Here is a 57,671-nt window from a genome sequence, read left to right on the forward strand (position 1 = left end):
GTATTCTTGTTCATACTGATCAGGGCTACCACTATCAGCACCAGTCATGGATCAGTCAGCTAGTTGAGCATCAGTGCGTTCAATCCATGAGCCGTAAGGGCAACTGTTACGATAACTCCGTGATGGAGAACTTCTTTTCTCACTTGAAAGAAGAAATGTTCAACAATGACTCATTCGTTTCCATCAGCGAGCTGCGCGCAGCGATTGACGAGTACATACAGTGGTACAACACTGAGCATATGCAAGAACGGCTCGGAGGGATGACCCCAAACGAATACCGGCAACACGCACTAACCACCATCGGATAGAATCACACTGTCCAAGAATTGGGGTTCAGTACAGGGCATCATCAAGTTTTTTTCTGTTTCCATTTATTTTGGCAATAGGCGTTCCACCAAAATAGTACGACACCGGTTAGTAAGGTTAAGACGGCTATGCCCACGCAAGCCAGAACTCTTATCGTTAAAGAATCAAAAGTGGAAATTGTTTCCCAGGCACCCCAGATAGCTAGAGATAAAATGAAAGGGAATGCAGACACCGAGTATTTGAGGAACTTTATCTAAAATATGTGGGTTCTTCATAGTATTTAGCGACGCATAATTTTCTTTGCCAGCCAGTTTCCGAAGAACTGTGCCGTTTGAACAAGGATAATAATCGCAAAAACGCCCACGTACATCGTAACGGTGTCGAAAGCCTGGTAGCCGTAGACAATTGAGAAATTACCCAGGCCACCGCCGCCAATGTAACCTGCCATAGCGGACATATCCACAACAGCAATGAAAATAAAGGTATAGCCAAGAACGAGCGGGCCAAGAGCCTCACGAATAATCACCGACGTAATGATTTTCATGGGGGATGCGCCCATTGAACGGGCCGCCTCCACAACACCGGGATCAATTGCCACAAGATTCTGTTCAACAATACGCCCAACCGCGAATGTAGCGGCAATCGCCATGACGAAAATACCGGCGTTACGCCCGATACTTGTGCCCATCACGCCAACAGTGAGGGGTTGAAGGGCGGCGATTAAAATAATGAACGGAATAGGGCGGACAAAGTTCACGAGAATATTCAAAACCGTGTACACAACGCCATTTTGAAGAATTCCGCCCTTGCGCGTCGTATAAAGCAAAATACCGACGATTAAACCGAGGAAACCCGCAATAAGCATGGTCATACCAACCATAATGAGGGTATCTTTAATGGCCTCAAGGAACGTATCCCCGTAACGATCCCAATCGAAACCAAACCACCCGAGGGGGAGAGTGTTTGAAAGAGTCATCGCACAATCTCCTTAATATCTGTTGTTGCGGCAACCTCATTATAGAACTGTTGAATGGCGGAATCTTCACCGAGCAGTCGGACAGTCATATTTCCGAAACTTTGATTTTGAATAGTGGTGACGCCGCCGTGGACGATCGAGAAATACACCCCGTTGTTTCGCGCATTCGCAGCCGCGCTGAAGAAACCAGACTTTTCCGTGAGTTTAATCGTGAAGAGGCGCCCCTCTTGCCCAAGTAACTGATCTTCTTCTAACTCGTCAGGCGTATTACGCAACGAAGTGGAAACGAAATGCTTAGCGATAGGCGTTTGAGGATTGGAGAAAATCTCGTAAACACTTCCGTATTCGACGACTTTCCCGTTTTCCATCACCGCAACATTATCCGCAATGGAACGAATAACGTCCATTTCGTGCGTAATAACGACGATAGTAATGCCGAGTTCCCGGTTAACCTTACGTAACAGCCTCAAGACTTCATGGGTTGTTTCCGGGTCGAGAGCGCTGGTTGCTTCGTCGGCAAGGAGGAGAGAAGGGGTGGTGGCCAGAGCGCGCGCAATGCCTACACGTTGCTTCTGGCCACCCGAAAGTTGTTCAGGATAGCTCGAACCGCGGTCGCCCAAGCCGACGAAATCCAAAAGCTGTTGAACACGCTGGGCGCGCTCTTGCTTCGGAACACCGGCGAGCTTCAGAGGATATTCCACGTTACCTGCCGCCGTGCGGGAAGAAAAAAGGTTAAATTGCTGGAAAATCATGCCAATCTTACGGCGCATGGTACGCATCTGTTTTTCCGGCATACCAACGATATCCGTACCATCCAGATAAATATGTCCGGAAGTGACGGTATCGAGTCCGTTAATGAGGCGCACGAGAGTGGATTTACCGGCACCGGAATAACCAATAATGCCAATAATTTCACCCGGTTTCACCTCAAGATTGACATTGTCAACAGCGGTGACCGAACCTTTTTTATGCTGGAAAACCTTTGTAACGTCCTTAAACGTAATACTGGTTCCGCGGGGCGTTGTATCCTGAGTAGTCATTTATTTTTTATTTCTTCGCTGCCTTGATAGCTTCGCGCAAACGGTTCTCGATCTTAATGAGTTCTTCCGGGGTGCGCTTTACTTCAACGGAGGTGCCGGCGCTATCCTTAGCGATAGCTTCCTGAACGGGCTTGGTGTGCCAGATTTCGCCAAGGCGGATAAGATCCTTATCGTTTGCGCGATCCTTCTTCACGACGAAAGCGTTAATGTAAGGTTCTGCGGCAGGGTTGCTCGGATCATCCTTGAAAATGGCGCTCTTGGGGTTAATCTTGGCGCGATCAAGGAAGGAATTGTTGATAATAGCGGGCTTACCTTCACCGTAAACCGCAGGGCAACGAGAAGCATCAATCGCGGTGACCTTCACCTTAGAAGCAGATTCATCGATATCTACGGGTGTAGGTTCAAGAATATCCTTATTCTTCAGCTTAACCAGACCGGCCTGGACAAGGACATTAATGGCGCGTCCCTGGTTAGTGGAATCGTTAGGAATGGCAACGGATTGACCTTCAATACCATCCAAGTTCTTGTGATCTTTCCAGAAAAGAGCCAACGGAATGATCTCCGTTGCAACAATGGGTGTGAGCTCCGTATTCTTACCGGCATTATAGTTAGCAAGGAACTTAATATGCTGGAACTGGTTGACATCAATTTGACCCTGCTGTAGAGCATCATTAGGAGTGTTGTAATCAGAGAAAGGAACAACCTGCACGTTGAAGCCAGCCTTCTTTGCCTCATCCTGGAAAACTTTCCACTGTCTCTTGCTGGCATCCGTTGTGCCAATTTTAATAACCTTGCCGGAACCAGATGATGATTCAGATGACGACGAGCAACTTGCCAGGCCAACAGAGGCTATGAGTGCAGTAACTGCTGCGGCAACAATTCGGCGGAATTTCATGACGACCTCTTCCTTTTGAATATAGGTACTCTACATTAACACTTGGGGAATGAAGAAAATAGGACGGTTGGATAATGGACGAAATAGAAGCAAGGTCACACGGTAGAACAATTAATTAAAGGAAAAGGTAGGGAGTTCTTGCGTGGGGGTGAAGGACAAGGGGGCGGGCGCGGGTGGCGGATAATGGTTACCGCCACCCGCGCCCGCAGGGGATACCTATGTATTAGTCCTTTTTAGCATCTTCAACGGACTGTTTGACCTTATCGGCTAACTCCTGCTTGATATCCTCTGCGGATTCGAGCGTATGATGAGCCGTGTCCCGGACCTTTTCAGCAGCGTTCTTCGTAGCTTCTTTGACGTCCTTGGCTTTTTCCTTGGCAACATCCTTCGCTTCTTTCGCCTTTTCCTTGACGTCTTTAGCTACTTCTTTTGCCTTTTCTTTAGCATCTTTAGCTACTTCTTTTGCCTTTTCTTTAGCATCTTTAGCCACTTCTTTCGCTTTTTCTGCGACATTCTTAGCGGCATCTTTAGCATCTTCTGCCTGGGACTGAGCCACATCTTCCGCCTCATCCTTAGCCTTCACGCCATCAACATCTTCCCAATAGGCTTCAGCCCACGGATCTTCAACGTTCTTCTTGCGCTTCCAGAAGAAGTAACCTGCGGTGCCAACACCGCCAACAACTGCCAAACGGCCAAAAAGCCTTGCACAACAACGGCGCTTCTTCTTCGGCGTTGGTGTTGCTAATTCAGTACCAGCAACTTTAGCTGCAACCTTCGTTTTCTCCACAACACCGTCCTTTGACGTTGCTGCATCAGTTGCGGCATGTGCAGCCCTCTTAACTCGCGGAATATAATCGTCACGAACCTTATCTGCAAAATCAGAACCGGCATCTTTTGCCTGCTGAACATAGGGGCGAGCCTTATCCGTCGCGTTTTCAACATAGGGACGGACCTTATCTGCAAGTTCATGTGCCTTTGGCGCTGCCCAATCATATCCTTGGGTTGCATAATCCTGAATCTTGGTTCCTGCCACCTGAGCATATTCCTTAACCGTCACGGCAGCCTTCTTTGCCTTACGCTCCCACTTCATTCGGTTCCCAGCGCCTTCAATTTTTGCTTTCTTGGCTGTTTCTTCAGCCTTTTTACGCAACTTATCAACTTTTGCCATGAGCGCATCGACTTCTTTACGCGCTTTCTCCTGCGCTTTTACAGCCTTCTTCTTGCGACCAAACATGATGACCTCCCATCGTGATCCCAGAAGGGACCGCATTTTTTCTATATCTTCCATTCTTTCACTTTATGTCCGCTGTGTCACATAAATCATGCATTAGCTCAGTTTATTTTCATGTTCGACGACGGCGAACGTGCCTAACCGCCGTCGACCACAATAAAAATAGGGAAATATGGGAAGATGGAAAACATGAAAGCTGTTATTAAAACTAACCAGGGCAATATAACCGTTAACCTTTTCCCTGAACAGGCTCCCGAAACTGTCGCGAACTTTACGGAATTGGCGCAGGGCAAGCGCGAATGGAAAAACCCCGCAACAGGTGAAACCACCACAGATCCACTCTACGACGGAACGATTTTTCACCGCGTTATTTCCGGTTTCATGATTCAGGGCGGAGATCCCATCGGAAATGGTACAGGCGGTCCCGGATATTGCTTCAATGATGAAATCGACCCGGAACTTGGCTTTGATAAGCCCTATGTTTTAGCAATGGCGAATGCCGGCACACGCTTTGGGCGCGGAACCAACGGCTCCCAGTTCTTTATTACCGTCGCCCCAACACCGTGGCTTCATGGCAAACACACCGTTTTCGGTAAGGTTGTGGATGAAGAATCAATCAAGGTCGTGGACAAGATTGCAACTGTAGCAACAGGCAGAAATGACCGTCCGCTTGAGGACGTCGTTATTGAAACCATCGAAATTATCGCCTAAAACTCAACGAATCCTAAGAGTCCGTTTATGCTCAATACGGAGAGTTGTTACGGCATCACGCACAGCACGCCAAGGACGCTCCTATATATGCAATATGGGACGAAAGGTTCAGGCAAATAACTGTATCCTAGAAGTATGACTGACTACGCAACACCTGCGCACCCAAAGGGTTAACGCAGTGCGTGTTGAAATATAAAGACGCCACGTCCCGTACGTGGCGTCTTTCGGCCATATTGATCTCAAAGATATAGGAAAATATGTCGAGAATTAAAGGGTTGAATCTCCCCGTCGTAACCACATCGCTCATAATTGCGTGCGTTGTTGTCTTTATATTAGATTATGTACTTCCCTTTGGCCTATGGAAGTATGGCGCATTTATTCCAGCTCTGGCAGTTAGTGAACCCTACCGTTATCTCACGGCTATGTTTTTCCACAGCGGAGAAGCGCATATATTAGGCAATATGTACGCGTTATTCCTTATCGGGATACCGATGGAGAGGCGTCTAGGACGTAGTAAATTCCTTGTGTTCTACCTTTTGTGCGGAATTGGTGGACACACGCTTATTTTAGCGTGGGCGCGACTCGCTGGCGATTCAATGTGGACCGCTACGCTCGGCGCGTCAGGCGCTATTTTCGGGATTTTTGCCGCATATGCCGTCGACATAAGGAAAAACGGTGGCAAGGCTACGCTTATCCTCATCGTCATGGGATACAACTTAGTTATTAGTTTTATCCCTGGACTCAATATTTCATGGCAGGGGCATATCGGAGGGCTTATTGCGGGAGCGATTATTATGGCTTTGCTGGTTCTTCGTCCCGTGAAACAAAGCAAGTATAAAGATGCCCTTCAGTGGTTCTTTATGGTTGCCAGCTGCGCGGTTCTCGTTACCATTAACTTTCTGTTGCTCATGAAATGAAGTCATAATCTTCAATGGATGTAACTACACCAATGTAATTATCCACAGGTTTATCCTCAATTGTGGACAATAGGCGAATTTTTTGAATAACAACCGTGTAATTATCCACAGTCTTGTCCCCAGATGTGTGTAACTCGCACGTCGAAAATGACATAGATTTTAACACTTAACTCGAAAATACTACATATTTTGACACTTAACCCAGATTTTATCCTACAGCACCAAAAAGGGGTGAATCCCGTAAGGATTCACCCCTCCTCGTAATATTTCAACATTTAACGCGACTAAACGCGGTATTTAAGACCAGCTTTTAAAACACTTCCCCGGATACCCAACCACACAAAGACAACGCGACAGCAGGATAATGAACGTTGTGGCCGAGAAAAACTAAGGTTAATGCCACCCCATAGTCATGAGGAAACCAGCAATCATTAACCCGAAACCGATGAACAAATTACCATTGTTGAAGCCCGGAAATGGCAAAGACCCCGCAGAAATATAGGCAATAACAACACAGATAAGCCCTACAATCATCAGCGTGCACATAACCGGAGCCCACCAAGACGGAGAAGATTTCGGGCCGTTACCCCTAGACTTCTTCTTCGACGGCTTTACATCAACCTTTGAGCGTTCCTTAATGTCCTGTTGAGTTCCTGGACGACGTTCGGGCTTACGAACCTTTTTCTGACGAGTCTTAGAACGGCGAACAGGTGTGCCACCATCTTCCTCTAGTTGCTCATTATCTTGTGCAGAATCAAGGTTGTTCAGTTCGGACATTACATACCTTTCAGTTGATAAGACGTGGTGAAAAGCCACCCGTGAAACTTTTACACTTCCACCATAATAGAGGAAAAAAGAACACGGCAAAAAATTCTTTATCTGTTACGCGCGAATATCTGGTTTCATAATTTCAGTTGTTTCAGCTATCCACGGGAAAACCCACGTGAAAAGAATAGCAACAATAATGAGAAAAATGATGATAGCTTCAATAACTTTGAGCCACTTAGGCCCCGGAAGGGCCCTCCACAAAGCACCATACATGACTGCTAAACCTTTCCCTACTTCTTCGCTAACTCAGCGGGTACGCCATCTTTAGGATCAACCCAATGGTCATACTTCGCAAAAACAATAAGACGATTATTGGAAACCAGAGGGGGATCACACGTCGTAATAGATAGCAGACGTTCTGTTGGCTCGTAATCAGGATTAAACGGATTAGGTGAAATCACGCGAACTTCGGTGGGTTTAACAATTTCCTGCTTAATCTGCTTATAGACGTAGTAGGCGTTTTCCGTCTGAATAATAATGGAATCGCCATCTTTAATATCGGGCGCATCCTTCATGGAATTACCATAGGTTAAACGATGCCCCGCAATTGCAAAATTACCAATCTCGCCCACGAAAGCGGTGTCGTTATTGTGGCCAAAACTTCCAGTATCAAGCACCGCTTCCAACTCGACACCGTACTTGATCGTGTAACGCCAATTATTGCCGAATCGTGGAATGTAAATAATGCCTTCCAAATCACCTACTGTTTTTGTGTGACGAGCAGCGGGAGGATCGTCGTAACGAGGTTTCCCAACCTTCTGAGAATTTGGGTTTCCCCACTTGCTTTGAATTTGTGAAATCTCGCTATTTTGATTACAATTCGCAATGACCGTTGTCCACCACAACTGCCACACAATAAAGAGCGCGATAATAATGCCTAAGGTGATGAGAATTTCACCGATCACACCGATGATGCGACTCAGTAAACTAGGTTTCGACCTAGATGCGGACTCTTTTCCTTTTTTCGACGGAAGAGATCCATTCGTGGCCGGGGTGACATCAACTTCGAGAGCTCTTCTACCGGAAGCTGGATTATTCATAGGATTAACCTTATATCTACTTTAGTTATCCAATCAATGTGACATTAGTTTGGTTGTGCAGTAGTGCGTGGTGACGGGGTTGAAGTAGGTGCGGAAGCCTGTTTCCCAATCACAACATTAACCTGGGTGTTGGCGCTAAGGCTGGAACCGGCTTGAGCACTGGTATCAATAACCCTGCCAACCATAGTAGGATTGGTGGTTTCCTTCTCTGTTTGAGAACCTAACGATAGTTTGGCCTCACGCAGAGCTTTATCAGCTTCGCCCGGGGTTTTTCCTAGAATATCCGGCATCGTTGTACGTCCGGTGGCCACCTTCACGTTTACCTTCGATCCCGGAGTGGTTTGCGTACCAACAGCTGGATCAACAGAAACAATGCGATCCCTGTTTTGGCTGGGGTCATCAACCTGTTGCACGCTACCAAGTTCCAAATTCGCGGACTTCAACTGTTCAGAGGCCTGCTCTGTTGTCATACCAATAATATTCGGAACAGTTGCTGAGGAGGGCCCGGTAGAGAAATGAACCGTTACGCGACTTCCTTTCTCCACAGATGTACCAATTTCAGGACTTGTTCTCACAGCGTGTTCTTTTTCAATATTGTCGTCCGCAACATCTGTGCCTCGAACAAACTTCAAATCAAGAAGTTCCAACTGCTGGCGAACCTGGTTTTCCGTCATGTTTGACACGTCAGGAATGCGGACTTTCTCCACGGTTGTCGCCGTCGGGGTCGGTTCTGGTTTAGACATAGGACCAGCCAAGACGAACCAGCCGGCAACGCCCAGGATAGCTAAACATATCACCCCGAGCATTATCCACAGCCCCACATTCGATTGTTTCTTTTTCTTTTTCGACGACGATTTCACAGCCGGCTGTTCGCCCGTCTGAGGTTCCATATTCGTCGCCGTTTGTGCATATGGGGAGCCGGAAGGATAGGTTCCGGTACCGTGGGGCTGCCCCGACGGTAAGATGCGAGTCGCCGTGGGCATCGCCTGAGTTGCGTTCGTGTTTTGGTGAACCGCGTAGGGATTCCAGGAGTCAACGGCCGGAGCAACTACGCCTTCACCGCGAGCTGCAGCAAGCAAATCCGCACGGAACGCCGCCGCTGTTTGATAGCGATCATCACGATTCTTCGCCAAGGACTTCATAACAACGCGATCAATAGTGTCGGGAATATCGCGCGCCAAGGAGGAGGCCGGGCGTGGCTGTTCCGAAACATGCTGGTAAGCGACAGCAACGGCAGAGTCCCCCTGGAACGGCGGTTTACCCGTCAACAGTTCATAGAGCACACAACCCGTCGAATATAAATCGCTACGAGCATCCACAACTTCCCCGCGAGCCTGCTCGGGCGAAAGATATTGAGCCGTTCCCACAACGGAGTTTGTTGAGGTCATTGTTGCGGCAGAATCAGCGATAGCGCGGGCAATACCGAAATCCATCACCTTTACTTTGCCGTCGGTTGTCAACATAATGTTGCCGGGCTTAATGTCTCGGTGGATGATTCCCTCAAAATGCGAGTATTCCAGGGCGCTCAACACACCCAACACAATTTGTACGGCCTCATTGATGGGGACGGGATTACCGTTCTTGAGAAGGGACGCCACAGTACGCCCTCGCACATACTCCATCACGATATAAGGCATCGATATTTCTCGACCCGCGAAGGTACGCGTCTGTTCCTCACCTGTGTCATACACGGATACAATGGACGGATGATTGAGGGCAGCCGCCGATTGTGCCTCACGCCTGAAACGCGCCAGGAAAATCGCGTCCTGAGCCAGGTCGCTTCGTAAAATTTTAATGGCTACCGTGCGCGAAAGTCGGGTATCGTACCCAGAGTGCACTTCAGCCATGCCTCCTCGGCCAATAAGATCGCCAACTTCGTAACGATTGCCGAGCAGAGTGGGAATATCACTCACGTCTCTCACCTTTCTCTTCCATTAGATATGGTAGCCAATTTTGCTTCAAAAATTTTTCTCACAATGGGAGCGGCAACGGATCCACCATCGCCTCGCCACCCGGCGTGGCCAGAATTTTCAACAATTGCGACGGCGGTGTACTTTTCGCCACCTATCGTCGTATTTCCAACAAACCACGCATGGGGCGGTGTTGTCGAGTTGATTTCACCAGTTCCCGTTTTACCTGCGACTTCCAGTTCTTTCACCGTAGCGCGAGTTCCGGTACCGGCTTTCACCTCGTCAACCATCATCTGATGCATATATTGGGCCGTTTGTGAACTAATAGCCCGCCCGATTTCTTGGGGGCTAAACGTTTGAATCGGTTCCAAATCAACATTCATAATCTGTTTGATAATTGTTGGGCTCATGACAATACCATCGTTGTAAATAGCCGCCCCAATCATCGCCATTTGCATGGGCGTGACGCGAACATCACGTTGACCAATCGAATCCATTGCCAAAGCCGCTTTATCTTGTGGCTTGGGGAAACGAGAGGCAGAAACGTTTAATGGGGTGGATAACGGCTTGTTAAAGCCAAACTTTTCTGCCAGAGCCACCATTTTATCTGCTCCGATGTTCACTCCAGCGATGGCAAAGGGCGTGTTACATGATTCTTCGAAGGCTTTTGTTAACGTTACGTGCCCGGAACCGTCGCCACACTTATCGCGTCCGGGGTTCCAAATTTGGTGGGTTGTTCCCGGAGGAGAATAGTTGAGGGGAGCTTCAACCATGGTGTCGGGTTTCATTCCTGAGTATTCAATCATGGCCGCTGTTGTGAGTAACTTGAATGTTGAACCGGGGGCGTATTGATCGCCACCTGTTGCGCGGTCAACGAGCGGTTTATTAGGGTTTTTGGACAGAAGCGTGTAGTTTCCGCGCGCGGCCGGGGTGTCGTGGGTTGCTATAGCGTTTGCATCGAATCCTGGTGTTGACACCTGAGCTGCGATTTCTCCGGTTGAAGATTTCAAAACGACGACGGCTCCGCGCTGGTCACCTAACGCATTGTAGGCCGCTTTTTGGATGACGGGGTCAATAGTTAACTCCACACCGCCACCTCTAGGTTGGGAGCCTGTGAACATATCCGCGATACGCTGCCAGGCCAGAGATGAATCTAAACCGGAAAGAACAGTGTCCATGCTTCGTTCAATTCCCGTACTTGCGTTATGTGCAACCGAGAAATACCCCGTAATATTCGAATACACCATGGAATCTGCGTAAGTTCGACCGAAAGCGAACTTATCGTCAGTTGGAACAGATTTTGCGATGGCTTCGCCACCAACAATGATAGGACCCCGCTCCGTTCCCTGCTGATGATAGAGGGTGCGAACATTCCACGGATTAGCGTTTAAACTGCGTGAGCTAAAAAACTGAATATATGTGGAGGCGCCGGCCAAAACAAGGAACATTACACACATAAACGCCGTTAGTTGTCTAATGGGACGATTCATAGTTTGACCACCTCCGTTTCTTGTCCAGAATTATGGGGACCATCCTTCAACACATCTGACGAAGAGACGATAGGCGAAGAAAAAGCTGCGGAATCGTCGTCGATAATATTGATGCGTTCAAGCTCATCAGTTGTGGGGAGGGCGACGGCCTGAGCAGGGCGACGCGCGGTATCGGACATGCGGATGAGCAGACCGATAATAATCCAGTTGGCAATGAGAGCTGAACCGCCGTGCGCAAGGAACGGAAGGGCAAGCCCCGTCAACGGGATAACGCGAGTAACGCCTCCAATAACGATGAAACATTGCAGGGCAAGGCCGAAACTCAAACCCGCAGCCAAAAGTTTAGAAAAACCGTCCTTCGCTGTTAACGCAACACGCATTCCGCGTGAAAGAAGAAGCAGGTAGATGCATAAAATAGCGAGAACACCAACGAGTCCAAGCTCTTCAGCGAAAGAAGTGTAAATATAATCCGAATGGGCAGCGAAGACAATTCCCGGGTACCCTTCACCAAGCCCGGTACCAAAGAGTCCGCCTGAACCCATGCCGAATAGGCCTTGGACAACCTGATAGGAGCCACCTTTGGCGTTGTAAAGATCAGGATTAAAGGCGTCGAGCCAAATATTGAAGCGGGCGCGAACGTGAGAAACATTTGTTGCGATAAATATGACGCCAGCTAACGTTAAAATACCGCCGATAATGAGCCATGAAAGACGCTCGGTTGCCACCCACAATATCGCCACGAAAAGTCCGAAAAACAGAAGCGCCGTTCCGAAATCTTTTTGGAATACGAGAACAACCATGCTGAGCCCCCAGGCAAGGAGGATCGGCAAAATATGGCGTCCTTTAGGGAATCGTATCCCCAAAATTTTGGGGCCGGCGAGGGAGAGGTTGTCACGTTCAGTCACCAGGTATGCGGCGAAGAAAACCGCGAAAAAGATTTTGGCGATTTCTGCCGGCTGGAAGGAAAAGCCGGCAAGACGAATCCAGAGACGTGAACCGTAAAGGGTGACGCCCAGCGGGCTGAGCGGAAGCAGAAGAAAAATAATGCCGGCGACGAGACTTGTCCACTTATAGGAGCGCAAAATACGGTAATTTCGTACGGTGGCCACGGTAATAATACAGCAGATAAGACCGATGCAGGTTGCGATGAGCTGAGTGTGCGCATTTGTTTCGTTGTTGGACTGGTCAATGCGGTAAATCATGACGAGTCCGAGAGCATTTAATGCGAGAGCCGAAGGGAAAAACACGGGGTTCGCGTGGGGAGCGAAGAAGCGTAAAAGAATATGGGTTCCCAGGACTGCGCAGGTGCTCAAAGAGGATATAAGAACGAAATTAGCGGGTAAACCCTTTTCGCCTAAACCTTTCCACAAAAGTGCATATCCGCCTATGCCGATAATTAATACGAGTATGCACAGGAATAGCTCTCTCCAGCGGCCCAGGTGTGAACGAGTGGGAATAACGACGCTCATAATTTACCCACTTACCGCAGGAGAAGGCGCGTTGAGGCTCGGTTGCGTGGAAGGTACGGGCGAGCCGGGGTTTGCTTGCGTGGAGGGTGCGGGTGAGCCGGGGTTTGCTTGCGGAATACCGTTAGGAACCGGTGTGGTGGGACGCTTTTGTGCGCGCAACGCCTCCACCACTTCTTCCGCCTGTGCCCGCGTTGCTCGCGTAATCGGACGCTCCAAACGATTTTGCGCTACAGAATTCAAATCTTCTAATTTCAAATCCGTTGTTTTTACCCGATGTGAAAGGGTGAGGGGCCCAATATTTTGTGGAATACCTTGATAAATAACGACGACACCGCGTTCTTCTGTCACGTAGTAGCGTGTTTGGCTCCACTTATAGCCACCAACGCCTGCCATAACGAGAAGAACAAGGAGTGTGAAAAGAATAAATATTCTTCGGAGGTGATGTTTTTTAGGAGCCAGGTATTCGTCGCTTGTAGCTTTATCTTTTTTTTCTGTAGCTACTTCGTTACCTGTGGCACGTGTTAATAGCGCAGCTTTTGCCGCGGCACTATCTCCGCCACGGGTGGGGCGAGGCCAGTCTTTTGCGGCGCTACCAACGACCATGGGTTGCGTTGAGAGGGAGGGATCGGCTTCGGCGTCGTCGATCATATCCGCAACAATAACGGTGACGTTGTCTGGAGCGCCTGCGGCAAGCGCTAAATCAACAAGATGTTCCGCCAACTGATCCAAATTAGGGATATTTTTCATGGAGTGTTCGATTGTTTCGTGTGAAACAACGCCGAATAATCCGTCCGAACACAAGAGCCACCTGTCTCCCGGGCGCGCCTCACGCACGGATTCGTCAACTTTAATTTCCCCTGGCGTATCGCCCAGGGCACGCATAATCACGTTACGCCTGGGGTGGTGTTCAGCTTCTTCCGGGGTGATTTCGCCCTGATCAACGAGATATTGGACGAGGGTGTGATCGTGTGTCATTTGGTTCATGACGCCGTCGCGCAAAAGATAGGCTCGAGAATCGCCGATGTGAACCATTGCGAGTTTGTTGTTGGAGCGCATGAGGGCGATACAGGTGGTGCCCATGCCTTCCATTTTTGGATTTTCGTGAACAAGCTCAATCATGTCCTCATGAGCCGAATTGACGGCAACATTGAGGAGGGGGAGGAGATCATCTGCGCTATGGGCATCATCGACCAGGGCGAGGCGTGAAACGGCAACAGATGAGGCTACGTCACCTGCCGCGGCGCCACCCATGCCGTCGGCAACCACAAGAAGATTTGGGGATGCGTAACCGCCGTCCTGGTTGTTCTTACGAACCAGGCCGACGTCCGAGAGGGCCGCGTAACGCATGGAAATACTCACGGTTGAAACTCCATCACTGTTTGACCAATAGTGATTGGTGCGCCAGGTTGAAGGCGTAGGGGGCTACGAACGGGGTTTCCGTTGAGGAGAGTGCCGTTGGTGGAACCGAGATCTTCGAGCCACCACGCGCCATTGCTGTTGAAAATGCGTGCGTGGTGGGATGAGGCGTAGGAATCGTCGAGAATAAGAGAATTGTTGGGGGCGCGCCCTATCTGTATGTCTTGGTTTCCCAGAGGGAGCGCGGTTCCTGTGAGCGGGCCTGCGGTGACAACGAGAAGTGGTGTGGGTGAGGGTTGGGGAGGTGAGACAACGGGTGATGAGGAAAGTTCCGGGGCGGATGCTTCTTCACGTTTCTTTGCGCGTGCTTGACGGCGCGCTACACGCTTGGATATCCGCTGTCCATCACGGGTGCGAATCTCCATTCCTTCGCTGTCCTTACGCACGGTTTTTACGACGATAATAACGAAGAACCACAGGAGTGCAAGGAATCCAAAGCGTAACAAAGTGAGTGTGAGCACCATATTTACTGACCTGTCCAGAAAAGGATCTGTGTGTGCCCAATGGTGAGGGTGTTGCCGTCCACCAGCGTTGCGGCGCTGATGCGGTGTCCTTCTACGAAACTACCGTTGGTTGAGTTTAAATCTGTGGCAATAACACCGTGCGGGGTGACTTTTAATTCGAGGTGGTGGCGTGAAACGCCGGAATCGTCGACGGTGATGTCGCAATCGGAGCCGCGCCCAATAACCACAAGGTTTCCGGTTATGAGATAGCGTTCATGCCCAACTTGGAGCAGGGGATTTTCTTCCGACGCAACAGCGCTTGTTGCGGGGGCTACAGAGCCTCGGGCCGTCGTCGTATCAACACGGGGTGTGCCTTCGCGCAATTGGGTATCCTCCTGGAAGTAGAGACGCAAGGGGCCAACAAAAAGGAAATCTTGTTCGGTGGCGTAATCGATGAGGGTGCGTTCGAGCTCGTGTGTAAGAGTGTCTGCATCCCAGTTATTGACACGCTTCATGTCTCCGGGCGCCAAATAAATGGTGTAAACATTGGGTGCGACGGCGCGCTCCCGTGATAGGGCCGCGGAGTTAGCGTCCATGGCTTTTTTGAGTGCCGTAATAATTTCTACGGGTTTAAGTTCTGATTGGAATACTCGAAACGCGCCGGCGATAGCGTTCTCCACGCCTTTTTCAAATTTGCCAAATGCGCGCACGGCTAATCCTTTCGTAGCTTCTTACATTCACCCATTTTCGCTGCGGGAGAGAAAATGCGCCGAAATTTACCAATAACTCATCTCATTCTATCGAACTAGTCAGGTATATGTGACATCTTGATGTTGCGCTGATAGGTGAGTTCGGTGGTTTATGTAACGTAATGTGCGAAACCCGTTACATATTGAGATGTATCAATTGACGACGTGGATACAAAGGTTATAAGCTATTTTTCACTTGCTCAAGTGGCGGAATAGGCAGACGCGCACGGTTCAGGTCCGTGTGCCCGCGAGGGCGTGGGGGTTCAACTCCCCCCTTGAGCACCAATCCTTACCCCGTAGCATCCTTTCGATGTTGCGGGGATTTTGTTTGCTTTGGGGCTATAGCGGATCTTCGGAATTTAGTGGGGAATAGTGCTACTGGGAGCCCCGCGCCCAGGAAGACCGGAGGCGTGTGCGGAGGTGGCTTTTCAGTACGCAGGTAGCCCCGCGCCCAGGGGTAAATCGGGTAGGCTATACGTATGGCGCAAAAAGATGACACACCCTTCGGTTTTCAGCCAACTCTCGACATCTTTTCACAAGATACACCTCAGGTACCGCAATCCTCACAACACGATATTTTTTCGACGACGGCCGCAGCCTCCACCCCCCAAAATTTTTCGCAATACGAACAGAACACCCAGCCGGCACACGCTCATGCGTCGCCAATAAACGCAACAACCGGGCAACTGGCACACTCCATCGGAGGCGCTTTCACCGGATACGATATCGTCGTCGCAACGGATGGAGCCTGCAAAGGAAACCCTGGGCCGGGAGGATGGGCGTGGGTCAATCAACTCACCGGAGAATACGCATCCGGGGGAAGCAAATACACAACAAATAATATTATGGAACTCACCGCGCTAATAAACGCGCTAGAAACCCTCGATAAGCGCGGACGTATGCTGATTCGCGCAGATTCCCAATACGTTATTAACATTGTGACGAAATGGGCGCGAGGCTGGAAAGCAAAAGGGTGGAAAACCGCGTCGAAAAAACCCGTCGCAAATAAAGAACTCGTTGAACGGCTCATGGCGGCCTACGATGCGCGTACCGGAGTAACCGAATTCGAATGGGTACGCGGGCATAGCGGAGATGCCGGAAACGAATTTGTCGATAAGCAGGCTGTGCGCGAAAGTAACAAGTTTTAAGTCAACAACAAAGCCGACACGCATATCCAGTACCATAGAAACATGGTTCAATCAGATCTTCTTATCCACGGTAAACCGCTCAAAGCGCCACGCGCCAAAAAAATTCCTACCGAAAGAATTTTTCACGGACACACATACGTCGATAATTACGAATGGATACGCGATAGGAACGATCCAGACCTCATCAAACTCCTCAACGAAGAAAACGATTACGCACACGAAATCCTTGCGCCACTAAAACCACTACGCGACAAACTCGTGAGCGAATTCAAATACCGTATGTGGGAAACCGATTACACACTTCCCATCCGCTACGACGACTGGTGGTATTACACGCGAACCTTCAAAGACCGCCAATATTCCGCCATGTACCGTATTCGCGTCACCAACGGCAGCCATCCCACGCAAGAAGAATTTGTGAACGAAGTCCTCGTGTGGGACGGTAACAATATTGGCGACGGACTCGACTTCTTCAACTGTGGCGGATTCCTCCCGGCACCCAACGGCAAATATGGTGCCATGCTCATTGACGTCACCGGCGACGAACATTACTCACTGCGCATTTTCGATATGGAAACAGGGCTTATCCTTGACGATTCCGTACGCAATGCGGGATACGGATTGTGTTGGACAGCCGATTCCACCGGTGTGGCCTACACGCGAGTTGACGAAACCTGGCGTCAATCCAAGGTTATGTTGCACACCATCGGCGAATTTAGCGACAGTGTTCTTTACGACGAAAAAGATGAACGTTTCGACGTTGTTCTTGCGCCGTGCCGAAACCACAAATGGATGATTGTTCACTCTGTGTCGCTCACGTCATCGGAAACCACCATGATTTCCGCAGAAGATCATGAACGACGATACCTCGTCTACCCTCGCCACGAAAAACTTGAGTATTACGTCGAACCCGCAGGTGATCAACTCCTTATTGTCCACAACGCAAACAACCCTGATTTTGAGCTCGCCAGCGCACCCATGCGAGCAAGCCAACCAGACGAATGGCTAACTATTCTTTCGCCACAGCCCGGCGAAAGAATTCAGGGAGTCGATGCCTTCGCTAAACATGCCGTCGTAAGTATGAGAAGTAACGGAAGTTCGCAACTGCGCGTCCTTCGTCGTGAAAAACCTTTACCGTTTGCGAAAATGCTGGAAGAACACAACACCTGGGGAAACACAGACCATGTGCCACTGGCGAAAACCTGGCGGGAAGCCACCCCGATTCCGCAAGAAAACAACAGTTATATCGAAATCTACCCAGACCGTTACTGGGATTCTAACGCCATTATCTACACGGAAGAATCCACCCTCCTGCCACCCACGCAAAAGGCATACAACCCGGAAACGGGCACTATACGCGTCCTGAAAAGCTTGGACGTTCCCCACTACGATCCAAGCCTTTACAACCAGGAACGTGTTGATATTGAGGCGCGCGACGGCGTAAAAATTCCGCTCACCCTCGTCTACCGAGCCGATGTTAAGCCAAACCAGGAAAATCCCGGATATATTACCGGGTACGGCTCCTACGAAATCTCCAACGAACCAGCCTTCAATGTGCAACGATTCACCTTCCTTGACCGTGGGGTCGTGATGGCAATTGCCCACGTGCGCGGGGGCGGAGAATACGGGCGCGCCTGGTATGAGGGCGGAAAGTTCCTCAACAAGAAGAACACCTTTAATGATTTTGTGGACTGCGCGCGGTGGCTCGTGGAATCCGGGTGGTGTTCCGGGGAGAGGCTCGTTGCTGAAGGTGCCAGCGCGGGTGGGTTACTGATAGGAGTGGCGATTAATGAGGCACCGGAATTGTTCTGCGCGGTTCACGCTGCCGTTCCGTTTGTTGACAGTTTGACGACGATTTTGAAGCCCGAGCTTCCGTTAACAGTGGGCGAATGGGAAGAATGGGGGAACCCCATAGAATCCCAAGAAGTCTATGAATATATGGCGAGCTATGCGCCGATTGAAAATGTGAAAAGCGTTGAATATCCGGCGATTTTCACAACGACATCACTTAACGATATTCGCGTGTTGTACGTGGAGCCAACAAAATGGGTTCAGGTGTTGCGCGATACTGTTGTGCTCAACGAGGAACGCCCCATTGTGGAGCGAATCGATATGGCTTCAGGGCACACCGGAAAATCAGGGCGTTACGATAAATGGAGTGAACGCGCCGAAGAAATGGCGTGGCTACTGTATCACCTGGGAGTCTGGAAGCCGGGTATGGAGGTTGCTGAGGCCGGGTAAAATACGGGCGCGTGCTTACTAAAGCCAGCCGTTGTTGCTAGTTTGTTGTTGCTAGTTTGTTGTGGCTGGTTGCTATAGCGAACCGCTACGGTCTAGGGAAAGTAAGCGCTCCCTCATTCGAGGGGATAAAGCCATGTGTTTTCCTAACGGGTTGTTGATCTACCTAACGGGTTGTTGATCTAAAGGACAATATGCGAATGAGAAGCGCCAGGCCGATTGTCCAGACTCCAACATTGCACCATACTTCCCAAGAAAGTGTATCCCAATTGCTGAATGGCGCCGTGGCAAGCTGGTTCAATCCCCACAGTGGAGTAAATTTCGCGATGGTCTGGAAGGCTTCAGCCATTTGATTCAGGGGAATGAAAATACCGGAAAAGAACGCGAGGAGCGCGGTTCCGCCGGCAATAATCGAGTATGCTGTTTCGTTGCCGACGGCGAGGGACACCATAATGCCGAGTTCGGCAGCAAAAATCGAGCTTGCCAGGACGAGTAAGAAGGTTTGCACCCAGACTTGCCCTTCCATCGACGATTCCGTGCAGAACCCCAGAATGTAGAGAACTCCCGCGGTAACGAGGGTAATCATTAAGCTGGATATGAGTTTTGCAAACATATATCCCTGCGCCCCGAGAGGCGTGAGAGACATGGCGCGCAGCCACCCTTTATTTCGTTCAATGGCGAGGGACACCATAATCATAGAGACGCACATAATCACCGCGTATTGGCTCATGTTCACCAAAATTACGGCGGAAACGTTGGCACGCCCTATAGATTGTGCGGAATATTCTTGCCCGACACCGAAAATCAAAAACATCACAATGGGGATTCCAAGGGTGAAAACAATATTCCACGGGTTGAAGAGGTAGGAGATGGTGAGGCGTGTAGATACGGGAAGGAGTCCGCGGGCGGTGGACCCGGGTTTGCGTAGCGTTGGTGCGGTTGAGGGGTTCATTTTTCCTCCACAAGATTCAAGTAAGCCTCTTCAAGGCTGGGGGTGGTCATTTCAAGATTGTGTGTACCGGGAATGTTGAGTAGCGTGCGGGCAAGGTTATCCAAATCCGTACCTTCCGCATGGAGCGTATTTCCGACGAACGTATATGTGAAGGGTTGCTGTATGCGCGACGATGGTACGACGAAAGACGCCTCTAATTCTTGGATTGCACGTTCTGCATGAAGCTTGGTTTCGTCGTCCCTCACGTCAATGGTGAGGTGGCGTTGAGCGTATTTTTCGCGAAGGGTGCGGGTGGATTCGTCGGCAATAATGCGACCCTTGTTCAAAATAATGGTGCGTTCGGCGTAGGCTTGCGCCTCAGCTAAATAATGCGTGGCATAGAGAATCGCGACGCCTTGCCGTGCCTGTTTCTGAATAAATTCCCAAAAATGGGCGCGAGTAGCTGTATCCATACCCGCTGTGGGTTCGTCTAAAATCAGCAGGCGCGGGCGTGAAAGAAGCGCGGTGGCAAGGCGAATGCGTTGCTGTTCGCCCCCGGAACATTTCCCGACTTTGCGTTTCGCAATCGACGTAAGATTGCACATTTCTAGAATCTCGCCCTTAGGGACGGGATTTTCCATTGTTGAGGCAAGCAAATTAAGGTTTGCCAGAATTGACATATCGTCCAGCAGGGCTCCCTTTTGCTGAACGTATCCGACGAGCCCGCGTTTAATGGCGTCTCGGGGCTTCATGCCAAACAATTCGGATGTTCCAGAGGTTGCCTTAATCAAACCAAGAGCGACATCAAGTGTTGTGCTTTTTCCTGCACCATTAGGGCCAAGGAGCGACAAAATCTCGCCTTGGCGGATATTGAGGGTAATGTCGTTTGCGGCGTGAACTGCGCCGTAATGTTTCGTTAAAGAATGCGTGGTGAGCGCCGGCGGTTCTGCGGTGGCATCTTCGCCGCTACCCTCGCCATATCCATGCGTGTTTCGTGTAGTGTTCATACATTAAATATATAGGAACGCGCATGAAACCGGGGTTAGGTTAAGCGTCTGGACTTTGCCATGATATTTGTCAGGTGCCAACATGCGCATTATGTCAGCGGTTTCAACGTAGTACCCGCAACATCAGTTATCACTCACCGTATTCGACGAGAACCGGAACAACCGCATCCGCATACGAATGAACAAGCACGCTCATACGCAACAATCATAGGGGCGCAACAAAACCGAGGTAAAACACCTCTGCAACCACGCTACTTCGCGGACGCCTCCGCCTGCATGTTTTCCATAGCAATATCGAGCGCGTTCAGCCACGAACCGTAACGCTGGCGAATTGACGGACCGGAAGGAACCTTACCGGCACGCGATTCGTCGCGAACCCACTCCACATAACCGTTGTAGCTTGTGTTGACGTGCAAATTATCGCAATGCAAAATATATTCTTTTACGGTATCGAGGTAGTCCTCTTCGGTGAATTTCAACATTCCGCGACGTCGCCCGCTTTGAGTTGCGAAACCGACGCTTTCCAAAGCGTTATTCCAGTAGCCGTTGAAGCGTTTAATAACCGTTTGGGAGGTGGGTGGCCAGTGGAGTTTTCCGCGGCCCGACACGTCCCCGAAAGCCACGGCAATCTTGGAGCGCTCTTCGTCGTACACTTTGGCGGTGAGGGTGACGTCATCATGTTTGGCGAGGAGCTCTTTTCCACCCTGAATGACGTTAAGAACAGTTTGAGCATCGAGAACGGAATCGACGAGCTGTTCGCGCACCTTTTTAATAGTGGTGTGGGAAAGTTTTGTGCCGTCGCCGGTAACGTTATTGACGCGACCATACACATAGAGAAGACCTGCCTGGAGGGATTCTTCCGTGAAACGCTGCCGCATTCCGTGGCGCGGACGTGAATGTTCCTTTTTCTCCACCTTCTTATCCCGATATTTTTGCGCCCAGGCGCTAATTGTTTTCACAACCGCTTTGGCGGAAAGTTCCGAGGCTGAGGCGAGTTCCATGTGATACACCTCTGCGCCGTCGGGGCTACACAAATCGGAGATGCAACGAATGGAAACGAAGGGGATTCCGAGCTGGTAGCAGATATGCGCGGCTGCCGCGGATTCCATGTCCGTTGCGAGGGCTGCTGGGAAAAGGGCGCGTGTTTCGCCAACGTTTTTTGCGGTAACGAATGCGTCGCTGGAAAGAATGGTTCCGGTTCGTGTGTAGTCGGGGGTAAGTTCGAGAAGTTCGGGGGATGCGGGGAAAGTTACGGGGTTGCCGGGGACTTGCCCGGGTTCGTAGCCGAATGCGGTGGCGTCCGCGCGTCCATACGCATATTCATTTCCGACGATAATATCCCCTACCGCAACATCAGAGGAAAGTCCGCCGGCGGTTCCTGCGCTGATAATGAACTGGGGGGTGAAAACGGTGGTGAGCCAGCCGATGAGGCCGGCTGTGTTGACGAGGCCTATTCCGGTTCGGATGCAAAGAATCTTTCCCCAGGGTGTTTCGACGGTAACTGCTTCGCCGAAGGGGGAGGGGACGGGGGAGAGTGTTGTGTAATCTTTGCGAGGCAGGGGAATGCAGGTTGTGGAATCGTCGATATTTTTGCGCGGGAGGCTGGCAAGGATGTGAATAACGGGTGTTATTTCGGCATCCTGTGCGGCGATAACGATGCCGCGGATTTTAAGATTTCGTGGTATTGCCATTTATGCCATCACCTTTTCCCATGAGTCGCGTTGGTAGAGCATGGCCGCGATTGCTTCCTGCGCTACTTTAAGATTGTGGTTTTCTCCCCAGCCACATTGGCGTTCGTTGGCTGCAGGAACTTCTGTTGCGTGGATAATATCCCGGAATGTTGTTTCTACGAGTTCACATGTTGCGGGAACATTGGGTTCTTCGTTGAGCAGGAGGTAAAAACCGGTTTGGCATCCCATGGGCGAAAAGTCGATAACGTGTTCGTTGTGGTTGCGCGAGAATTCTGCGAAGCAGTGTTCGATGGAGTGGATTGCCGGCATGGTGAGATGTTCTTTATTAGGTTGGCAGAAGCGAACGTCGTATTTAGTGAGAACGTCTCCGTGAGGAAGGGTTTTTATATCGGCGACACGAATATAGGGTGCCAGAACCTTGGTGTGATCCAGGTTGAAAGATTCGACGTTCATTGCTGGCACTATGTTCTCTCTTTTCTTGTGTATTTTCTCTTGCGTTTTGCTTGTATATATTATGAATTTCATAGTATCCAAGCAGACTTCTACATTATATCTTACTTTTTGATTTGTGTTTCATTTCACCGCATCTTACAGGCAATGCGTCTCTTGCATGGGTTGCCTAATCTATGTAAGGTAAGTTATGTTCCAGTTAGGGAATTCCCAGCTCTTTACCTGGAAATTCCCACCGCAGTGGGAGAGTTCAAGTACAAATAAGCAACATAGGTGTTGCTTCCTATTGGAAATCGAGATTTGTATGAGTGTAAGAAACAGTAGAGTGGATGCGCCCACGGGTTCGAAGCGCATGACCACGGGCTCTGTTATTTCCTACTCCTTCGGGGATATGGCAAATAACTTTACCTTTATGGCTACCTCGATGTTCCTCATGATTTACATGACGAATATTGCAGGTCTTTCCGCCGGAGTTGCAGGTGCAATTTACGGTGTCACAAAAATCTGGGCTGGTGTTACAGACCTTGTAGCAGGCCAGGTTGTTGATCGTTTCGAAACACGGTGGGGGCGTTTGCGCCACTGGCTGTTGTTCTGTTCAACGCCGTTGGCACTCGTCTTTGTTCTTTTGTTCTCGACGCCAGATATGTCGATGAATGTGAAGATTGCATGGATTCTTATCTTTGACGCTCTCTACCAGCTGTTCTACTCCTTCACGAACATTCCTTATGGTTCGCTTTCCGCCGCGATGACGCAGGATCCCGTGGATCGCTCCCGCCTTTCCGGTGCTCGCTCGATTGCCGCTTCTTTAGCCGCGGTTCTTCTTTCCTTCCTGGTTGCACCGCAGTTCAGAAGCGCTGCTGAGACAGCAGGAAAGGGTGGAGATTTGGGCCCCGTTCGCCTCACCTTCACATTGCTGTGTGTTGGTTTGGCCGTTGTTGCCGTTATTCTCTACCTCATCTGCTTCAAGAACGCCAAGGAAGTTGTGGAACGCCCCTCGACGAAGGTGACCATGAAGGACACCTTCCGCACCATCGGGAAGAACAAGCCCCTTCTTACTCTCTGCGTAGGTGCTTTCTTCCTCCTGTGCTCCATGTTCAGCTGGATGGCAGTTTCCGCTTACTACGTAACCTTCGTTCTTGGTAATCCGCTGTGGTTGGGTTACCTCTCCATCGCACAGACGCTGGGCACAATTGCTATTGCCTCCTTCGTTCCCGCAATCAGCCAGAAGCTCGGCAAACGCTTCGGCTATATTTGTTGCGCTATCGTCGTTATTTGTTCCTTCGTCATTATGTATTTCGCGCCAGGACATAACCTCATTATCGCCTTGTTTGCGTGGTTCGTGTATGGCGTGGGCACGGGTGGCACCAATGCCCTCATGTTCTCCATGCAGGCAGATACGGTTGATTACGGTGAATGGAAGACAGGCTTCCGTTCAGAAGGTGGTTCCTACTCCGTTCTTTCCTTCATCCGTAAGTGTGGGCAGGGCCTTGGTGGTTGGGCAGCCGGTATCATTATCGGTTTGTATGGCTATAAGGGAGACGCCAAAGAACAGACAGTTGAGGCGCTTACAGGTTTGCGCGTGGCAACCGGTCTTGTGCCGGCAGGTATTGCAGCTGTTGCACTTATCGTCATGCTTGCCTACAACCTTGACGCTAAGCGTCACGCCGAAATTGTTCGCGAACTCAACGAGCGTCGCACCAACGTCGTCGTGAAAGATCTTGCACACGGCGAAGAAATTAAAGTTAAGGAAATTGGGGACGGACGCACCGTTGCTCTTCGTCAGAAGGGACAGGCTGCACCTCCGATTATTACCATCTTTGGTACATCCGGTGCGGGTGCATCGATTATTGGCCCCATGCTTGCCTCCAAACTCAATGTTCCTTATGTTGGCCAGAAGTTCAGTTCCGAACAGCTTGCCCTCACGGATCGAAGCGAACTCATGTCCGATACCGGATTCGATCGCTGGTTGCGTAGTGTTGATTATGTGGGTGCCGCCGATTCGGCAATGGCACAAGCCTATGATGGCTCTACCAATAACATGATTGCCGCGAAGAACACCAAGGAAATTCTGGATAAGGTCAAGGACGGCGCGGTTGTTCTCGGACGAAACGGTGCCTACGTGCTCCATCACGTTGTGGGTGTTCTCCATGTTCGCCTCATCGCTCCGAAGCCGAAGCGAATTGAACGAGTCATGCACCGCACAGGCCTAACAATGGATCAGGCAACAAACCAGCTTGAGGCTGAAGATCGGATGCGCGCAGAAATGTCGATCCACCTCTATCAGTGGAATCCGAACAACGAAAACTACTACGACCTTGTTGTGAACACCGGTTCTATTACCTATGAGCAGGTTGTTGACACCATTATCGACCTTTACCGTTCAAAGTACCCGGAGAACGAACCGGATCCCACGGTTGAAACCGGAGAAATCTACATCCCGCAGCTCCGCAAGGAAGCTCAGGGTGAAGGCAAGGAAAACGACATTCGTAAGTAATTCTGTGAACCTTATGTGATACTAGGTTACGGATAGTACTCAACGTGTGGGGTGGTCGCGAAAAAGACCGCCCCACACGTGTTTGTTTTCGGTGTTATAAACATTCGGAATTAAAGCTGAGAATATATTTAAAAATAAGTGATAGCACAACCCTGGACAACCTCAAAGCGGAGATCCCGAATATGGCGGGGAAAGCTATACGCCTCCCAAAGGCGCACGTTGGATGATAATAAATGCCAGAAAAAACGACGGAAGTAAAGCTAAACCGACCTGGGATCGTGGTTCAGAAGATTCATTCGAAGCTACGGATCCGTCGAAATGAGCATGACCTTTACGGCGACGCTCAAGTTTGGGGAGTTCAGCGAGACGCTAGTTGTGCCTTGCCTTGACGCGCTTGGTCCGAATTGCCCACGCAATCCCCAGAAGAATGAACCAAACCGGGGTAAGGAGCAAAGCGAGGCGTGTGTCCGGGTACGCACCCAAAACCACGCACATGCCCACAATGAACCCAAGCCCGAGCCAAGGAGTCCATGCGGCACCGAAAAGCTTATAGGACGCATTCTTGTGAGTCTCGGGGAATTTCTTGTAGTAGCACAGGTATGACACAAGAATAAGACCCCAAATCGCCAAAACGAGGGTTGCGGCAACGGAAGAAATGAGGGTGAAGCCCTCAAGAATTGAACCGCCCAGCCACAAAATCGGGACGAAAAGCGCCGTTAGTACACCCACAAAAAGAAGCGCCTTCGCGGGAACGTGATGGCTTGAAAGACGAGCGAAACGCGAGGAAGCCTGCCCGCTTTGCGCAAGCCCGAAAAGCATACGCGACGACGAAAAAATACCCGAATTTGCCGACGACGCAGCGGATGTGAGCACAACAAAATTCATAATAGCGGCCGCCGGCCCCAAGCCAGCCATCACAAAAATCGTGACGAAAGGTGACTGCTTCGGATCAATCAAATCCCAGGGAGTAATGGACATAATCACCGCAAGCGACAAAACATAGAACAACACAATACGGATCGGCACCGCGTTAATAGCTTTTGGAACCGTTTTTTCCGGGTGGTGTGTCTCAGCGGCCGTCGTACCAATAAGTTCGGTACCAATAAAGGAATAAATAGCAATAGAGAACGCGGCAAAGAAGCCGGTGGCCCCCGTCGGGAAGAAACCGCCACGATCCCACAGGTAGGTGACTGACGCTGTTACGCCGTTACTCCCGGTAAAGCCGTAAAACACCATGCCACCACCGACAAGAATTAGGGCGATAATCGCGACGATTTTAATGAGGGCGAACCAAAATTCGATTTCGCCGAAAAGGCGGACGGTGAGGAGGTTTGAGGCGACCAGCGCGAGGAGAAGAAGTGCCGTGCATATCGTCGAAATAACGAGATTATCGATCCAAAAATTAAAGTATCCGGTGACGACGATCATGTCTCCAATGGCGATAACAACCCATAAGAACCAGTAGGTCCAGCCTGTAACGAAACCGGCCCACGGGCCAATGAGGCGTTCGGCGAAATCTTGGAAGGATTTGTAGCTTAGGTCGGCGAGGAGGATTTCGCCCATGGCGCGCATAATAATGTACATAAACATGCCAATCACCATGTACACAAGAAGAATTGATGGGCCGGCCTGGTTAATCGTGGATCCCGAACCCATGAAGAGGCCGGTTCCGATGGCGCCACCGAGGGCGATAAGCTGAATATTCCTATTCGTTAGGCTTCGTTTTAATTTCGGTTCTTTTGAAGTGTTCACTTCGCTAGAATAAGGTAAATATTTGGTAAAGGCAACGAAAACCAATTGCTGGCACATAATAAAGTGTGTGCCACCAATATTTAACTGGGGACACACACTCTATTGAGTTAGCTAGAATTCAACAATTGTGTTGATTAGCGATCGAATGTTAGCCCGTAGCCACAGGTGTAGCGGACACCGGCTACATCCTTGTGGGCGTATTCTTCGTCCAGGTACTTGCCCGGGACGTCGCGCGGAGAATCGGCGACGGCCTGCGCGGATGCGGGGAAGGTGATGGGGAGCTTGCCCTTTGGTCCACCATCCTTACCGGCAAGGGAGAGCACGAGGTTCTGCGGTGTGATTTCGAAGGTTGCGAGCACTGCGGCCGCATTCGGTTCGATTTCGCTGAGAATCCACGGGTTTGTAACGTTGACGACGAGGATTGTGGGAACGGTCTTTTCGACCTCAATCACGCGGTCAACATCCACGCCGTTGGCGCGAGGATCGACGGAAAGCGAAACGCCTTCGCGGTCATCTTCGAAGAGAGCAATTTCGGGACGTGCCCAGACGAGAGCAAGATCTGCTTCTTCCGGGGTATCCACGAGGGTTGCGCCCGCCCAGACTTCCTTAACGCCCGCTTCGAGCTTCGCCTGAACTTCGTCGATCTTGGTGCGGCCGGTTGCCCACACGTAAATCTTGACTTCCTTATCCAGGGTGAGCGGGAGGAGATCCTTGTTGTCACGAAGGAGGGTGACGGAGTGGCGCTGAGCCTTGGCGCCCATCTCCCACAGAGGTGCGTTACCAATAATCTTCTCTGCCTCATCAACGTCCACGTAGGGGTTGTCGAACAGGCCGAGGCGGAACATTTCGTCCAGCAAACGCCCGACGTGAAGATCGAGATCTTCAGTGGTGACGAGGCCTTCGTCAATCGCCTTGAGAAGTTCTGTAGGATCTGCCATGTCGGAGACGATGTCTGTTCCGGCCTTCATGGCGGCAGCGAAACGCTGTGGCTTCGTCAGGTTTTCCACACCCCACATCATTGCGTCAATAATGCCGGAATCGGAGTTAATGTAACCCTTCAAACCGAGATCTTTACGCAGGATGCGGTCAATGAATGTGGAGTTGTAGGCGAAGGCGACTTCCTCAAACTGGGTTGTTGGACCCTGCCAGTACTCTTCGGGGAGCTGTGGCGCGGATTCGTTCACGGGCTTTGCGTAGTAAGGCATGATGGATGCACAACCGGCTTCCACGGCAGCCTTGAACGGAGGCATGTGATACGTGTAGAGAGCGTTTTCTGTTGGGTATTCGTTGGTCTGACCCCATTCGAAGTGGGGATCGTGGCCATCGAGGCGAACACCGCCACCGGGGAAGTGCTTCACCGTTGTCGCAACAGAATCCTTTGTGAGTTCTTCACCCTGCATACCGCGAACCGTTGCGGCGATATATTCGGTAACGAGTTCTGTATCTTCGCCGAATGTTCCGTTGCAACGTGACCAGCGCGGTTCGGATGCGACGTCTGCCATGTAACCGTAGAGCTTCTGAATACCGCCGGCGCGCCACTCCTTAGCGATTTCGCGACCGAAGGTTTCGATAAGCTCCGGATCCTGAAGGGCTGCGAGTCCGAGTTCGCTAGGCCACTCGGAGAAAATACCTGCGGATTCAGATACGCCGAACTGTGCGACGAGAGCTACGTGGTTACGAGGATTGGAGGCGAAAACAACCGGGATGCCCAGACGGGACTTTTCTGCCGCTTCCTGCACCGCATTTGTCCATTCGGCAAGTTCGCGGGGGCGGAGGTTATCGCGGGCAATAAAGTAACGCTGGTGGCGTTCGTTCAACGCCTTGTCTGTTGAGGAGGTAACCAGAATGGGTTCCGGGTATTCCTGGCTGGTGATGGGGTTGTGGCTACGCCACACATCGTTTTGGTTGAGAATGTCTTCCGTGGGTTCGGGGAGGAACTCGGAGTAGCCGGGGTAGTGGGAACCGATGACCATCATGCCGGCTTTTTCTGCATCTGTCATTCGGGAAAGGAGATCCTTAATACGTTCTTCGACGGGAAGGCGCCAATCCTCGTAGGGGCTGAGCTTGCCGTCGCCATCAAGATCACGGAATTTCAAGCCATCTTCTTCGATGATTGCTTTAACTCGATTTTCTACTTTTGGTTGCTGTGTTGTCATTGACACTCCATCTGTTAGCCGCGTCTATGCGGGTTTACGGACACTATTATTATAAGAAAAATGTCTTCACAAAAAAGGTGTTTTTCAGCATGTGAAACACTGGTTTCCCAAAATTTTCACAGGGGCGACGGCTTCGTTGTGGAAAATTTGAGGCAATAGACAAAGGTTCTTTGCGTATCAATAGTGTAAACCGTTAATCAATTGTTCAACCCTTATAAAAACGCTCAATGTAAAGTCGGGAGAGAGGGGCAGGTGATCAGCTTTTTCGCTTATTTTTCCGAATGAAAGCTATGTTAAAAAAAACCTTTACTTAATGCGTTGACCGAACGAAAGAATTTCTGATAACATATGCGTAATGATACATAAGAAGTTGTGTATTTCTACTAATAACATACAGATAATAAGGAGATGACATGAAACGAACATTGAAAACGATGTGTGCAATTCTTTTTGCCACTACCTTAGCGGGAACGCCGGCATGGGCGGCCTACGCGGGATCTTCTTACGGTGAAGCATGGTCGTCAGGGTCTGTCATGTATGTTAAGGATACAAGAGCCGATAATAGAAGTGTCTACGGAGGCTATTATCGCGTCGGCTCAACGGGGCCAAGATATGTGTACAACTATTCTGGTGCTGGTAGTACAGTCAGCCGTAATGTTGGAAGTCGAATAACAACCGTCCAAATTTGCATAAATCAATGGGGACCGGACACTTGCTCAAAATGGCGTTAAAAATGAACGTCCAGTTTCAGGGTGTTGTTTTTGGTTATTCTCGTGGGAACAATCTTCTTGATGGGGTGTCGTTTAGTGTGGCTCCGGGGGAGTCGGTTGCGGTTATTGGTCCGTCGGGGTGTGGTAAGTCGACGTTGTTGAAGCTTGTTCAAGGCGAGTTGCGGGCTGTGCGTGGGAGCGTGTGCCTTTTTGGTGAGGATATGTCCACCTTGAGTCGTGGTAAGCGTAACGCGATGAAGCGTGAATTGATGGGGTTGGTCTTCCAGTCTCCTCGGCTTATTGATGAGTTAAGTGTTGTGGATAATGTTGCAATTCCTGCGATGCTTAACGGGATGAAACGCAGTGTTGCTGTTGGTAAGGCTCGTGAGGTGTTGCAGCGTTTTGATGTTGATGTGGATCAGCCTGTAACGACGTTATCTGGCGGGCAGGCGTGCCGTGTTGGTTTGGCACGTGCTGTGGTGAATGATCCGAAGTTGATTATTGCTGATGAGCCGACTGCTAATCTTGATCCGGTATTGGCTGAGTATGTTGTTTCTACATTGCTTGCGTATTGTGAGAAGGGTGCGTCGTTACTTGTGGTGACCCATGATTACGGGATGGCTAGGCGGTGTACTCGTACCTATAAGCTTGACGGTACTCTTCACACCACTACGTGGGACGGGCGCCATAGCTTGGATGTGTCACCTGTGTAGCGGGTCATGGGTGTTACGAGCATTGTTGGGGACGTCATGTTTCCGGAGTAGATGGTTGTTTATGTAGTGCTTTTAACGGTTGTTCTTCGCCCGCGGTAAGCGTTATGTTTCGTCGTGGTGAGTGATGTGTGTTCATGGTGAAATAGTGTTTTTTCGCCATATGGCGTTGTGGTGGTGGGGTGATAGGTGGTTATGCATGACTCCACCACCGCAATGTGCATCTATAAGTTGTTGTTAATGAGGGTGGTAGGGCGATGAATGTGTTACGGCTTGGGTATCGGTTGCGAACTTCAGGCAGGGGTGCGTTGCTTGCGGGTGTTCTTTTTCTGGGGTTTTTTATTATCGCCTTGGTAGGTTCACTCGGAACCTATACAGGAGCACAGGAACGAGAATTTGCGAGGAGCCCGGAAGAATCTGTCAGCGCAAGCCAGGCGCACAAGATGCGTTTAGAGTGGGTTCCTTCGTGGGGGGAGTATGGCGCTACTCACGGGTATTTCTTTGACATGCATGGTGCTGTTTCTTCGAGTGCTTCTACTGGAACTGGAGGAAATTCTCTCGGAAGCGGAGGAGATTCTTCCGAGAAAAATGCTCATGGTGCGGTAGCGTCACAAGCCGGGGTTTCTTCAGCGTGTGTTAAGAGGTTTTTGCCTCCTGGGTTGGATAGGTCTTTGAAGCCGGGAGAGGCTGTGGTTTCCCCTGTTCTTGCTCACACCTATCCTGTGGGAAGCGATAGCCCGTTGGGAAAGATTGTGGGGACAATTCCTGTTGAAGCGTTATCTAACCCGCAAGAATCCTTCTTTTATTCAGCACCCAAAGGCCCACTGCCTGCCCAATGGGGTGTAAATATTGCCGGCTTTCCAGGAGGAACTTTTCCTGTGAATGGTGATCAATTAGACGCTTCGCCCTATCCGTATGTTGTGTTGTTCTTCCTATTCTTTACGGCCGTACCGGGCTTGGTGTTGCTTGTGGCGGGGTTGTTTCATAGTGAGCAGGTTCGTTATGCGTCTATGAGGCTAGGGGAGCTTGGGGCGAGTTGTAGGCAGCGTTTTGTGTTTGGTGTTGCCTCGATGCTTAAACCGCTTGTGGTTGGTGTGGTGCTTATTGCGGGTGTGGGGCATGTTTTTTCTCGTGTGTATGTTTCTCTTCCGTTGGTGAGTGTGACTGTTGTTCCTTCTGATTTTCGACGGTGTACTGGACTGTTTTTCGCCTGTCTTGGTGTGATGGTGGTGGTGCTTGTTGTGCTAGCCGGGCTTAATGGCCTTGTCCCTGTCAAAAAATCACAAGAGACGGTTGCAATACAAGAAAAGAATGATGTGCAGAATTGCCGTACCAAGCCTTTTTCACGACGAAAAATGGTCTCATCACTTAAACGCTTGAGCGAAGTGAGCGTGATTTGTTCGGTTGTATTCCTATGGATTTTTGTGACTCAACCGGAGTTGCGGGGGTTGCCGTTGCAGATTGTGTTTTTTGGTGCTGTTATTTCTCTGGGGTGTGCGATTCCTGTTGTTTCTTTGTGGTGTTCAGAAGCGATAGTGACTATTTTTTCTCGGTTTTCTACCAAAGGTGTAGCCATTCTTGCGCACCGGAAAATGGCTAGTTTTTCGTCGAACCTGAAAAAATCTATGTTGGGTATATCGTGCTCTCTCGTTGCTCTAGGAGCATGTCAACTATACTCCCTGCAATTTTCGGAGCCAATGGCAGAGGCTATGAGGCTTGATAAAGTGCTTAATGGGCGTGTCGTTGACATGAATGTTGGCGAATTGCAACACTCAGAAATTGAATCTCTACGTAAAAAAATGAACGTTTTTGGAGGAACAATTCTCCGCAGTGAACCACAAGGAGAAAAAGGGATATCGTACATACAGATAGATGAACAAGCTATAAAAATCTTAGGATTACATAAAAATGAGGCACCGGATTCCTTTCCGTCAAACGAAAATCGGCATCATGCTACAGTTTCCACAGACATGATGCCTGAGCCCGCCCGAACGCTTATGTCTAGCATGGGAGACGAATTTGTTATCACACCTGACATTCCATCAGACATTCCGCCAGCACGCATGAGTATTGTGTCTGATACGTCGCTTCCCTTATCTGATGTTATCTCAGCCGGGGCGACGTATGGATTGACGGCATCAAATCCAGGCCACATGTGGATTGGTGCGGCGAAAGTTCTTACTGATAAACTGAGCTGGTTTATTCTCTTAGGCATACCGGCAGGCTTAGCACTCGTCTTTACGGCGTTATACGTTAACTACAAGCAACTCCTTGAGCGTTTAGGCGCTAAAGAATTGCAGAACGTGTTGTCGTTATCGGGTAAAGATTCTCTCACCTTTGTTGGGTTCACAGCATTCTTGCCACTTGTTCTGTGCTCTGTTTTCGTCTTTTTCGGATACACGGCTCTCGTTGCCGGATTTGCGGGGCATAGTGGCGGATTTGTTGCGCAATCATCTGCTTTCCGGTACATGCTAGGAGCAATAGGAATCACTGGAGCTCTCTTCCTTAGCGCATTCGTACTACGCAGTATGAAAAATTAGAAAGATACTGGACAGGTACTCTCGCTAGAGAGCATTAATGAGACAAAAAGGCCTTACGCAAGTTCCGTCGTGCGGAATAGACGGGGGCAAAAAATGTGGCTGGTGCGCGGAAGCGTACCAGCCACATTCGTCGTAAAAACGTGAAAGTTACACGATAGCCAGATTAGCTACCCTGTTCTTCCTTCTTCTTGAGCCAACGATCGCGGACAACATAGGCGTTCGGCTTGGGCAAGCGATCACGGGTGAACATACCCTTCTTGTTGCCACCAACGCGCATGATGCCTGGGGTTGTCTGGAAGTCTGCGAAGTTCCACATCTGTTCACCAACAACTTCTGTGTAATCATCGAAGACCTTGTGGAACATGCCGATATTATCCGTCTGGAATTCTTCGGACCATGGACGGCGGAAGTAATCCTTCAAACCGGACATGGTATCCGGGCCGTATTCGGTGAAGATAATCGGCTTGTTCGGGAAGCGCTTGATCCACTCATCAAGCTCATCGCGCAGTGCCTTTTCTGCGTCTGCCAGGTTACCCGTCTGGACGTACCAGCCGAAGTAACGGTTAAGCATAATGACGTCGAAGAACTGCGTAATCTTTTCCTTATCGGGCGGGGAAAGCATCACGTTGACGTAACCAACCGGGCGGGTCGGATCTGCGTCGCGTGCTACCTGTGCCAGCGGTTCGAAGTACTTCAAGGAAGCATCCGTGTGGGTTTCCGGTTCGTTAGCAATGGACCAGATAACGACGCATGGATGGTTCTTATCGCGCTTAATGAGATCGCGAATGTGCTGTGCGTGAACCTTCTGAGTTTCGGCGTTGATGGTGTCATCGGAGAAGGTTGTGAAGCCTTGCTCACCGAAGATACCGCCACCGAGACCGCAGTTCATACCAACCGCAGCTGTTTCATCAATGACGACGAAGCCCTGTTCATCGGCATAATCCATAACTTCTTCTGCGTAAGGATAGTGCGATGTGCGGAAGGAGTTGGCTCCCTGCCACTTCATGACTTCGAAATCGTGAACCATCATGACGTTATCGTGCGACTTACCGCGAATGATGTTGTCCTCGTGGCGACCGTAACCGCGGAAGTAGAAGGGCTTGCCGTTAATGAGGAATTCGTAACCCTTGACTTCAACGGTGCGGATGCCGAAGCGCTGCGGGTAAACATCATCGTCGGCAGTGATTTCGAGGGTGTACAGGTTTCCGTGTCCGGGTGCCCAGAACTTGGCATCCTTGACGCGGATTTCACCCTTGGCGCCTTCGGCAGTGGCGACTTCTTTGCCGTCTGCGTCGAGAACGCGAACGCTAACCTTCTTTGCGCCGGTTGCGACAACGTCGTACTTCACAACGCCATCTGCGCCATCAATATCGGTGACGATGGTGACGTCCTCAACGTGAACGGCTGGGCGGGTGTAAAGAAGAACGCTGCGGTGAATACCTGCATAGTTGTAGAAATCGTGCCAGTACTGCTGGCGTGTGTGGCCTGTATTGTCCTGATATACGCGTCCCGGCGGAATTGTCTGCCAAGAGAGGCGGTTGTCGACGGCTACCGTGAGGCGGAATTCTTCCCCTGGCTTCACGTAATCTGTGATGTCGGCTTCGAAGGGGAGGTAGCCGCCAATGTGTTCGGCAACCAAAACGTCGTTGACCCAAACGGCACCTGCGTGGGTAACGGAACCGAAGCGAAGAATAAGGCGATCTTCACCAAACTTCGGGGTCACTACCTTGCGCTGGTACCACACGTAACCCACGTGATCGTGGACGTCAACTTCGGTAACAATGTCGTTGTAGGAACCGGGGACCGGCATGGCACGGGGGGTGGACAATGCGGCCTTGAACCATTCTTTTTCAATGCCGTTGTTATCCCAATCGACCTGGAAATTCCAGACGCCATCGAGTGAGGTAACCTGGCGTGAGGCTGTTTGACGTACTCTCATATCGCTCCTTTGCTCTGGGCACCAATGGCCATTCATTGGAACCTCTATAAGGCACTTTAAATGAGACCGGATAATTTTTCTACCGGCAATTTTCATGTGAAAAGATCTTTTTCACTTACAGGCAAAAAGGGTGTTGTGTGAGCGAAAACTTTACAGAACAGGTGTCTCATTAAAAGAAAAGGAGAAATTTGAAAACCTTGATATATCAACGAAAAATTGTTATTTTTTGCGACGACTAACATGCATACTTGAATTTAGGCGACAAAAAGAATGTGGATGTTGCGCATAAAATGGTATGTTCGTTGGCGGGAGAAAATAAAAATTATAAGGATTATGGAAAACCGTGGAAAATAACGCCGAAGGGGCTGTCTAACGCTTCGCGATTACTGACACTTCGAGCACAAACCCCAATATGTGACATCGCATTCCTGAACGATGTAACCCTTGGGATCGGTGGGCTGAGCGCAGGGAATCGTATCCAGCTGACACGGAGTATCTTCAATATGGCCACAGTTACGGCAAATCAGATGGTGGTGATTGTCTGCTTCATTCAGTTCGTAATGTGCGACCTGCCCGGCCGGCTCAACCTTTCGCAAAATATTTACGTCGGATAAGGCGTGAACAATATCGTAAATTGTTTGTGTGGAGACGCTACCCAGGTTGTCCTCAACTGCCAAACGGAGTTGTTCCGCCGTTAAATGCCCGCCCTTGGCAACTTGTCGCAAAACGGCAAGGCGCGGTTCTGTTACGCGCAGTTTTTGGGCACGAAGCATTGAACGAAAATCTCGGGTCATCCTTTTTCCCTAGAAAGAGCCTAAATACTTAAGAAAATGATAGCACTCACCCCAAATACTTCACCTTTCTAGGATTTCTGTAAGCGGGTTACAAGGGTGCAAAGTAACGACGAACACAGCTCGCATAGTGTATTTTTAGGACGATAAGACTAATGTGGTGCTTCATAAGACCCTGGCGTATCCTGAATAATGGTTGTGGAAAGGACGGCATGGTACGACATCTTCGGCTCGAACAGGTGGAAACAGACGCACCTGGTGAACGTGCCACGCTACACCACCCCTTACATCGACGTGAGCATGCAAGTCGCCCGTACACAGTACATGAATCGGAGGGCAAAGCCCTGCCGGCCTCCGTCGTCGCTGGAGAAAATACTCTAAATGATGAGCGTGTTAATCCTTTTGGGGTGTGCGACATGTTTCGCATCGGAATTGGGCCGTCGTCCTCTCATACGGTTGGGCCTATGCGCGCGGGACTTCACTTCTCCACGCATCTTGCAACGCGGCACTCCACGTCCCACATCACCCATATTCGCGTCGATTTATTCGGCTCCCTCGCGGCAACGGGACGCGGGCACAATACGGACCGGGCGGTCCTTCTCGGGCTATCCGGCTTCAACCCGGAAACCGTGCCTATTTCAACGGTTGACAGTATTGAAGCGGATATTGACCGACGCGGAACCCTTATTATCCCAGGTTTTTCAGCGATACCCTTTGAACGAGCACGCGATATTGTTTTCAGCCCGCGCGTGATTTTTCCGTACCACGTCAACGCCATGACCATCACCGCCTACGGGGAGCCGGGGGAGGACGAAAATGCGGTTGCCGTCGTCGATAATGGTGGCGAACGTGTGGGACAGATTCCACGCGCCCTTGTTGGGGAGGGTGTGGCGATTGCAACCCACACGTACTACTCCGTAGGTGGCGGATTCGTGATGGAAGAATGTGGGGATCCCGCCGAGCCGTGTGTGGCCCCGTTGGCGACGGACGAGCAGGAGGCCGCGGCGAAAGTGGCGGTTCCATACGCGTATAGGAGCGCGACGGAACTCTTGGCGTTGTGCAAGGAAACGGGGATGAGTATTGCCCAGCTCGCGATGGCGAACGAGACGGCGTTGCGGAGCCGCGAGGCGGTGATTGCTCACATGGATCGTGTATATGCGGTGATGGGTGAGGCAATAAAACAAGGGACGACGACGCACGGCGTCTTGCCCGGCGGTTTGAACGTGGAGCGGCGCGCGCCGGGTTTAGCGGCGAAGCTAGAGGGCGCTAGATTGCGCGGTCGGGCTGGTGCGGGTTTTGATGGAGCCGGTGTTGGCGGTGTTGGCGCGGGCAATGCTGGGGACACGTGGGCCGGTGCGGGTCACGTAAATGTGGGCGCAAGTGGTTCGGGTTTTGGCGAAAGTGTGGATTTTGGTGCCAACCCCGCTTTTGCGCGCGACCCCTTGGAGCAAATGGGGTGGGTGAACCTGTTTGCGCTCGCGGTGAATGAAGAAAATGCTGCCGGGCACAGGATCGTGACAGCGCCAACGAACGGGGCTGCCGGCATTATTCCTGCTGTGCTGAGCTACTACGAACACTTTGTAGCGGGCGCGAATCGCGAAGGAATGTATGATTTTTTGCTCGCCGGAGCAGCGATCGGTGGGCTTATTAAAACAAATGCGTCAATTGCGGGCGCCGAAGTGGGATGCCAGGGCGAGGTAGGAAGCGCGAGCGCCATGGCGGCCGCGGGTTTCGCCCAGGCACTTGGCGGCACGCCCCTTCAGGTGGAAAATTCTGCGGAAATCGCCATGGAACACAGCCTCGGCCTCACCTGCGACCCGGTAGGAGGGCTTGTTCAAATCCCGTGCATCGAACGCAACGCAATTGCCGCGGTAAAAGCAATTAACGCCGCATATATGGCGTTATGGGGCGACGGAACACATTCCGTATCCTTCGATACCGTTATTGAAACGATGCGTCAAACCGGGCAGGACATGCTCTCGAAATACAAAGAAACTTCTGAAGGCGGCTTAGCCGTGAATGTTGTGGAGTGCTAGGAAATCGTCGAAAAAGAACCCCGTGAATGTTTGAGCGCTTTAAGGAAGTGCCAAACTCATTCTCTAACGTTTTTGATTGCATAATCCGTAGGGGGTTGTGTTTTAGACTTCCTACCCACAAGCATGTGTTTGAGGGGAAAACGATGGGAAGAGAACAAGTACGTAAAGAACCGATAATATAGTGCACATGTACAAAAGTCACAATAAAATTCCCAGATGGTTCGCAACGAGAAGTGCGGGTAGCGGCGGTGTTGGAGTTACCTCCAATACTTGGTTCTGGAATTGTTGCTGACGTTGATTCTTTCAATTTTGGCGGGGCGCGTCCACAACTGCAATATTATATTTACAGCAACGAGGAAGCCATTTCTTTCGAGCATCCAACGGATACCTACCTTTCATTAGACAGCAAGTCTTTTGCCTCCTACCTGAAAGAAAAATCACGAAGTAGCCAAGTATGGACAAATCTGTTCTTCCTTGGTTTTATCTATCTCTTCGCAGGGCTTTCTGTTCTTTTTGCTGTTAATCAGGATATACAGTCACGTCGTGGGCAAATGGTTGCATTACACAATATTGGTTTTACAAAAACGCGAATATTGTTCTACCTCTTGGTTGAGCGCATCATATTTCTTGTGTACTGTACTGCAATTCTAACGGTCCTGTTATTTATCATTTATATTAATGTGCAATCAAACGCGAACAGTATTGTTGGATCAGGGTTCGCAACATTCCCATACTTTTAAACCCTTGTTGCGCTCGGTATTTTTGCCTTCATTGTTCTCGCTACAACATGGGTGAGTTCAACACGAAGATACGTAGCAAGGAGAAAGCCACTGGCTGGCTGATCTCAACTTGCCGGTTTATCCCACTTCAACTGAATCTTGCTTTCCGCAGCGCGCCAATCCATTGAGGTGAGCTTGTTGGGGTGGGGCTCAGCAGGTGCGTGTGCTGGAAGATGAGGGGCTGATGCCCGCATTGCAGGATAAGCACCAGCCCCTCACCGTCGCGCGTTTTTACGGGCGCTTGCCAACTTCAAAGGTGTTGATTGTCCAGGCTCGTAACTGATCGGAAAGTGTGACGCCTAAACCGGGGCGGTCTGATACAACCATGCGACCATCTTTGATTTCCATGTGTTCGTTGAATAGCGGGTTGAGCCAGGTGAAGTGTTCAACCCACGGTTCCATGGAGTACGTAGCGGCAAGGTGTGAGTGGATTTCCATGGCGAAATGAGGCGCGAGTTGCAGGCCTGCGTGTTCCGCCAGCTTCGTGAGTTTTAAGAATTCGCTCACGCCACCAACGCGGGGTGCGTCAGGCTGGATGAAATCGCACGACTTATTTTCAATGAGCTTAACGTGTTCAGCAACCGAAGCAAGCATTTCCCCCGTGGCAATGGGGGTGGTTATTTCACGGGTGAGTTCTGCGTGGCCTAAGTAATCGTAGGCATCAAGTGGTTCTTCAATCCAGACGAGATTGAATTCTTCCAGGGCTTTACACATGCGCATACCTGTGGGGCGGTCCCATTGTTGGTTTGCGTCAACCATGAGCGGGAAATCATCTCCGAGTGCTTCGCGAACGGCTTTTACGCGAGTGAAATCAACTCCATGATCGGGGTGGCCAACCTTAATTTTGATTCCACCAATGCCACTTTCTTTGGATTTGATTGCGTTTTCTACAACTTCTTCAAGCGGGGATGAAAGGAATCCCCCGGAAGTGTTGTAGGTTCGGATGGAATCGCGATGAGCCCCAATAAGTTTAGAGAGCGGAAGGCCTGCGCGCTTTGCTTTCAAGTCCCATAGAGCAACGTCAATTGCGGCAATAGCTTGGACGGCTACACCCGTGCGCCCAACAGACGCGCCTGCCCAGAGGAGTTTAATGCGCAAACGGTCGATATCGTTGGGATCTTCGCCAATGAGATTGTCGGCAACTTCACTGGCGTGTGCGAACTGTGCGGGGCCACCGGCACGCTTGGAATAGGAAAAGCCGACGCCACTGTGTCCATCGGTTGTTTCAATTTCGCAGAACAGGAAGTTAACTTCCGTCATGGGTTTTTGCCGGCCGGTAAAAACTTTTGCGTCTGAAATCCCTGTTCCCAACGGGAGAATAACGTGTGAAAGTTTGATGTGAGCGATGCAATCTTTGCTCATGAGGACAGTCCTTATCTGTACGCAGCCCTGCGTACATCGAATTTTTATACCAACATGAGGAGATATGTAGATGGAGAATGTAGCGGTTCCATCTAAAACTGTAGTTATGTAGCTACATATATAGATTAGATGTTGCGCGCGTGTGAGGTCAAGGATGTTTTGTGAAGTCCTTTATGTTATAAGGCACTTTGGGTTGCGGGTTTACGGCGTTTTGAGTGATGCGTTTGGTTCGACGGCGGGCGTAGGTTGTTGCGGGTAGGGAGCGCCACGGGATTTTCGGAAGTAGGGCTTCGCGCGGGCAAGGCGGAAATGTAGAGTTCCTACAGTACCTTGTAGGAAGTGTTGCCCGTGTGGACACATTAAGCAATAGGCGCAGAATCGACAATTCTATGTACTGCTATTCGCATTGCGTTTGCAATTTCGCGCTCTTTTTCGGCCGACCAACGACTTGTGGGTATGGAGCACGAAATTGCGTCTCTGACGGGTGAGTTATACGGCAGGGCGAAAGCTATGCAATGAATTCCGGGAGTGTTTTCTTCGTGATCTAATGCATAACCGCGTTCGCGAACCTGCTCTAAATCTGCCAGAAGGGCTTTCTTCTTTGTGATTGTTTTATGTGTGACGGCGGGGAAAGTTTCTGGAATTTCAGTTTCGCGTAATGCGAGAATCGCCTTTCCTAAACCTGTTGCTGTTGCGGGAAGTCTTCTTCCGACGCGCGAATAATTTCTTACGGAGCGTTGTGCCTGCTGGGTTACTAGGTACACCATCTCTCCTGCATTAAATCTTCCCAAGTGGAAGGTTTCGTCTAGTTTTGAGGCGAGATCTGAAAGGATGGGGCGAATAATGCGGACATATGGATCGGCGTCAATGTAGGCGGTTCCTACCGTGAGTGCTCTAATTCCTAGGGCGTAACCGTCTTTTCCGTCGTCCATTACCCATTCTGAATCAATGAGAGTTCGCAAAAGTGCATAAGCGGACGACCTGGGAACGTCGAGTTCTTCGCATATTTCCATGAGTCGGGGAGGATTTGAAATTCTCCGGGCTAAAAATTCTAATAACTCAACTGTGCGCGAGGCCGACTTGACGGGGCGGACCCCGGGGGTGTGTGTTGGTGCGTCAGCATTATTTGCCAATGTGGTCACTATTGCCCCTTTTGTCCTGATAAAGCTTGACCCCGATTTAAGGGGAGAGCTTTATGAAGGTGAAAACTGATGGAGATACCCATTAATAATAGCGAGTCTTTTCGAGCAAGATGCAAAACCCTTCCAGTGTTGTCTCCTCTTTTAAATCGAAGGGTGAAATTCTGCACAAAATTCATAAGTCCAAACCTCAGTCTATGCACGTAGATAAATAGATGATAGTCTAGTTACTGAAGCACGCGTCTACATACGTAGATGATATTTATGAAGGTTTCAATGATGAGGCTTCTTTAAGGAGGACGAATGAATTTTCGACCAGAAGGTGTTATTCCGGCACTTGTTACCCCTTTAGACAAAGAGGGAAACTTGCTAGAGCAGGGATTGCGCGATGTTATTGAGTACACCATTACACAAGGTGTTCACGGTATTTTTGTTTTAGGATCATCTGGAGAAATTTACGGATTAAGTTTTGAACAAAAGCGCAGAGTTGTAGAAATAGCAGTTGAACAGGCCGCGGGCAGAGTTCCCGTGTATGCTGGCGCATCTGAAATAACAACACGTGACTGCATACGCACAGCACATATGGTTCAGGAGGTAGGCGGTGTCTCTGCACTATCCGTTCTTACCCCCTATTTTATGACGCCAACTCAAAGTGAATTGATTGAGCACTATCGCAATATTGCTTCCGAAACAGATTTGCCGATAGTGCTTTATTCCAATCCTGGGCGAACCAAGGTTCCTATGGCTCTTTCTACCGTTCTGAATCTTGCAGAAGTGCCAAATGTTGTAGGGGTAAAAGATTCTGCCGGTGATTTTACACTTACGGGAGATTACATTCGTGAAGTCCCCGATGATTTTTCGGTCATTATGGGTAGGGATACGCTAATTTATCCAGCTCTATGTTTGGGTGCGGCAGGCGCGATTGCTTCAACGGGAAATATTGCCCCCAAACTCGTCTCCGAAATCTATAACTCATACAAAGCAGGCGATCGGGAACGAGCCCTTCGCCTACAGAACGCTCTTTCACCGCTACGCAACCTTGTGGACGTCGCTACCTTCCCCGTCGTTCTTAAAGAAGGTTTGCGCATGATCGGTATTGACGCCGGTTACTGCTTCGCGCCCGCGCGCGAGCTTGACCCCAAGTATCGCCAAGCGCTTCAAGAAGCTGTTCTTGCGGTGACGACAAATATCGAAGACATCTAAATGTAAGGAGAATTGATACCACTCGTTATTCTTATTGCAGGCATCGCCCTGCTATTGCTGTTGATGCTTCTTTTCAAAGTCAATGGCTTTATTTCACTTATTATTGTTTCCGTTGTGGTTGGCGTTGCTCAGGGCATCCCGCTATTTACTGAAAAAGCCACTGATGGGAAAAAGATTCCAGGCCTGCTAGATATTATTCAACAAGGTGTTGGCGGGCAAACAGGGAAACTTGTGCTGTTGCTTGGCTTTGGTGCCATGCTTGGCGTATTTATGGCCGACATGGGCGCCGCTAACCGTTTAGCAACCACCATGATTAACAAATTTGGTGTGAAACACGCACAAATTTCAATCATTATGGTCTGCTTCCTTATAGGCGTCGTGCTTTTCTGGGAGACGGCATGGGTTATCGTTATCCCCATTGTTTTCGCCGTATGCCGAAACTATGAAATTCCCGTTATTTGGTTGGCAATGCCAACAGCTATTGCGCTTTCCGCTATGCATTCATTCCTACCGCCACATCCCGGTCCCTCCGCGGTTGCTGGTCTATATAATGCCTCCATTGGGTTAACCCTGTTGTACGGCTTAATCATCGCCCTTCCAGCAGGTGCAGCTGTTGCCCTCATCTGGCCACGGTTGCCATTTGTTAAGAAAGTGGTTGCGCATCCTCCCGCCGGTTTGGTAAATGAAAAGCATTGGGAAGACGACGAAATGCCCAGTTTCTCCGCTTCTCTCCTCATTACGGCACTTCCTGTGGTTCTCATCGGTAGCCACGCTATTTTAGAAGTTGCGTTAGGGCACGACCATACGGCCACACGAGTAATGAGCTTCATCGGACATGATTGGTTCGCGTTGATGCTGTCGCTTATCGTCGCCGTTTTGTACTTCACTGTTGTTCGCAAGGTCAAAATGGAAGCAATCATGAAGTCCTGTACGAATTCCGTGAAATCAATCGCGATGATTGTGTTTATTATCGGCGGTGGTGGCGCATTTGCCGCTGTTCTTAAAGCAGGTGGAATTTCTGATTACATCAAGGAAATGACGATGGGGATTAACCTTTCACCCATTATTATTGCCTGGCTTATTGCTGCAGTTATGCGTGTGGCGCTTGGTTCCGCCTCCGTTGCGGTGGTTGCCGCCGCGGGTATTGCAGCGCCGATGATTGCTACCGGCGGAGTAAGTCCGGAGATCATGGTTTTGGCAACCGCATGTGGTTCCATCATGGCTTCTCACGTAAACGATCCAGGGTTCTGGATGTTTAAAGAATTCCTTGGGTTGACAGTTCCCGAAACACTCAAGGTTCGAACAACATATACATCGGTGCTCTCTTTCCTTGGCCTTTTCGGTTGCTTGGGCTTGAGTCTCTTTATTCACGCATAGCGCGGAATAAATGTGTACCGATAGAGAAAATCGGTGCCGACGAATATACGCACAAAGTAGGACAAAAATACAAACAGATTTCCTCCTAACCGCTACATGAAAGGAAAATGAAAATGAAAATTGGATTCATCGGTCTTGGGATCATGGGTAAACCCATGGCGAAAAACCTCCTGAAAGCAGGTCACGAGCTCTTCGTGAATGACCATAATGCAAGCTCTGTTGCCGAAGTCGTCGAGGCTGGCGCAACCGCTGTTGCCAACGGTAAAGAAGCTGCAGAAAAAGCCGAACTTGTTATTACGATGCTTCCCAACTCGCCACACGTAAAAGCTGTTGCTTTGGGTGAAGGCGGAATTATTGAGGGCGCACACGAAGGGTTAATTTACGTTGATATGTCCTCAATCGCACCTCTCGCTTCACGCGAAGTTGAAGCTGCATTAAAGGAAAAAGGTATCCTCATGCTGGACGCTCCTGTATCCGGTGGCGAACCTAAAGCTATTGATGGAACCATGTCCGTAATGATTGGTGGCGACGAAAACGTCTTTAATCAGGTCAAAGACGTAATTAACGCAATGGCCGGAGACGTCACATACGTCGGCCCAATTGGGGCAGGAAATATTGCAAAACTTGCGAACCAAGCAATTGTTGCCATTAATATCGCAGCCTGCGCAGAAGCCTTTACTCTCGCGCAGAAAGCCGGAGTTGATCCTGAAGCCGTATACCGTGCAATTCGTGGAGGTTTAGCGGGTTCAACAGTGATGGATGCCAAGGTCCCCATGATGTTGGCGCGTAATTTCAAGCCAGGATTCCGCATTAACCTTCACATTAAGGATCTCAACAACGTGATGGATACAGGACACGGCGTGGATTCCCCACTTCCGCTTACCTCGGCAGTTCGTGAAATGATGTCCGTGCTGAAAGGTGACGGCCAGGATGTGGAAGATCATTCCGCACTCCTTCACTTCTACGAAAAGCTTGCCAACATTGAACTTCACGCTGGCTTGCCGGGAGAAAAGTAGAAACCACATAATAAGCAGATTCATCTGTTATGCCGTAGTGGTGGCGGTAATAGCGTAGACAGAATGAAGGAAATACCTACATTCTCTGCGTAAGACACATAAATATAAGCAAAAAGCCTATAGGCGCTTTGCTACCGAGTGGGGTCGCATATAAAAACCACTCTTTATGCGACCCCATCGGTTAACACCTCGACTTACACATATCACCTTTACATTTGAAAATTCCTTGCTACAAGCACCGTATCGAGTGAATTTTCAGCACCAAATGAACATGAAAGAAAGACGAAGATGTCAGTACCAACAGTAGCAAAAATTGATGTTTATCCTGTTGCTGGCCATGATTGCATGGAACTTAATCTTTCCGGAGCGCATGGGCCATATTTCACCCGCAATATCGTTGTTATGGAAGATTCTTCCGGCAATGTTGGCATCGGTGAAGTTCCCGGTGGTGAAAAAATCACCGCGACGATTAACGACGCAAAAGATATTGTTCTCGGGCGATCTTTAGCTGAATACAATAATTTCCTCCGTGAAGTAGGCGAACGTTTCAAAGACCGTGATTCAGGCGGGCGTGGAAACCAAACTTTTGACTTGCGGACAACAGTTCATGCTGTTACCGCATTAGAAGCGGCCACACTTGATTTATATGGTCAATTTCTTGGAGTTCCCGTCGCCGCACTTCTAGGGGATGGGCAACAACGCACTGAGGTTCGCGCACTCGGTTACCTCTTCTATGTTGGCGACCCCGACAAAACGGATTTGCCTTACGCGCGTGAAAAAGATTCCGATGTTGAATGGTATCGAATCCGTCACGAGGAAGCGCTCACGCCGGAAGCAATCGTTAAATTTGCTGAAGCCACCCAAGATCTTTACGGCTTCCAAGATTTCAAACTCAAGGGCGGTGTTCTTTCCGGCGATGAAGAAATGAAAGCTATCGTCGCCCTGAAAGAACGTTTCCCTGAAGCCCGCATTACCCTTGACCCTAATGGGGCGTGGTCTCTTGAGGAAGCAATTCGCCTGTGCAAGGACAAAGTGGGTATTTTAACCTATGCGGAAGATCCCTGTGGTGCGGAAAATGGTTTTTCTGGGCGTGAAGTGCTCAATGAATTCCGCAAAGCAACAGGGTTGCCAACAGCTACGAATATGGTGAACACCGATTGGAGGCAGATGACGCACTCTCTCACCCTCCAATCTGTTGATATTCCGCTTGCGGATCCACATTTCTGGACAATGCGCGGTTCGGTTCGTGTTGCTCAACTTTGCCACGATATGGGAATGACGTGGGGTTGCCACTCCAATAACCATTTCGACATTTCCTTGGCGATGATTGCCCACTGTGGGGCGGCCGCACCGGGTGAATACAATGCTTTGGATACGCATTGGATTTGGCAGGAAGGCTTAGAGCGCCTCACAAAGGAGCCGATGAAGATTGTCGACGGGAAACTCACGATCCCACAGCGTCCAGGCTTGGGTGTTGAGCCCGATATGGAGCGTATTTTGGCTGCCCATGAACTCTACAAGGAAAAAGTTGAGGGTTCGGGTGCTCGAAACGATGCTATCGGCATGCAGTACCTTATTCCCGGGTGGACATTCGACCCCAAGAAGCCTGCATTGGTGCGGTAATTCAAAGAAAACAAATACATATATCGATGCTTAGGGCGTATACCCGTATCGATGCGTATGTCTATCTCGATTTTATTGTGAGGATAAACCAAACCTCGTAATATGTGCGAGCCCCTTTGAGGAGAGCGGGGTAAGCACAAGGGAAAAAGTGATCGGCGGAGTAGTGGCCGCAGATTACTAACCGGTGGGTTCATAATAGTTCGGGTTTATGAGCCCACCGGTTACTCTCATCAATGACGATAAGAAAGAGAAACAATGGTATCTATTCCGACAATTGTGCGTGGCAAAGTTTATCCTGTTGCAGGTTACGACTCCATGCTTCTTAATCTCGCAGGGGCGCATGGCCCTTACTACACGCGTGACGTAATTATTCTTGAAGATTCCACGGGCGCTATTGGCATTGGTGAAGTTCCAGCTTCCCCGGCAATTGAAAAAGCTATCGAAGATGGAATCCAACAAATCATAGGTCAACCAATCAGTAAATACCGGACGCTTGTACGCAAGCTCGGACAATATTTGGCGGATAGGGATCGAAAAGATATTTTCTGGACGTATGAGCTCACTACCATCCATGCCCTTGCCACTATTGAAACAGCACTTCTTGACCTGTACGGAAAATTCCTGGATCTTCCGGTGAGCGAACTCCTTGGAGAAGGACAGCAAAGAACTTCTGTTCCCGTGTTGGGGTATTTGTTCTTCGTCGGAGATTCCGAAAAAATAGATGCTCCGTATCTGAGGGAGGACAATAGCGACGACGAATGGTACCGTTTGCGTCGCCAACCTGCTTTCACACCAGATAGCATTATTCAACACGCTCATGCCCTACAGAAAAAGTATGGGTTTAAAGATTTTAAACTCAAGGGTGGTGTTCTTCCAGGCGAGCGTGAAGTTGATACTGTTCTCGCGCTGAAAAAAGAATTCCCGGATGCCCGTATAACTATTGACCCCAATGGGGCGTGGAGTCTTGAAGAGTCTGTGCGTTTACTGGGTGACCTGCAGGGCATATTAACGTATGCGGAAGATCCATGCGGGGCGGAAGGGCGTTTTTCTGGGCGTGAAACCCTGGCTGAATTCCGCAGGCTCACAGGAATTTCGACGGCAACGAACATGGTGTCTACAACCTGGCGTGAAATGGCGTCTACTATTTTCTTGCAGGCTGTATCTATTCCGCTTGCGGATCCACATTTCTGGACCATGAGTGGCGCAGTTCGTGTTGCACAGCTGTGCCATGATTTGGGGTTGACGTGGGGTTGCCACTCCAATAATCACTTCGATATTTCCTTGGCGATGGCGGTTCATTGTGGCGCGGCAGCGCCCGGCCCAATCAACGCCTTGGATACTCATTGGATTTGGCAAGAAGGCAAAGATCAGCTCACAAAGGAACCTTTCCAGATTCGTGATGGCCATGTGGTGATTCCCAATAAGCCCGGTTTGGGTGTGGATATTGATATGGATCGACTCATGGAAGCTCACGAACTGTATCTGGCGAATGATTTGGGTGCCCGTGATGATTCCGTGGGTATGCAAAGCATTATTCCCGGATGGAAGTTTGATCCGCATTCGCCGTCTCTTGTACGTCCCGGTTACACATGTGAATACTAAATTCATATGTGTAAATGTGGTTTGTGCGAGTAAATACGGCTTATATGCGTAAATGGGCTTGTGCGTGTAAATACAACATATGCGTGTAAATGCATCATATGTGTAAATACGGTTTATACATGTAAATGTGGCTGATACGTGCACAACTGCCGACATGTGTGAATACGATGAACACGATTCATGCACCGGAATATCAAACACGTTCGGATACCCCTTGCGTGTGAAAATGTGACGTGTATGAACAGAATACAGAGGATGAAAACCGTGAAAATTGTGTGTTGTCCCGATAGTTTTAAAGAATCTATGACGGCGGCCGAGGCTTCCTCCGCACTCGCGGAAGGAGTACGAGCTGTTGCGCCTAACGTTGATGTGGTGGAAGTCCCCATGGCGGACGGAGGTGAAGGTTTCGCCCAATCGCTCAGCGACGCTCTTCATGCCCGAGTTATGTCCGTAACCGTTGCGGGTACGCAGGGACAAAAGGTTCAAGCGGATCTTGCGGTGGCGGGAGAACGCGCAATTATTGATGCCGCGAGCGCCGTGGGTATTGGGCAATTCCCGCCCCAGCAGCGCAATATTCGCGCCTCGGACACTTTCGGGTTAGGCGAGCTGATTCTCAGCGCTCTCGATGAGGGAGCCCGCGAAATTCTTGTGGGCCTTGGAGGTAGTGGTACAAATGACGGCGGTGCCGGTATGCTCCGCGCTTTGGGAGCACGTTTTTACGACGACGGTGGCAAGCCAATCGGAACCACTCCTGCACAGCTGGCTTCAATTGCATCTATAGATATGGGCGGATTGGATGCACGTCTTAAAGATGTTAGTTTCCGTGTTGCCTGCGATGTGGATAATCCTCTTCTGGGGCCACGAGGAGCGAGCGCGATTTACGGACCTCAAAAAGGCGCAAGTGAAGAAGACGTCGCTTTTCTTGACGGCGTGTTGGCACGGTTCGCAGAAGTGTCAGGATTGAGTAATCAACAGGACATTCCGGGTGCGGGGGCTGCCGGAGGCCTAGGTTTCGCTTTCCTTGCTTTCTTGGGAGCAAGCCTTGAATCAGGTGTTGATCTCGTGATGGAAACCGTGGAGCTTCGTGAAAAGATTCGAGGCGCAAGTTTTATTTTCACCGGTGAAGGGGCTATGGACCGCCAGACACTCATGGGGAAAACCCTTTCGGGTATTTCCCGTATTGCTCGCGAGGAAGGCAATATTCCGATTATCGCTTTCGCGGGCAAACTCGGAGAAGGAGTTGAAGAACTCTACAGGCATGGTTTTATCAGCCTGGTTCCCATTGTTGATAAACCCTGCACATTAAACGACGCATTACGAGATGGTTACGCCAATCTGATGAATGCATCAGAGCGCGTAATGCGGTTAATTACGGCAGTTCGCTCGCTGTAGTTTCTTCACATTCAACATATTTTCTGTGGCTGGAAGGGGGCTACCTTTCCAGCCACAGTTCGTAGAGCGTCGTTTTAGGGCTTCCCCATGTTGTCCGGGGCACGTATTAGGTAAAATTGTGGAAAGCGAGTGTCCACAACCGAAAGGTGCGTAGAAGTTAACGTGAACGCTATGAAAATAGTCTGTTGCCCCGATAGTTTTAAAGAATCCATGACGGCGGCGCAGGCTGCGTCCGCGCTCGCGGAAGGAATCCGAATGGTGGTTCCCGATGCGGATATTGTTGAAGTTCCTATGGCGGACGGCGGTGAGGGTTTCGCCCAGTCCCTGCGAGATGCCTTGAACGCCCGCGTTTTCCCTGTCCCGGTAGAAGGAATTCAGGGGTACACCGTTGAGGCAGAGCTCGCAATGTCTGGAAAAACCGCCATTATTGAGGCCGCCAGCGCCGTTGGTTTAGGGCAGGTGGCTCCTGAATATCGCGATATTCGCGCCGCGGACACCTTCGGCTTGGGTGAGCTGATTCTCCGCGCCCTTGATGAGGGCGCCACGGATATTTTGATTGGTTTGGGTGGTAGCGGAACCAATGATGGCGGTGCCGGTATGCTCCGCGCCCTGGGAATGCGTTTTTACGACGACGAAGGCGACCCCATCGGCACAACCCCCACAGAGCTCGAACGTCTTACCTTTATCGACACGGACGGGCTTGATGAACGTCTACACAATGTGACACTTCGTGTTGCCTGCGATGTGGATAACCCGTTACTTGGCTGGCGTGGGGCGAGCGCGGTGTATGGGCCTCAAAAGGGCGCTACGGATGAAGATATTCTGTTCCTTGACAGCGTGTTGCGTAATTTTGTTGAGGTTTCCGGCAAGGACGATGTGCATGAATTGCCGGGAGCTGGCGCTGCAGGAGGGCTTGGTTTCGCCTTCCTCGCATTCCTCGGTGCACGCCTGGAATCCGGCGTAGACCTCGTAATGGAAACCATTGGGCTTCGCGAAACTATCCGTGGCGCAACGATTATTTTCACCGGTGAAGGCTCGATGGATCGTCAAACCCTCATGGGTAAAACCCTGTCCGGAATTGCGCGCATAGCCCGCGAGGAAGGAAATATCCCCATTATCGCCTTCGCAGGGCATCTTGGTGAAGGCGTGGAGGAGCTTTATGACAGCGGTTTTGTGGGGTTGGTTCCCATCGTTGATAAGCCGTGTACCATGAGGGACGCATTGCAAGAAGGTTACGTTAATCTTGTTCACGCCTCCAAGCGCGTTATGAAACTCCTTCAAATTGGAGCAACCCTTTCCTAAACGCGCATCCTGCGTAATCTGGATCTTGTTGGTCCCACAAACCTGGATCTTGTCGTGTCCTGCGCTACCCGAATATTGTGCTGTAGCATAAAGCGCATGGCTTCGTAACGGGTGAGCCTTACGCCCGTTACTCTCATGCCACTAGCCGCCTACGCCCGTCGTTCTCGACCGCGCACATAAGTGTTGCGTAAATCGAGCGCTCTTCCCTCATCCCGTATGTTGTGCGACGGATGCGTTGCCATTCCCATATCTTGTGCGTGGACCTTTTCTTGCTCCTTGATAGGTACGACGGAACCGCCGCTCACCCTTCTTGAGAAGAAACAGCACGCAACACGCCAAGGAGTGGCGCGCATCACATTTTTGGTGGCGCGTGTATTGTATAGAAAAATTTTCGCCCATGTGTAGGCATTTTGTTCACCATAGCAACATTGCCAATCTTACTTAGGCGCCTAATTTAATAACACTAGGTGTTGTGTTTGTTGTACGGCTCAACCACTACAGGTAGTATGTAATCCTGCACAGAGGTTTTACCGAAGGGTGTCCAGCTCACCGTAACAGACACCCCGGTAGCGCCAAAGGCATCCGCCTAGCAGATGCCGTCCAACACTTTCGTCGTCGTACAAAAAAACAAGGAGAAACAATGGGTATCACCATTTACACCAAGCCGAACTGCGTGCAATGTAACGCAACAAAGCGTTCCTTCGACAAGGCTGGCGTGGAATACGACCTCATTGACGTGAGCAAAGATGCCGTTGCTTACAATCGAATTGTGGAACTCGGCTACCGCCAAGTACCCGTCGTGATGACGCAGGCAGGCACACACTGGTCCGGCTACCGCCCAGAAGCAATTCGCGAAGCCGTCGCGGTGGCTGCCTCAATCCGGGTAGCTTAAATGGCACGAATCGTTTATTTTTCGTCGCCCACAAACAACACACACCGTTTCGTACAAAAAGTTATTAACGGAACTGAGGAAACAGCGCTACGTATCCCCATCCACGGGGAAGCGCCCGAGGCGGACGAGCCCTACGTTCTGATTCTCCCCACATACGGTGGCGGTGCCGTGCGCGGATCAGTGCCACGCCCCGTCATTAGATTCCTCAATAACGAACATAATAGGGGCCTCATTAGGGGCGTCGTTGTTGGGGGAAATACCAACTTTGGAGAAGCCTACGGGCTAGCGGGGGACGTTGTTGCGAAAAAATGCAACGTACCACTCATGTATAGATTTGAATTACTCGGCACCGCAACCGATGTGGAAGCCGTGCGTCAAGGCCTGGAGGAATTTTGGCAAACACACTAACCGACACTGGAACAGAAGAACTTCGCGACCCCGCAAAGGACTACCACGCGCTCAACGCGAAACTTAACCTCTACGGCGAGAACGGGCAAATTCAATTCGACGCCGACCGCGAAGCAGCCCACCAATACTTCTTACAGCACGTCAACAACAACACCGTGTTCTTCCACGACCTGGAAGAAAAAATGGACTACCTCACGCGCGAAGGATACTACGAACAGCGCGTACTTGATCAATACGATTTCGAGTTCATTAAAAGCCTGTTCAAACGCGCCTACTCCTACAAATTCCGTTTCCCAACATTTATGGGAGCGTTCAAGTATTACACGTCCTACACCCTAAAAACATGGGACGGGACGCGCTACCTTGAACGTTTTGAAGATCGCGTGTGCATGGTGGCGCTGTTCTTGGCTGCCGGGGATGAGAGACTCGCTGAGCGACTCGTGGATGAGATTATTCAGGGTCGGTTCCAGCCCGCAACCCCAACATTCTTGAACGCGGGGAAAGCTGCACGCGGGGAACTCGTATCCTGCTTCCTTCTGCGCATCGAAGACAATATGGAATCCATTGCGCGCGGAATTAACTCTTCACTCCAGCTGTCCAAACGCGGAGGCGGGGTGGCGCTTAACCTCACGAACCTGCGCGAAATGGGTGCGCCCATTAAGAAAATCAAAAACCAGAGCTCGGGCGTGAACCCCGTGATGAAACTCTTGGAAGATTCCTTCTCCTACGCCAACCAGTTGGGGGCGCGCCAAGGGGCGGGTGCCGTGTATCTTCACGCACACCACCCGGATATTATGCGGTTCCTCGATACCAAACGCGAGAATGCGGACGAAAAAATCCGTATTAAAACGCTGTCCCTGGGTGTCGTCGTCCCTGATATTACCTTCGATTTGGCGAAGAAAAATGAACCCATGTATCTTTTCTCTCCATACGACGTGGAACGCGTGTACGGGGTGCCGCTTTCCGACATTAGCGTGAGTGAAAAGTATTACGAGATGGTCGACGATAAACGGATTCGCAAGAGCAAAATTAATGCGCGCCAGTTCTTCCAGACGCTGGCGGAAATCCAGTTCGAATCCGGATACCCCTATATCGTGTTCGAAGATACAGTGAATCGTGCCAACCCGATTAAGGGCAGAATTACGATGTCCAACCTGTGTTCAGAGATTCTGCAGGTTTCGGAGGCGAGCACATACAACCCGAATCTTTCCTACAGCCATGTGGGGAAGGATATTTCCTGCAATCTTGGTTCGTTGAACATTGCGAAGGCGATGGATTCGGAAGATTTGGGCGAAACCGTGGAAGTTGCGGTGCGCGGGCTGACGGCGGTGTCCGATCAAACCAATATTGACTCCGTGCCCTCCATTAAACGCGGTAACGATATGTCGCACGCTGTTGGCTTGGGGCAGATGAATCTCCACGGGTATTTGGGGCGCGAACGCATCTATTACGGTTCTGAAGAGGCGCTCGATTTCACCAATATGTACTTCTATACCGTGGCATACCACTGCATTCGCACATCCATGTTGATTGCGAAGGAGCGCGGGGAAACCTTTGAAGGCTTTGAGGATTCCACCTACGCCAGTGGCGCGTATTTCGATAAATACACGGACAAGGTGTGGGCGCCGGAAACCGAGCGGGTGCGTGAGCTTTTCGCTAAGGCTGGGCACCATATTCCCACGCGCGGAGATTGGGTGGAGCTGAAGGCGAACGTGCAAAAGTACGGAATGTACAACCAGAATCTTCAGGCGGTTCCGCCGACGGGTTCGATTTCGTACATCAATAATTCGACATCCTCAATTCACCCGATTGTTTCCAAGATTGAAATCCGTAAGGAAGGCAAGATTGGGCGCGTGTACTATCCGGCACCGCACATGACGAACGACAATTTGGAGTATTTCCAGGACGCCTACGAAATCGGCCCAGAAAAAATCATCGACACCTATGCTGTGGCAACTCAGCACGTCGATCAAGGGCTGTCCCTCACGCTGTTCTACCCGGACACCGTGACAACTCGCGACGTCAACCGCAATTACATTTATGCGTGGCGCAAGGGAATTAAGACCTTGTACTACATGCGTATTCGCCAGCAGGCGCTTACGGGAACCGAAGTGCAGGGTTGCGTTTCCTGCATGTTGTAGGCGCTGCGCGAGCGGTGTGCTGATTTTCCGGGGCGCTCTGCGCGCGGAAGATCGATATTACCGTGTTCGCGGAGAGGCTGGGCATGTTGTAGATGAGTCATCGACGAAACGTGTCTAATTAAAGGCTCTCTTTAAAGACGCTCTTTTCTACTACTGAGTGGAGAAGAGCGCCTTTTGTGTGTTTTCTCAGAAAATCTCAGAATTTATCTCAGAATTTTTATTGCGGAAAACCGCGAAAACATGTGGAAAGCGCGGGTTGCGTGTTGCACTGTAACGGGAATTATTGTGCAGTGGTACATGCGAAGAGCAGGCAACATGTAATATCTTCTGCTGGGCGGGGTCAAGAATATGTCGAAATTTTGGGATTTTTTCGACGTATTGAGGTAACGTGTCGAAATTATTGCAAAATTTCGACACGTTTCGTTGTTATGGTTACACTGTAAACATGTGGATGCATCCAGACCGTCCCTATCAGGACTTACCGCCTTTGCCTCCGGCTCACATGGTTGAAACAAGAGCTGTGCTGAAAGCAACCGTGAGCGCGAGCCGAGCTCTAGCGCGCCTTGATGGCGCATGTAAACGTCTTCCAGATCCAACAATGCTTATTAACATTGTTCCCCTCATGGAAGCCCAGGCCTCCAATGAGATTGAAAATATTGTGACAACCAATGACGAACTATTTCGTGCAGCCCATGGCGCAATAGCTCATGAAACCCCGCAGGTAAAAGAAGCTCTTCGGTATCGTGAAGCTTTACGCGCAGGTTTCGCGAGTCTGTCCCGTCGTCCTATCACAACCTCAACCGCACTAGAGATCTGCTCGCACATTCACGGACGCCCCGCGAGAATACGCGACACCACCGGCACGTATATCGGGGATCCAGTACGCGGAACTAGGCTATATACGCCACCGGAAGGTAAAGCGGTTATTGAGAAGCACCTTTCCGCATGGGAAAAATTTATTCACGCTCAGCACGGTCTTGACCCGCTGATCGTTTTGGCCTTGGCGCACTACCAATTCGAAGCCATCCATCCTTTTTACGATGGAAATGGGCGAACTGGAAGAGTTCTCAACATTCTCATGCTTATTGAGGCGGAGCTTTTGGAGCTACCTATTCTTTATCTCTCCGGATATATTCTCCGCCACAAGGACGACTATTATGCGAAGCTGAATGCCGTTACCCGTGACGATGCCTGGGAACCTTGGATTCTTTTCATGCTTGCGGGGATAGAATCTACTGCCACGTGGACGTTGAATCTCGTCGAAAAAGCTGATGACGTAAAGACCGAGATGGAAACGAACCTTCGGGCCGCTTTTCCGAAATATCCGATTGTGGAGCTAACTCGCGTCATGTTTACACAACCTTATTTACGCATAGAGGATGTTGTTAATGCGAACCTTGCGCAACGTCAAACAGCATCCCGGTGGTTATCGGATATTGCAGAGCGGGGTTTTCTTACGAAACAACGTGTTGGGCGGAATGTTATTTTTGTTAACGATCGTCTTCTCACTATGCTTTTCGGGATGCCACTTGTAGATTAGGGCGGTAGTTGCGTGGGGTTTCTCAGATTCAGTGGCCTGCGCAATCCAGTATTCGATATTAATTTGTGTTCCCGACGATAAAAGCGAGGGCAGGATGTTTCTCCCGCGTGTCAGAACCAAAATGATGCCGAGAAACACTAATAGATGTGCCTAGATGCTAACGCCAGCATGTAATCCTCTATAGATGGTTATTTCCCATGAAATTTTATGGAACATATCAGGTGGCCTATGGTACTAACCCAGAATCATTAATATAGGGGTGGCAAGTTGAGAAGTTCACGGACATCTTCCGCACTTATCGGACCACTCGCCCCGGCATCAATGAGTTCTGCAAGGTTGCGTTTATGTTCCTGCAGGGCAACAACCTTCTCCTCAATTGTCCCTTTGGATGCTAAACGATACACATTCACAGGCTTATCCTGTCCAATCCGGTGCGCCCTATCAATTGCCTGTTCCTCAACCGCAGGATTCCACCACGCATCCATAATGAACACGTAATCGGCTTCCGTCAGCGTTAAGCCAGTTCCGCCCGCTTTCAAAGAAATAAGGAACACGGGGGAGTACCCGTCCTCCGCCTTAAAATCAGCAATCGCATCATCACGGTTCCGAGTTGCCCCGTCCAAATACGAAAAACTGATGTGTTCTTCACGCAACCGCTTCGCGATACGCTTCAAATACGTCGGGAATTGTGAAAACACAAGAACACGGTGACCTTCCGGTAGCAGGACACGCAAATGTTCAATAAGGAACTCCGTTTTAGCGGATTTCACCCGCGTTTTCTCCTCGTACAGTCCCGGATCAATAGCCGTGCGGCGCAAGCGGGTAAGCGAAGCCAAAATAGACACCCGATTTTCGGAAATATTATCCACCAGCCCCAACACTTCCTGGCGCTCGCGTTCAAGGCGACGCCGATACATCTGGGCATGATCCGGGGTCATATCAACCGAAATATCCGTCACAATACGCGGGGGTAAATCGGTGGCAACCTCAGCTTTGCGGCGTCGCATCACAAAGGGGCGAATGAGACGCTGCAATATTTCCGCGGTATTTTCGTCCCCATATTCTTCAATAGGTTTGCGGAAGTTTTGCGCAAAAGAGGCTCGCGAGGGGAGCAGCCCCGGTGTGCACAAGGCGAGAAGGGCCGCCAAATCGTTGAGCGAATTTTCCACAGGCGTACCTGTGACGGCAAAAGTCCAGGGACGTTCAAGCATCTGCAACGCTTTATACCCCACGGTTGAGGGGTTTTTAATTGCCTGAGCTTCATCCGCAATAAGCCCACCCCACTCAAGACTCCGATATTCTTCACGATCCATGCGAGCAATAGCGTAGGAGGTGACGATAACATCTGCCTGGTGCGTTATAGATTCCAGGCTCTTCCCGCGTTTCTTTCGCCCAGCCGTGACGGTTTCGACCCGCAGATGTGGCGTGAACTGTTCGGCTTGTTGAGCCCACGTAGACACAACCGATGTTGGTGCGACGACGAGAACCGGCGGTTGCGTTGTTGCGTTTGTTGAGGTGTGGCCTTTACGCTGGCGGGTTTTGCGACGTGTGTTTGAAGGGGCGGAGTTTGCAGGTGCGGAGCGCACCTCCTCAATCATTGTGAGCAACTGGAGCGTTTTCCCCAGCCCCATATCGTCGGCGAGCAGTCCGCCCATCCCTGCGCGCGCCAGATGCGTGAGCCACGAAAAGCCCTCAACCTGATAGGGGCGCAACTGCGCGTTCACAGTGTTTGGTACAGGAACCGGATTGGCAAGATCCTGCATGTGCTGCAATTTTTCGCGCAACTCCCGCCCGGCCTCAATGTGGGCAAAGTCCAGCGCATGCATTCGCGCCGAGGGAATTCGAATCGAATCAGGCTTGACCTCACCCAATGCAGCCACG

General features: G+C 50.3%; 44 protein-coding genes and 1 tRNA gene (1 of these 45 running past the window's edge). 22 read left to right on the forward strand and 23 right to left on the reverse strand.

The window, feature by feature from the left end; all coding sequences use genetic code 11:
* Positions 1–308 (forward strand): IS3 family transposase (locus G445_RS0103060; protein WP_022866098.1); only part of this gene is annotated, 308 nt, incomplete at its 5' end.
* Positions 309–586: 278 nt separating this feature from the next.
* Here G445_RS0103060 and G445_RS0103065 read toward each other — a convergent pair.
* The 4 genes from G445_RS0103065 to G445_RS0103080 form a co-directional block, all read right to left on the reverse strand.
* Positions 587–1,282, reverse strand: coding sequence for a methionine ABC transporter permease (locus G445_RS0103065; RefSeq protein ID WP_022866100.1), 696 nt, complete (start codon positions 1,280–1,282; stop codon positions 587–589).
* Entirely contained in the window at positions 1,279–2,322 is a 1,044-nt protein-coding gene (locus G445_RS0103070) for a methionine ABC transporter ATP-binding protein (protein WP_022866101.1), read from the reverse strand. The genes G445_RS0103065 and G445_RS0103070 overlap by 4 nt, the downstream gene beginning before the upstream one ends.
* Before the next feature lie 7 nt (positions 2,323–2,329).
* Positions 2,330–3,217 (reverse strand): MetQ/NlpA family ABC transporter substrate-binding protein, encoded by an 888-nt coding sequence (locus G445_RS0103075; protein WP_022866102.1) that lies wholly within the window; start codon positions 3,215–3,217, stop codon positions 2,330–2,332.
* A 223-nt stretch (positions 3,218–3,440) separates the two neighbouring features.
* Positions 3,441–4,505, reverse strand: a complete 1,065-nt coding sequence (locus G445_RS0103080; protein ID WP_022866103.1) for a YtxH domain-containing protein — start codon at positions 4,503–4,505, stop codon at positions 3,441–3,443.
* A 132-nt stretch (positions 4,506–4,637) separates the two neighbouring features.
* Here G445_RS0103080 and G445_RS0103085 point away from each other — a divergent pair, with 132 nt between their 5' ends.
* Both G445_RS0103085 and G445_RS09445 read left to right on the forward strand, forming a co-directional pair.
* On the forward strand, positions 4,638–5,159 hold the full coding sequence (locus G445_RS0103085; RefSeq protein WP_026420895.1) for a peptidylprolyl isomerase: 522 nt from the start codon (positions 4,638–4,640) through the stop codon (positions 5,157–5,159).
* 257 nt (positions 5,160–5,416) lie between these two features.
* A complete protein-coding gene (locus tag G445_RS09445) occupies positions 5,417–6,076 on the forward strand; it encodes a rhomboid family intramembrane serine protease (RefSeq protein ID WP_022866105.1) in 660 nt (219 codons plus the stop codon).
* Positions 6,077–6,469: 393 nt separating this feature from the next.
* Here the strand turns inward: G445_RS09445 and G445_RS11140 are convergent, their stop codons facing one another.
* From G445_RS11140 to G445_RS0103140, 8 genes are all read right to left on the reverse strand, one after another.
* On the reverse strand, positions 6,470–6,853 hold the full coding sequence (locus tag G445_RS11140; protein WP_022866107.1) for a cell division protein CrgA: 384 nt from the start codon (positions 6,851–6,853) through the stop codon (positions 6,470–6,472).
* Positions 6,854–7,134: 281 nt separating this feature from the next.
* Complete coding sequence (locus G445_RS0103110; RefSeq protein ID WP_022866109.1) at positions 7,135–7,944, reverse strand: class E sortase; 810 nt, start codon at positions 7,942–7,944, stop codon at positions 7,135–7,137.
* Positions 7,945–7,988: 44 nt separating this feature from the next.
* Entirely contained in the window at positions 7,989–9,857 is a 1,869-nt protein-coding gene (pknB, locus tag G445_RS09455) for a Stk1 family PASTA domain-containing Ser/Thr kinase (protein WP_040430424.1), read from the reverse strand.
* A 5-nt stretch (positions 9,858–9,862) separates the two neighbouring features.
* Complete coding sequence (locus G445_RS0103120; RefSeq protein ID WP_022866111.1) at positions 9,863–11,344, reverse strand: penicillin-binding transpeptidase domain-containing protein; 1,482 nt, start codon at positions 11,342–11,344, stop codon at positions 9,863–9,865.
* Entirely contained in the window at positions 11,341–12,813 is a 1,473-nt protein-coding gene (locus tag G445_RS09460; RefSeq protein WP_084676451.1) for an FtsW/RodA/SpoVE family cell cycle protein, read from the reverse strand. Before G445_RS09460 ends, G445_RS0103120 begins: the two co-directional genes overlap by 4 nt.
* 3 nt (positions 12,814–12,816) lie before the next feature.
* Positions 12,817–14,172, reverse strand: coding sequence for a Stp1/IreP family PP2C-type Ser/Thr phosphatase (locus G445_RS0103130; protein WP_026420897.1), 1,356 nt, complete (start codon positions 14,170–14,172; stop codon positions 12,817–12,819).
* Positions 14,169–14,693, reverse strand: coding sequence for an FHA domain-containing protein FhaB/FipA (locus G445_RS0103135; protein ID WP_022866112.1), 525 nt, complete (start codon positions 14,691–14,693; stop codon positions 14,169–14,171). Before G445_RS0103135 ends, G445_RS0103130 begins: the two co-directional genes overlap by 4 nt.
* A 2-nt stretch (positions 14,694–14,695) precedes the next feature.
* Positions 14,696–15,382, reverse strand: coding sequence for an FhaA domain-containing protein (locus G445_RS0103140; protein WP_022866113.1), 687 nt, complete (start codon positions 15,380–15,382; stop codon positions 14,696–14,698).
* Positions 15,383–15,619: 237 nt separating this feature from the next.
* Here G445_RS0103140 and G445_RS0103145 point away from each other — a divergent pair.
* From G445_RS0103145 to G445_RS09465, 3 genes are all read left to right on the forward strand, one after another.
* A tRNA-Leu gene (locus G445_RS0103145) sits at positions 15,620–15,706 on the forward strand.
* A 194-nt stretch (positions 15,707–15,900) separates the two neighbouring features.
* Positions 15,901–16,569, forward strand: a complete 669-nt coding sequence (locus G445_RS0103150; RefSeq protein WP_022866114.1) for a ribonuclease H family protein — start codon at positions 15,901–15,903, stop codon at positions 16,567–16,569.
* Between the two features lie 42 nt (positions 16,570–16,611).
* Entirely contained in the window at positions 16,612–18,810 is a 2,199-nt protein-coding gene (locus tag G445_RS09465) for a S9 family peptidase (RefSeq protein ID WP_022866115.1), read from the forward strand.
* 163 nt (positions 18,811–18,973) lie between these two features.
* Here G445_RS09465 and G445_RS0103160 read toward each other — a convergent pair whose 3' ends face one another.
* The 4 genes from G445_RS0103160 to G445_RS0103175 all read right to left on the reverse strand — a co-directional run bounded on the left by G445_RS0103160 (position 18,974) and on the right by G445_RS0103175 (position 22,889).
* Positions 18,974–19,759: an ABC transporter permease gene (locus G445_RS0103160; RefSeq protein ID WP_022866116.1), complete on the reverse strand. Its 786-nt coding sequence runs from the start codon at positions 19,757–19,759 to the stop codon at positions 18,974–18,976.
* Entirely contained in the window at positions 19,756–20,745 is a 990-nt protein-coding gene (locus G445_RS0103165; protein ID WP_022866117.1) for an ABC transporter ATP-binding protein, read from the reverse strand. The genes G445_RS0103160 and G445_RS0103165 overlap by 4 nt, the downstream gene beginning before the upstream one ends.
* Before the next feature lie 251 nt (positions 20,746–20,996).
* Positions 20,997–22,436, reverse strand: a complete 1,440-nt coding sequence (mtnN, locus tag G445_RS10755; protein ID WP_022866118.1) for a 5'-methylthioadenosine/S-adenosylhomocysteine nucleosidase — start codon at positions 22,434–22,436, stop codon at positions 20,997–20,999.
* Positions 22,437–22,889, reverse strand: a complete 453-nt coding sequence (locus G445_RS0103175) for an S-ribosylhomocysteine lyase (protein ID WP_022866119.1) — start codon at positions 22,887–22,889, stop codon at positions 22,437–22,439.
* A 349-nt stretch (positions 22,890–23,238) separates the two neighbouring features.
* Between G445_RS0103175 and G445_RS09475 the strand changes: the two genes are divergently transcribed.
* Positions 23,239–25,380 (forward strand): cytidylate kinase family protein, encoded by a 2,142-nt coding sequence (locus tag G445_RS09475; protein ID WP_084676462.1) that lies wholly within the window; start codon positions 23,239–23,241, stop codon positions 25,378–25,380.
* A 369-nt stretch (positions 25,381–25,749) separates the two neighbouring features.
* On the opposite strand, the gene G445_RS0103190 is transcribed toward G445_RS09475, so the two are convergent.
* On the reverse strand, positions 25,750–27,132 hold the full coding sequence (locus tag G445_RS0103190) for an amino acid permease (protein WP_026420900.1): 1,383 nt from the start codon (positions 27,130–27,132) through the stop codon (positions 25,750–25,752).
* Between the two features lie 134 nt (positions 27,133–27,266).
* Positions 27,267–29,288, reverse strand: coding sequence for a glycoside hydrolase family 3 protein (locus G445_RS0103195; protein ID WP_022866122.1), 2,022 nt, complete (start codon positions 29,286–29,288; stop codon positions 27,267–27,269).
* A 733-nt stretch (positions 29,289–30,021) separates the two neighbouring features.
* On the opposite strand from G445_RS0103195, the gene G445_RS0103200 reads away from it, so the two are divergent.
* Together G445_RS0103200 and G445_RS0103205 are read left to right on the forward strand one after the other, a co-directional pair.
* A complete protein-coding gene (locus tag G445_RS0103200; protein WP_169511057.1) occupies positions 30,022–30,711 on the forward strand; it encodes an ABC transporter ATP-binding protein in 690 nt (229 codons plus the stop codon).
* A 254-nt stretch (positions 30,712–30,965) separates the two neighbouring features.
* Positions 30,966–33,248: a hypothetical protein gene (locus tag G445_RS0103205; RefSeq protein ID WP_022866124.1), complete on the forward strand. Its 2,283-nt coding sequence runs from the start codon at positions 30,966–30,968 to the stop codon at positions 33,246–33,248.
* 163 nt (positions 33,249–33,411) lie between these two features.
* On the opposite strand, the gene uidA is transcribed toward G445_RS0103205, so the two are convergent.
* On the reverse strand, positions 33,412–35,187 hold the full coding sequence (uidA, locus tag G445_RS0103210) for a beta-glucuronidase (RefSeq protein WP_022866125.1): 1,776 nt from the start codon (positions 35,185–35,187) through the stop codon (positions 33,412–33,414).
* A gap of 383 nt (positions 35,188–35,570) precedes the next feature.
* A complete protein-coding gene (locus G445_RS0103215; RefSeq protein ID WP_022866126.1) occupies positions 35,571–35,981 on the reverse strand; it encodes a Fur family transcriptional regulator in 411 nt (136 codons plus the stop codon).
* A 209-nt stretch (positions 35,982–36,190) separates the two neighbouring features.
* On the opposite strand from G445_RS0103215, the gene G445_RS0103220 reads away from it, so the two are divergent.
* Both G445_RS0103220 and G445_RS0103225 read left to right on the forward strand, forming a co-directional pair.
* Entirely contained in the window at positions 36,191–38,014 is a 1,824-nt protein-coding gene (locus tag G445_RS0103220; RefSeq protein WP_022866127.1) for an L-serine ammonia-lyase, read from the forward strand.
* 248 nt (positions 38,015–38,262) lie between these two features.
* Positions 38,263–38,754, forward strand: a complete 492-nt coding sequence (locus G445_RS0103225) for a hypothetical protein (protein ID WP_040430429.1) — start codon at positions 38,263–38,265, stop codon at positions 38,752–38,754.
* Between the two features lie 270 nt (positions 38,755–39,024).
* Here G445_RS0103225 and G445_RS0103230 read toward each other — a convergent pair whose 3' ends face one another.
* Both G445_RS0103230 and G445_RS0103235 read right to left on the reverse strand, forming a co-directional pair.
* On the reverse strand, positions 39,025–40,155 hold the full coding sequence (locus tag G445_RS0103230) for an L-talarate/galactarate dehydratase (RefSeq protein ID WP_022866129.1): 1,131 nt from the start codon (positions 40,153–40,155) through the stop codon (positions 39,025–39,027).
* A gap of 359 nt (positions 40,156–40,514) precedes the next feature.
* A complete protein-coding gene (locus G445_RS0103235) occupies positions 40,515–41,297 on the reverse strand; it encodes an IclR family transcriptional regulator (protein WP_022866130.1) in 783 nt (260 codons plus the stop codon).
* A gap of 300 nt (positions 41,298–41,597) precedes the next feature.
* Here G445_RS0103235 and dapA point away from each other — a divergent pair, with 300 nt between their 5' ends.
* The 11 genes from dapA to G445_RS0103290 all read left to right on the forward strand — a co-directional run bounded on the left by dapA (position 41,598) and on the right by G445_RS0103290 (position 55,790).
* A complete protein-coding gene (gene dapA / locus G445_RS0103240; protein WP_022866131.1) occupies positions 41,598–42,497 on the forward strand; it encodes a 4-hydroxy-tetrahydrodipicolinate synthase in 900 nt (299 codons plus the stop codon).
* 12 nt (positions 42,498–42,509) lie between these two features.
* The gene (locus tag G445_RS0103245) at positions 42,510–43,874 is read left to right on the forward strand and encodes a gluconate:H+ symporter (RefSeq protein WP_022866132.1); all 1,365 of its coding nucleotides are present in this window, start codon (positions 42,510–42,512) and stop codon (positions 43,872–43,874) included.
* Positions 43,875–43,987: 113 nt separating this feature from the next.
* Positions 43,988–44,890 (forward strand): 2-hydroxy-3-oxopropionate reductase, encoded by a 903-nt coding sequence (gene garR, locus G445_RS0103250; protein ID WP_022866133.1) that lies wholly within the window; start codon positions 43,988–43,990, stop codon positions 44,888–44,890.
* A gap of 288 nt (positions 44,891–45,178) precedes the next feature.
* Positions 45,179–46,513, forward strand: a complete 1,335-nt coding sequence (locus tag G445_RS0103255; RefSeq protein WP_022866134.1) for an enolase C-terminal domain-like protein — start codon at positions 45,179–45,181, stop codon at positions 46,511–46,513.
* A gap of 255 nt (positions 46,514–46,768) precedes the next feature.
* The gene (locus G445_RS0103260) at positions 46,769–48,115 is read left to right on the forward strand and encodes an enolase C-terminal domain-like protein (protein ID WP_022866135.1); all 1,347 of its coding nucleotides are present in this window, start codon (positions 46,769–46,771) and stop codon (positions 48,113–48,115) included.
* Positions 48,116–48,370: 255 nt separating this feature from the next.
* Complete coding sequence (locus G445_RS0103265) at positions 48,371–49,507, forward strand: glycerate kinase (RefSeq protein ID WP_022866136.1); 1,137 nt, start codon at positions 48,371–48,373, stop codon at positions 49,505–49,507.
* 171 nt (positions 49,508–49,678) lie between these two features.
* Positions 49,679–50,809 (forward strand): glycerate kinase, encoded by a 1,131-nt coding sequence (locus G445_RS0103270; protein ID WP_026420908.1) that lies wholly within the window; start codon positions 49,679–49,681, stop codon positions 50,807–50,809.
* Positions 50,810–51,449: 640 nt separating this feature from the next.
* Complete coding sequence (gene nrdH / locus G445_RS09480) at positions 51,450–51,701, forward strand: glutaredoxin-like protein NrdH (protein WP_022866138.1); 252 nt, start codon at positions 51,450–51,452, stop codon at positions 51,699–51,701.
* Positions 51,702–52,109, forward strand: a complete 408-nt coding sequence (nrdI, locus tag G445_RS0103280; RefSeq protein WP_022866139.1) for a class Ib ribonucleoside-diphosphate reductase assembly flavoprotein NrdI — start codon at positions 51,702–51,704, stop codon at positions 52,107–52,109.
* Positions 52,094–54,250 carry a class 1b ribonucleoside-diphosphate reductase subunit alpha gene (gene nrdE / locus G445_RS0103285; RefSeq protein ID WP_022866140.1) on the forward strand — a complete coding sequence of 719 codons (2,157 nt, stop codon included), beginning with the start codon at positions 52,094–52,096 and terminating at the stop codon, positions 54,248–54,250. The genes nrdI and nrdE overlap by 16 nt, the downstream gene beginning before the upstream one ends.
* A gap of 445 nt (positions 54,251–54,695) precedes the next feature.
* A complete protein-coding gene (locus G445_RS0103290; protein ID WP_026420909.1) occupies positions 54,696–55,790 on the forward strand; it encodes a Fic family protein in 1,095 nt (364 codons plus the stop codon).
* 248 nt (positions 55,791–56,038) lie between these two features.
* On the opposite strand, the gene G445_RS10760 is transcribed toward G445_RS0103290, so the two are convergent.
* On the reverse strand, positions 56,039–57,671 hold the 3' end of the coding sequence (locus G445_RS10760; protein WP_022866142.1) for a DEAD/DEAH box helicase. Its footprint extends 1,778 nt past the window's final position; the window shows 1,633 of its 3,411 coding nt (coding positions 1,779–3,411); its start codon lies off the right edge, out of view; the stop codon is at positions 56,039–56,041.

The organism is Actinotignum urinale DSM 15805 (assembly GCF_000420445.1).
GTDB lineage: Bacteria > Actinomycetota > Actinomycetes > Actinomycetales > Actinomycetaceae > Actinotignum > Actinotignum urinale.

Coding starts and splice junctions, on each gene's coding strand:
- G445_RS0103260 (WP_022866135.1), top strand. CDS start 46,769: ATGGTATCTATTCCGACAATTGTGCGTGGCAAAGTTTATCCTGTTGCA.
- G445_RS0103200 (WP_169511057.1), top strand. CDS start 30,022: ATGAACGTCCAGTTTCAGGGTGTTGTTTTTGGTTATTCTCGTGGGAAC.
- G445_RS0103255 (WP_022866134.1), top strand. CDS start 45,179: ATGTCAGTACCAACAGTAGCAAAAATTGATGTTTATCCTGTTGCTGGC.
- G445_RS09460 (WP_084676451.1), bottom strand. CDS start 12,813: ATGAGCGTCGTTATTCCCACTCGTTCACACCTGGGCCGCTGGAGAGAG.
- G445_RS09465 (WP_022866115.1), top strand. CDS start 16,612: ATGGTTCAATCAGATCTTCTTATCCACGGTAAACCGCTCAAAGCGCCA.
- G445_RS11140 (WP_022866107.1), bottom strand. CDS start 6,853: ATGTCCGAACTGAACAACCTTGATTCTGCACAAGATAATGAGCAACTA.
- G445_RS0103195 (WP_022866122.1), bottom strand. CDS start 29,288: ATGACAACACAGCAACCAAAAGTAGAAAATCGAGTTAAAGCAATCATC.
- G445_RS0103165 (WP_022866117.1), bottom strand. CDS start 20,745: ATGAACACTACACGAAACACGCATGGATATGGCGAGGGTAGCGGCGAA.
- G445_RS0103220 (WP_022866127.1), top strand. CDS start 36,191: ATGGTACGACATCTTCGGCTCGAACAGGTGGAAACAGACGCACCTGGT.
- G445_RS0103150 (WP_022866114.1), top strand. CDS start 15,901: ATGGCGCAAAAAGATGACACACCCTTCGGTTTTCAGCCAACTCTCGAC.
- G445_RS09445 (WP_022866105.1), top strand. CDS start 5,417: ATGTCGAGAATTAAAGGGTTGAATCTCCCCGTCGTAACCACATCGCTC.
- dapA (WP_022866131.1), top strand. CDS start 41,598: ATGAATTTTCGACCAGAAGGTGTTATTCCGGCACTTGTTACCCCTTTA.
- G445_RS0103290 (WP_026420909.1), top strand. CDS start 54,696: ATGTGGATGCATCCAGACCGTCCCTATCAGGACTTACCGCCTTTGCCT.
- uidA (WP_022866125.1), bottom strand. CDS start 35,187: ATGAGAGTACGTCAAACAGCCTCACGCCAGGTTACCTCACTCGATGGC.
- G445_RS0103085 (WP_026420895.1), top strand. CDS start 4,638: ATGAAAGCTGTTATTAAAACTAACCAGGGCAATATAACCGTTAACCTT.
- mtnN (WP_022866118.1), bottom strand. CDS start 22,436: ATGGCAATACCACGAAATCTTAAAATCCGCGGCATCGTTATCGCCGCA.
- G445_RS0103215 (WP_022866126.1), bottom strand. CDS start 35,981: ATGACCCGAGATTTTCGTTCAATGCTTCGTGCCCAAAAACTGCGCGTA.
- G445_RS0103135 (WP_022866112.1), bottom strand. CDS start 14,693: ATGGTGCTCACACTCACTTTGTTACGCTTTGGATTCCTTGCACTCCTG.
- G445_RS0103175 (WP_022866119.1), bottom strand. CDS start 22,889: ATGAACGTCGAATCTTTCAACCTGGATCACACCAAGGTTCTGGCACCC.
- G445_RS0103120 (WP_022866111.1), bottom strand. CDS start 11,344: ATGAATCGTCCCATTAGACAACTAACGGCGTTTATGTGTGTAATGTTC.
- G445_RS0103230 (WP_022866129.1), bottom strand. CDS start 40,155: ATGAGCAAAGATTGCATCGCTCACATCAAACTTTCACACGTTATTCTC.
- nrdH (WP_022866138.1), top strand. CDS start 51,450: ATGGGTATCACCATTTACACCAAGCCGAACTGCGTGCAATGTAACGCA.
- G445_RS0103065 (WP_022866100.1), bottom strand. CDS start 1,282: ATGACTCTTTCAAACACTCTCCCCCTCGGGTGGTTTGGTTTCGATTGG.
- G445_RS09475 (WP_084676462.1), top strand. CDS start 23,239: ATGACCACGGGCTCTGTTATTTCCTACTCCTTCGGGGATATGGCAAAT.
- G445_RS0103110 (WP_022866109.1), bottom strand. CDS start 7,944: ATGAATAATCCAGCTTCCGGTAGAAGAGCTCTCGAAGTTGATGTCACC.
- G445_RS0103270 (WP_026420908.1), top strand. CDS start 49,679: ATGAAAATAGTCTGTTGCCCCGATAGTTTTAAAGAATCCATGACGGCG.
- G445_RS0103265 (WP_022866136.1), top strand. CDS start 48,371: ATGAAAACCGTGAAAATTGTGTGTTGTCCCGATAGTTTTAAAGAATCT.
- G445_RS0103205 (WP_022866124.1), top strand. CDS start 30,966: ATGAATGTGTTACGGCTTGGGTATCGGTTGCGAACTTCAGGCAGGGGT.
- G445_RS0103160 (WP_022866116.1), bottom strand. CDS start 19,759: ATGAACCCCTCAACCGCACCAACGCTACGCAAACCCGGGTCCACCGCC.
- G445_RS0103080 (WP_022866103.1), bottom strand. CDS start 4,505: ATGGAAGATATAGAAAAAATGCGGTCCCTTCTGGGATCACGATGGGAG.
- nrdI (WP_022866139.1), top strand. CDS start 51,702: ATGGCACGAATCGTTTATTTTTCGTCGCCCACAAACAACACACACCGT.
- garR (WP_022866133.1), top strand. CDS start 43,988: ATGAAAATTGGATTCATCGGTCTTGGGATCATGGGTAAACCCATGGCG.
- G445_RS0103070 (WP_022866101.1), bottom strand. CDS start 2,322: ATGACTACTCAGGATACAACGCCCCGCGGAACCAGTATTACGTTTAAG.
- G445_RS0103075 (WP_022866102.1), bottom strand. CDS start 3,217: ATGAAATTCCGCCGAATTGTTGCCGCAGCAGTTACTGCACTCATAGCC.